Annotated in this window: 52 protein-coding genes (1 of these 52 running past the window's edge); 14 read left to right on the forward strand and 38 right to left on the reverse strand. The window is 46.6% G+C overall.

Annotated features, from left to right (window positions below; translation table 11 throughout):
* Window positions 1-95: 95 nt before the first annotated feature.
* From QUA50_RS13025 to QUA50_RS13035, 3 genes are all read right to left on the reverse strand, one after another.
* Window positions 96-443: an NINE protein gene (locus QUA50_RS13025; protein ID WP_333264682.1), complete on the reverse strand. Its 348-nt coding sequence runs from the start codon at window positions 441-443 to the stop codon at window positions 96-98.
* 81 nt (window positions 444-524) lie between these two features.
* Window positions 525-737, reverse strand: coding sequence for a hypothetical protein (locus QUA50_RS13030; protein WP_333264681.1), 213 nt, complete (start codon window positions 735-737; stop codon window positions 525-527).
* Window positions 738-922: 185 nt separating this feature from the next.
* Window positions 923-2,515: a CPBP family glutamic-type intramembrane protease gene (locus tag QUA50_RS13035; protein WP_333264680.1), complete on the reverse strand. Its 1,593-nt coding sequence runs from the start codon at window positions 2,513-2,515 to the stop codon at window positions 923-925.
* Between the two features lie 193 nt (window positions 2,516-2,708).
* On the opposite strand from QUA50_RS13035, the gene QUA50_RS13040 reads away from it, so the two are divergent.
* The 5 genes from QUA50_RS13040 (at window position 2,709) to QUA50_RS13060 (ending at window position 6,821) form a co-directional block, all read left to right on the forward strand.
* Entirely contained in the window at window positions 2,709-4,070 is a 1,362-nt protein-coding gene (locus tag QUA50_RS13040) for a histidine phosphatase family protein (protein ID WP_333051587.1), read from the forward strand.
* Window positions 4,071-4,305: 235 nt separating this feature from the next.
* Entirely contained in the window at window positions 4,306-5,619 is a 1,314-nt protein-coding gene (locus QUA50_RS13045) for a dihydroorotase (RefSeq protein WP_333264679.1), read from the forward strand.
* Between the two features lie 39 nt (window positions 5,620-5,658).
* Window positions 5,659-5,808, forward strand: a complete 150-nt coding sequence (locus QUA50_RS13050; protein WP_333231284.1) for a hypothetical protein — start codon at window positions 5,659-5,661, stop codon at window positions 5,806-5,808.
* Between the two features lie 4 nt (window positions 5,809-5,812).
* Entirely contained in the window at window positions 5,813-6,568 is a 756-nt protein-coding gene (locus QUA50_RS13055) for a 4'-phosphopantetheinyl transferase superfamily protein (protein ID WP_333231286.1), read from the forward strand.
* A gap of 52 nt (window positions 6,569-6,620) precedes the next feature.
* On the forward strand, window positions 6,621-6,821 hold the full coding sequence (locus QUA50_RS13060; RefSeq protein ID WP_333261177.1) for a hypothetical protein: 201 nt from the start codon (window positions 6,621-6,623) through the stop codon (window positions 6,819-6,821).
* 126 nt (window positions 6,822-6,947) lie between these two features.
* On the opposite strand, the gene QUA50_RS13065 is transcribed toward QUA50_RS13060, so the two are convergent.
* Entirely contained in the window at window positions 6,948-7,688 is a 741-nt protein-coding gene (locus QUA50_RS13065; RefSeq protein ID WP_333051578.1) for a response regulator transcription factor, read from the reverse strand.
* Window positions 7,689-8,223: 535 nt separating this feature from the next.
* On the opposite strand from QUA50_RS13065, the gene QUA50_RS13070 reads away from it, so the two are divergent.
* The gene (locus QUA50_RS13070; protein ID WP_333051575.1) at window positions 8,224-8,970 is read left to right on the forward strand and encodes a creatininase family protein; all 747 of its coding nucleotides are present in this window, start codon (window positions 8,224-8,226) and stop codon (window positions 8,968-8,970) included.
* Between the two features lie 153 nt (window positions 8,971-9,123).
* On the opposite strand, the gene ndk is transcribed toward QUA50_RS13070, so the two are convergent.
* The gene (gene ndk / locus QUA50_RS13075; RefSeq protein ID WP_333051572.1) at window positions 9,124-9,573 is read right to left on the reverse strand and encodes a nucleoside-diphosphate kinase; all 450 of its coding nucleotides are present in this window, start codon (window positions 9,571-9,573) and stop codon (window positions 9,124-9,126) included.
* Between the two features lie 866 nt (window positions 9,574-10,439).
* Here ndk and QUA50_RS13080 point away from each other — a divergent pair.
* Entirely contained in the window at window positions 10,440-11,198 is a 759-nt protein-coding gene (locus QUA50_RS13080; protein ID WP_333051569.1) for a hypothetical protein, read from the forward strand.
* Between the two features lies 1 nt (window position 11,199).
* Here QUA50_RS13080 and proB read toward each other — a convergent pair whose 3' ends face one another.
* The 7 genes from proB to QUA50_RS13115 form a co-directional block, all read right to left on the reverse strand.
* Window positions 11,200-12,309, reverse strand: coding sequence for a glutamate 5-kinase (gene proB / locus QUA50_RS13085; RefSeq protein ID WP_333051567.1), 1,110 nt, complete (start codon window positions 12,307-12,309; stop codon window positions 11,200-11,202).
* Window positions 12,310-12,550: 241 nt separating this feature from the next.
* Window positions 12,551-13,072, reverse strand: coding sequence for a YqeG family HAD IIIA-type phosphatase (locus QUA50_RS13090; RefSeq protein WP_333051566.1), 522 nt, complete (start codon window positions 13,070-13,072; stop codon window positions 12,551-12,553).
* 149 nt (window positions 13,073-13,221) lie between these two features.
* Window positions 13,222-14,346 carry an endolytic transglycosylase MltG gene (gene mltG, locus QUA50_RS13095; protein ID WP_333051563.1) on the reverse strand — a complete coding sequence of 375 codons (1,125 nt, stop codon included), beginning with the start codon at window positions 14,344-14,346 and terminating at the stop codon, window positions 13,222-13,224.
* A 247-nt stretch (window positions 14,347-14,593) separates the two neighbouring features.
* Entirely contained in the window at window positions 14,594-15,172 is a 579-nt protein-coding gene (locus tag QUA50_RS13100; RefSeq protein ID WP_333264678.1) for a DUF3727 domain-containing protein, read from the reverse strand.
* Between the two features lie 315 nt (window positions 15,173-15,487).
* Window positions 15,488-15,946, reverse strand: coding sequence for a Holliday junction resolvase RuvX (gene ruvX, locus QUA50_RS13105; protein ID WP_333264677.1), 459 nt, complete (start codon window positions 15,944-15,946; stop codon window positions 15,488-15,490).
* A 278-nt stretch (window positions 15,947-16,224) separates the two neighbouring features.
* Entirely contained in the window at window positions 16,225-17,550 is a 1,326-nt protein-coding gene (locus tag QUA50_RS13110; protein ID WP_333051554.1) for a GNAT family N-acetyltransferase, read from the reverse strand.
* 335 nt (window positions 17,551-17,885) lie between these two features.
* On the reverse strand, window positions 17,886-19,067 hold the full coding sequence (locus QUA50_RS13115; protein ID WP_333264676.1) for a F420-0:Gamma-glutamyl ligase: 1,182 nt from the start codon (window positions 19,065-19,067) through the stop codon (window positions 17,886-17,888).
* Window positions 19,068-19,332: 265 nt separating this feature from the next.
* Here QUA50_RS13115 and QUA50_RS13120 point away from each other — a divergent pair, with 265 nt between their 5' ends.
* On the forward strand, window positions 19,333-19,791 hold the full coding sequence (locus QUA50_RS13120; RefSeq protein WP_333264675.1) for a hypothetical protein: 459 nt from the start codon (window positions 19,333-19,335) through the stop codon (window positions 19,789-19,791).
* A gap of 2 nt (window positions 19,792-19,793) precedes the next feature.
* Here the strand turns inward: QUA50_RS13120 and QUA50_RS13125 are convergent, their stop codons facing one another.
* The 3 genes from QUA50_RS13125 to QUA50_RS13135 all read right to left on the reverse strand — a co-directional run bounded on the left by QUA50_RS13125 (window position 19,794) and on the right by QUA50_RS13135 (window position 22,217).
* Window positions 19,794-19,916 carry a type II toxin -antitoxin system TacA 1-like antitoxin gene (locus QUA50_RS13125; protein WP_333264699.1) on the reverse strand — a complete coding sequence of 41 codons (123 nt, stop codon included), beginning with the start codon at window positions 19,914-19,916 and terminating at the stop codon, window positions 19,794-19,796.
* A gap of 279 nt (window positions 19,917-20,195) precedes the next feature.
* Window positions 20,196-21,296 carry a flagellar assembly protein H gene (locus QUA50_RS13130; protein WP_333264674.1) on the reverse strand — a complete coding sequence of 367 codons (1,101 nt, stop codon included), beginning with the start codon at window positions 21,294-21,296 and terminating at the stop codon, window positions 20,196-20,198.
* A gap of 183 nt (window positions 21,297-21,479) precedes the next feature.
* On the reverse strand, window positions 21,480-22,217 hold the full coding sequence (locus QUA50_RS13135) for an SIMPL domain-containing protein (RefSeq protein ID WP_333264673.1): 738 nt from the start codon (window positions 22,215-22,217) through the stop codon (window positions 21,480-21,482).
* Window positions 22,218-22,665: 448 nt separating this feature from the next.
* Between QUA50_RS13135 and QUA50_RS13140 the strand changes: the two genes are divergently transcribed.
* Complete coding sequence (locus tag QUA50_RS13140) at window positions 22,666-22,875, forward strand: hypothetical protein (protein ID WP_333264672.1); 210 nt, start codon at window positions 22,666-22,668, stop codon at window positions 22,873-22,875.
* Between the two features lie 208 nt (window positions 22,876-23,083).
* Entirely contained in the window at window positions 23,084-25,432 is a 2,349-nt protein-coding gene (gene pcrA / locus QUA50_RS13145) for a DNA helicase PcrA (RefSeq protein ID WP_333264671.1), read from the forward strand.
* Between the two features lie 348 nt (window positions 25,433-25,780).
* Here pcrA and QUA50_RS13150 read toward each other — a convergent pair whose 3' ends face one another.
* From QUA50_RS13150 to QUA50_RS13185, 8 genes are all read right to left on the reverse strand, one after another.
* Entirely contained in the window at window positions 25,781-25,981 is a 201-nt protein-coding gene (locus QUA50_RS13150; protein WP_333264670.1) for a hypothetical protein, read from the reverse strand.
* The gene (locus QUA50_RS13155; RefSeq protein WP_333264669.1) at window positions 25,978-26,322 is read right to left on the reverse strand and encodes a hypothetical protein; all 345 of its coding nucleotides are present in this window, start codon (window positions 26,320-26,322) and stop codon (window positions 25,978-25,980) included. Before QUA50_RS13155 ends, QUA50_RS13150 begins: the two co-directional genes overlap by 4 nt.
* A gap of 105 nt (window positions 26,323-26,427) precedes the next feature.
* Window positions 26,428-27,783: an FGGY-family carbohydrate kinase gene (locus QUA50_RS13160; RefSeq protein ID WP_333264668.1), complete on the reverse strand. Its 1,356-nt coding sequence runs from the start codon at window positions 27,781-27,783 to the stop codon at window positions 26,428-26,430.
* A gap of 206 nt (window positions 27,784-27,989) precedes the next feature.
* Window positions 27,990-28,202, reverse strand: a complete 213-nt coding sequence (locus tag QUA50_RS13165) for a type II toxin-antitoxin system HicB family antitoxin (protein WP_333264667.1) — start codon at window positions 28,200-28,202, stop codon at window positions 27,990-27,992.
* 284 nt (window positions 28,203-28,486) lie between these two features.
* Window positions 28,487-29,908, reverse strand: coding sequence for a serine/threonine-protein kinase (locus QUA50_RS13170; RefSeq protein WP_333264666.1), 1,422 nt, complete (start codon window positions 29,906-29,908; stop codon window positions 28,487-28,489).
* 316 nt (window positions 29,909-30,224) lie between these two features.
* Window positions 30,225-32,060 (reverse strand): biosynthetic-type acetolactate synthase large subunit, encoded by a 1,836-nt coding sequence (gene ilvB, locus QUA50_RS13175; RefSeq protein WP_333264665.1) that lies wholly within the window; start codon window positions 32,058-32,060, stop codon window positions 30,225-30,227.
* 758 nt (window positions 32,061-32,818) lie between these two features.
* Window positions 32,819-34,117: an MFS transporter gene (locus tag QUA50_RS13180; protein ID WP_333264664.1), complete on the reverse strand. Its 1,299-nt coding sequence runs from the start codon at window positions 34,115-34,117 to the stop codon at window positions 32,819-32,821.
* On the reverse strand, window positions 34,092-34,355 hold the full coding sequence (locus QUA50_RS13185) for a hypothetical protein (protein ID WP_333264663.1): 264 nt from the start codon (window positions 34,353-34,355) through the stop codon (window positions 34,092-34,094). The genes QUA50_RS13180 and QUA50_RS13185 overlap by 26 nt, the downstream gene beginning before the upstream one ends.
* A gap of 118 nt (window positions 34,356-34,473) precedes the next feature.
* On the opposite strand from QUA50_RS13185, the gene QUA50_RS13190 reads away from it, so the two are divergent.
* Window positions 34,474-34,812, forward strand: coding sequence for a P-II family nitrogen regulator (locus QUA50_RS13190; RefSeq protein WP_006633346.1), 339 nt, complete (start codon window positions 34,474-34,476; stop codon window positions 34,810-34,812).
* Window positions 34,813-34,958: 146 nt separating this feature from the next.
* On the opposite strand, the gene rdgB is transcribed toward QUA50_RS13190, so the two are convergent.
* The 8 genes from rdgB to QUA50_RS13230 all read right to left on the reverse strand — a co-directional run bounded on the left by rdgB (window position 34,959) and on the right by QUA50_RS13230 (window position 42,994).
* A complete protein-coding gene (gene rdgB / locus QUA50_RS13195) occupies window positions 34,959-35,549 on the reverse strand; it encodes an RdgB/HAM1 family non-canonical purine NTP pyrophosphatase (protein WP_333264662.1) in 591 nt (196 codons plus the stop codon).
* Between the two features lie 28 nt (window positions 35,550-35,577).
* Window positions 35,578-36,003, reverse strand: coding sequence for a hypothetical protein (locus QUA50_RS13200; RefSeq protein WP_333264661.1), 426 nt, complete (start codon window positions 36,001-36,003; stop codon window positions 35,578-35,580).
* Window positions 36,004-36,340: 337 nt separating this feature from the next.
* Window positions 36,341-37,765, reverse strand: a complete 1,425-nt coding sequence (locus QUA50_RS13205; protein WP_333264660.1) for a phosphoglucomutase/phosphomannomutase family protein — start codon at window positions 37,763-37,765, stop codon at window positions 36,341-36,343.
* A gap of 205 nt (window positions 37,766-37,970) precedes the next feature.
* Window positions 37,971-38,705 carry a GTP cyclohydrolase I FolE gene (gene folE / locus QUA50_RS13210; protein WP_333264659.1) on the reverse strand — a complete coding sequence of 245 codons (735 nt, stop codon included), beginning with the start codon at window positions 38,703-38,705 and terminating at the stop codon, window positions 37,971-37,973.
* A 218-nt stretch (window positions 38,706-38,923) separates the two neighbouring features.
* Window positions 38,924-39,649, reverse strand: a complete 726-nt coding sequence (locus QUA50_RS13215) for an SDR family oxidoreductase (protein WP_333264658.1) — start codon at window positions 39,647-39,649, stop codon at window positions 38,924-38,926.
* A 241-nt stretch (window positions 39,650-39,890) separates the two neighbouring features.
* On the reverse strand, window positions 39,891-40,871 hold the full coding sequence (gene accA, locus QUA50_RS13220) for an acetyl-CoA carboxylase carboxyl transferase subunit alpha (RefSeq protein ID WP_333264657.1): 981 nt from the start codon (window positions 40,869-40,871) through the stop codon (window positions 39,891-39,893).
* 255 nt (window positions 40,872-41,126) lie between these two features.
* Entirely contained in the window at window positions 41,127-42,152 is a 1,026-nt protein-coding gene (locus QUA50_RS13225) for a long-chain acyl-[acyl-carrier-protein] reductase (RefSeq protein WP_333264656.1), read from the reverse strand.
* Between the two features lie 149 nt (window positions 42,153-42,301).
* The gene (locus tag QUA50_RS13230; protein ID WP_333264655.1) at window positions 42,302-42,994 is read right to left on the reverse strand and encodes an aldehyde oxygenase (deformylating); all 693 of its coding nucleotides are present in this window, start codon (window positions 42,992-42,994) and stop codon (window positions 42,302-42,304) included.
* A 495-nt stretch (window positions 42,995-43,489) separates the two neighbouring features.
* Between QUA50_RS13230 and QUA50_RS13235 the strand changes: the two genes are divergently transcribed.
* Window positions 43,490-44,308: a carbohydrate ABC transporter permease gene (locus QUA50_RS13235; protein WP_333264654.1), complete on the forward strand. Its 819-nt coding sequence runs from the start codon at window positions 43,490-43,492 to the stop codon at window positions 44,306-44,308.
* Window positions 44,309-44,679: 371 nt separating this feature from the next.
* On the forward strand, window positions 44,680-44,937 hold the full coding sequence (locus QUA50_RS13240) for a transporter suffix domain-containing protein (RefSeq protein ID WP_333264653.1): 258 nt from the start codon (window positions 44,680-44,682) through the stop codon (window positions 44,935-44,937).
* A 60-nt stretch (window positions 44,938-44,997) separates the two neighbouring features.
* On the opposite strand, the gene QUA50_RS13245 is transcribed toward QUA50_RS13240, so the two are convergent.
* The gene (locus QUA50_RS13245; protein WP_333264652.1) at window positions 44,998-46,026 is read right to left on the reverse strand and encodes a hypothetical protein; all 1,029 of its coding nucleotides are present in this window, start codon (window positions 46,024-46,026) and stop codon (window positions 44,998-45,000) included.
* A 116-nt stretch (window positions 46,027-46,142) separates the two neighbouring features.
* Between QUA50_RS13245 and QUA50_RS13250 the strand changes: the two genes are divergently transcribed.
* Window positions 46,143-46,292 carry a hypothetical protein gene (locus QUA50_RS13250; protein ID WP_333264651.1) on the forward strand — a complete coding sequence of 50 codons (150 nt, stop codon included), beginning with the start codon at window positions 46,143-46,145 and terminating at the stop codon, window positions 46,290-46,292.
* A 28-nt stretch (window positions 46,293-46,320) separates the two neighbouring features.
* On the opposite strand, the gene QUA50_RS13255 is transcribed toward QUA50_RS13250, so the two are convergent.
* The 6 genes from QUA50_RS13255 to treY all read right to left on the reverse strand — a co-directional run.
* The gene (locus QUA50_RS13255) at window positions 46,321-49,524 is read right to left on the reverse strand and encodes an efflux RND transporter permease subunit (RefSeq protein WP_333264650.1); all 3,204 of its coding nucleotides are present in this window, start codon (window positions 49,522-49,524) and stop codon (window positions 46,321-46,323) included.
* 347 nt (window positions 49,525-49,871) lie between these two features.
* Window positions 49,872-51,653 carry an efflux RND transporter periplasmic adaptor subunit gene (locus tag QUA50_RS13260; RefSeq protein ID WP_333264649.1) on the reverse strand — a complete coding sequence of 594 codons (1,782 nt, stop codon included), beginning with the start codon at window positions 51,651-51,653 and terminating at the stop codon, window positions 49,872-49,874.
* A gap of 265 nt (window positions 51,654-51,918) precedes the next feature.
* The gene (locus QUA50_RS13265) at window positions 51,919-52,527 is read right to left on the reverse strand and encodes a PadR family transcriptional regulator (protein WP_333264648.1); all 609 of its coding nucleotides are present in this window, start codon (window positions 52,525-52,527) and stop codon (window positions 51,919-51,921) included.
* Window positions 52,528-53,284: 757 nt separating this feature from the next.
* Window positions 53,285-53,797 (reverse strand): DUF4112 domain-containing protein, encoded by a 513-nt coding sequence (locus QUA50_RS13270; protein ID WP_333264647.1) that lies wholly within the window; start codon window positions 53,795-53,797, stop codon window positions 53,285-53,287.
* 221 nt (window positions 53,798-54,018) lie between these two features.
* Window positions 54,019-55,926, reverse strand: a complete 1,908-nt coding sequence (dnaK, locus tag QUA50_RS13275) for a molecular chaperone DnaK (protein WP_333264646.1) — start codon at window positions 55,924-55,926, stop codon at window positions 54,019-54,021.
* A gap of 544 nt (window positions 55,927-56,470) precedes the next feature.
* Window positions 56,471-57,671, reverse strand: partial view of a malto-oligosyltrehalose synthase gene (gene treY / locus QUA50_RS13280; protein WP_333264645.1) — the end only. Its footprint extends 1,595 nt past the window's final position; 1,201 of the gene's 2,796 nt are visible here — the last part of the coding sequence; the start codon falls outside the window, past its right edge; the stop codon is at window positions 56,471-56,473.

Here is a 57,671-nt window from a genome sequence, read left to right on the forward strand (position 1 = left end):
ACATCCGTTACATAATCCGTTGCCGAACTTCCTTCTTCCTTCTATCCTTTACATCCGTTACATCCGTTACATCCGTTGCCGAACTTCCTTCCTTATTACAATTCTCGCAGAAGTTTTTGGCGTTTTTCTTCATATTCTTCTGCCGTAATTGCGCCCATATCGTAAAGTTTTTTCAATTCGCCGATCGCCCCAGTTACATCTTTTGCCGCTCTGAGGGCATACCCAGACGGCAACGTGCCGCCATTGTACTGTACCTGAAAAGCTTGTTCCGACATCAGCAGCAGGCCGAGAAAATCGAAAAATGCGATCACTGACGGAATTAATGTCCAAGAAAATAGCAAGTATAATACCCCTGCTAAGCTATTGCCCAAATAAAATTTGTGAACTCCGAAACCTCCTACAAAGAAAGCTAACACAACGGCTACGGTTTTATCTTTTACCATTTTTCCATTTCCCCAGTTGTTTATTTTAACTTCCGCGATCGACCTTGAACGATCGAGCTAAGTAATCTTACTAATTTTTACTCATTTATTTGGGTTTTTGCGAAACTTAGACATCGCAAAATACAGCAAAACTATACCGGCTTGAGCCTGTAGAATGACCGAGTAGCCTCTCAAGAAATAATTGAGTTCGCTGCCTGAATTGAAAGAAAATATTAAAATGCCCAAGGCTGCGTAGGGTGCCAAACGCATCCAACTCGGAGTTCGCTCTAACTTGTGGCTGTTAAAATTGCTCATTGGTGCGACCATCCACAAAAACCGGACAAGATATTACTTCTATGTTAAAACAAGTTTTTCCGTTTAACTTCAAAACTTGCCACTAAATTTAATATAAGGTGCGCTGGGCGCACCTGCCGAACGCGCCATTTCTCAAACTTGTGAAAAAAGCAAGGTTAATTCACAATTATTAACAAGCGCCCGCATTAACTCGCGCCGCCGCCCAAAAGAAACAGACTCAGGAGAGTACCGCTATTCCAAAGACTGTGGAGAAGCATGGGAGCAAGTAGATTGCGCGATCGCGTGTACACAAACCCCAAAACCGCACCCAAAGTCGCCAAAGGTAGAATCTCCGAGACACTCAAGTGAGCCACAGCAAACAAGAAAGCAGAAGCTGCGATCGCCCCCCAAACAGGCAAATAGCGAGTCAGAGAAGGCAGCAGAAAGCCCCGAAACACAATTTCCTCAAAAACCGGAGCCGCGATCGCAGCAGTGCCGAAAAACACCGCCAAAGCCACGTTGTCCCTACCTTCAAGGACGATCGGCAAAATCGGATTACTGCCACCTTGTCCCTGCCATAACTGCTGATTGATCAGCGACACCAAAACTACCAAAGGCAAAGCCGCAAAATAGCCGCCAAAACCCCACAAAAACCAATTTTCCCGCCAATTAATCCGAAACCAACCATCAGGCAAAGGCAAAAAAGACTTCACCGAAAAATACAGTACCGAAAGCCCGCCAGCCGACAGCAACAAATAAGTAGCAAAGATATAAAAAGCCTTTTCGCGCGGGTCAAAACTAGCAGGATTGAGTTTTAAAACAGCCAGAGAAACCGGCAGCAACAAATAGGGAATCAAGATTTGCCCGACAAAGAAAAAGCCGACCACCAGCACCTGCCAAACAATCTCGCCATCCCAAGGCACATCCCAAGTCAAGCTTGCATTTCGCGCCAACACCGGGCCAGAACCTGCTGTATCTAACTGCTGCCGCTGCAACAGCCACTGCAGGCTCAAACCAACCAGCAAAACCGTGCCAAGACAAAGTGCGATCGCCGGAACCCCAACTATAATTGCCAACTTTTCAACAGCTTGCTCGGCCGTTGCTTGCTCTGCTGCTTGCAGCGCCACCAGCTCTTTAGAACGTTCTTGCAACTTGTAAAGTTGAGCGAGAGCGCGATAGCGAAACCAGCCATCCAAAGACTTTTGAATGCTCGGCTCAGCATCCGGAAGCAGTTGAGCCGGATTGCTCCAAATTCCAGTTAAAACTTTAGCAGTTACCGCCGCAGTATCGTAATCAATTTGAGTTTTGTACCGCTCAACTAAATTTTTCCAAGTTTGGATCGCCGCCTCAGTTTTACCACTGCTTGCCTCCAAGATTCCTAAGCGCAAGTCAAGTTCGTTTAGCAGCACAGACTGTTGCTTTATCGACTCGGACGCCGCCTTATTTTGAGCAAAATTCAGAGTATTATCCTCAGACTTAGAGGCAATAGCCGACTGAATTTCTTTAACTTGTGCTTGAGTTGTTTCGAGAGTTTTGCGAGTCGAGTCTCGCGCTTCTTGATATTGCGTCAAAGCCGTATTTAAAGGATCTGCACCGACAATATTGTTGCGCGCCGAACTTAAATTAGCACTCTGATTATTTTCTCCTTGCCACTCCGAGGCGTGCAGCAGCAAATTTGTCTGGTAGAGTTCCAACCGACTTTGAATTTGCGGCTGATTCCAACTAGCAAGTAAAGATAAACCGACCATGGCGATCGCGATCGCCGTTAAAATACCTAAAATAACCCGCTTCAGTGTCATTCCTCGTTTTCCGTCCCGCGCGAATCCGTGGCTAAATCTTTTCCGTCTCTAATGATAGGCGGTTGCAGCCGATCGTGTCCCCGGAACTGGTAAAATTTCTAGTGGCTTATTTTTTTCATTCCCTCAAGCCCCGAAATTCAACCGCGGGCTCCCCTCTAAAATCTAAAATCTAAAATCTAAAATCTAAAATCGAATGACTCGCATTATCTTAGTCCGTCACGGCAAAAGCACCTACAATCAAGAACGCCGCATCCAAGGCCGCCTCGATAAATCGATTTTGACAGAAGCAGGCCGCAGCGCCGCCCTGCAAGTAGGCGACACACTCAGCAGTATCGCCTTTGATGCCGCCTATACCAGTCCCCTGCAACGAGCCAAAGAAACAGCGGAAATCATCCTGTCGCGCTTGACAAATCCGCCACAACTCCAGCCAACTGATAATTTGATGGAAATCGATTTGCCTCTGTGGGAAGGAATGCTGCGGCAAGATGCTATAGACAAATTCCCCGAAGCATATCAGCAGTGGCAAAGACAGCCCGACAAATTTTCCATGAAACTGCCATCTGCTGACGGAGAAATCGAACACTTTCCCGTATTAGCCGTTTTTGCTAACGCCCGTCATTTTTGGCAAGAACTTTTATCGCGTCACCAAGACGGCACAATTCTAGTAGTAGGTCACAACGGAATCAACCGCGCTCTCATCGCCACAGCCTCAGAAATTACCCCAGATTACTATCAATCAATCCAACAGTCAAATTGCGGAATTAGCGTAATTAATTTTGGAACTTCCCCTGTTACCAACGACGAGCCAGGAGAGCCAAAAAAGAAAGTTCCAGTTCAATTAGAGTCAGTGAATTTAACTTCCCATACCGGGGAAAATTTTCCCAAACCGAGGGACGGACACCAAGGCCCCCGCTTGTTGCTGGTGCGTCACGGCGAAACCGACTGGAATAAAGCAGGTAAATTTCAGGGGCAAATAGACGTACCTCTCAACGATAACGGCCGCGAACAATCCCGGCGGGCAGCAGAATTTCTCAAGAATGTAAAATTAGATTTTGCGATTAGCAGTTCGATGCTGCGCCCGAAAGAAACAGCGGAAATTATTCTCCAACATCACGGCGGTTTGCAACTAGAACTCCGCGACGAATTGAGAGAAATTAGCCACGGACTTTGGGAAGGAAAGTTTGAATCAGAAATCGAACAATCCTATCCCGGTTTGCTAGAAGAATGGAAAACATCTCCTGAAACAGTGCAAATGCCCGAAGGAGAGAATTTGCAGCAAGTTTGGGATCGGGCGATCGCAGCTTGGCGAGAAATCGTACAATCTGTTTCAGGTACTGGCATTGTCGTTGCTCACGACGCCATTAACAAAGCAATTCTCTGCCACCTATTCGGTTTAGAACCCGAACATTTCTGGAAATTCAAACAAGGAAACGGAGCCGTTAGCGTGATTGATTATCCCCACGGCCCCGATGGTTTGCCAGTATTACAAGCGATGAATGTCACAACTCATTTGAGCGGCGGCGTTTTTGACAAAACAGCAGCCGGAGCACTCTAATTAGTAAAGTGCCGATCGCGAACCCGTAGCGGAAGGAACGCCCACCGCTACGCTTCGCCCGCCTGAAAAATGTTTGAATTTTGATAACAACCGCGCCCGACGCTTTGGAAGTTCTTAATTCCTGAAACTAATGCGCTGGATTGCTTCTTCCTTCTTCCTTCTTCTTTCTATCCTTTACATCCGTTACATCCGTTACATCCGTTACATAATCCGTTGCCGAACTTCCTTCTGCTATATGAGCCGCGAACTGCTACAAAATGTACGAGTGCTAGATCCAGTTTCAGGGAGCGATCGCATCGCTGATATTCTGATTGCTGAAGGTAATATCAAAGCAGTTGAGGAAAAAATTGCTGAGTTTCCCGCTGACACAGAAGTGCGGGATTGCCAGGGACTGATTTTGGGGCCGGGGCTAACTGATATCTACAGCCACAGCGGAGAACCGGGTTTCGAGGATCGGGAAACGCTGGAATCTTTGATGCAGGCTGCGGCGGCTGGGGGTTTTACGCGAGTGGCGATTTTGCCGGATACTTCGCCACCTGTTGACAATTTGGCCGGTTTAGCTTTGTTGCAGCAACATATCCGCAATTTGCGGCCGGGGCTGCCCCGCTTGTATTTTTGGGGCGCGCTGACAGCGGGCGTTAAAGGGCAGCAGATGGCCGAGTTGGGCGAGCTGGCCTCCTGTGCAGTGGTGGGTTTTGCGGACGGTTCGCCGCTGTCTAATCCGGCTCTGGTGAGGCGTTTGCTGGAGTATATCAAGCCTTTGGGCAAGTCGGTGGCTTTGTGGCCGTGCGATCGAACTTTGGCAGGAAACGGGGCGGCGCGGGAGGGTGCGGTGTCGGTGCGCTTGGGTTTGCCTGGAATTCCGGCGAGTGCAGAAACTTCGGCTTTGGCGGCAATCCTGGAGTTGGTGGCATCTGCGGGAACTCCGGTTCACATTATGCGCGTTTCTACGGCGCGCAGCGTGGAATTGATTCGAGATGCGAAGGCGCGGGGTTTGCCGGTGACTGCGAGTGTGACTTGGATGCACTTACTGTTGAATGTCGGGGCAATTTCAGGAAACTCTCAAGATTCCGGCGGGAAAAATGCTCTGACTGCTTCGTTGCCCTACGATCCGAATTTACGCCTAGAACCGCCGTTGGGCAATCTCAGCGATCAATTAGCGTTGATTCAAGCTGTGAAAGATGGCGTAATTGATGCGATCGCGATCGACCACAACCCGCATACTTATGAGGAGAAAACTGTGGCTTTTGCTGATAGTCCGCCCGGGGCGATCGGCTTGGAATTAGCTTTGCCTTTGCTATGGCACGGACTCGTAGAAACGGGCGAGTTTTCGGCTTTGCAACTGTGGCGAGTGTTGAGCGCAGGCCCTGCCGTTTGTCTCGGACAAACCCCCCTCACGGTTGCACCGGGAGTCTCTGCTGAGTTGATTTTGTTCGACCCGGAAATGAGTTGGACTGTTGACGGGCAAAGTCTGAAGTCGCGATCGGCAAATACGCCTTGGTTGGGACAGCAATTAGCAGGAAAAGTTGTACAAACCTGGATTAATTGATTCTTGGGATTGAAATTTATCTATTGTAGAACAGGCATCTTGCCTGTTTCTCAAAGTAGAACAGGCATCTTGCCTGTTTCTCAAAGTAGAACAGGCATCTTGCCTGTTTCTCAAAGTAGAACAAAAGTAGAACAGGCATCTTGCCTGTTTCTGGGAATGCTGAATGAGGTGACTCAGAAAAAAAGATAAATACATGATTGCTGCTTTTGATTCGTGGAAGTCCCCACCGCAAAACCTGATATTGGATCTGGGCGAAATTCATGTTTGGCGCGTGTCTCTGACTCAAACAGAATCTTGCTTGCAGAGTTTACAACAGACTCTCTCTACCGACGAGCGGACAAAAGCCGAGGGTTTTCACTTTCCCAAAGGTCGATCGCAATTTATTGTGAGTCGTGGCGCACTCAGAGCGATTCTGAGTCGCTATCTTAACATAAATCCTCACATTTTGCGCTTTGACTACAATCCCTACGGCAAACCCTCTCTCATCGCCGCCCAAGGTGGAAATACCCTGCGTTTCAATTTGTCTCACTCAGGAAACATGGCTCTAATTGCGATTACCAAAAATCGAGATATTGGTGTCGATATTGAAGGAATAAATCCCAACTTTCCTTGTCAGGAGATTGCTGAAAAGTTTTTTTCACCCTTAGAATATTCTGTGTTGCGTTCGCTCCCAGAACATCTCCAACCCCGCGCTTTTTTCACCTGCTGGACTCGCAAAGAAGCCTATATCAAAGCAGTTGGTAAAGGACTTTCTATTCCCCTGAATCAGTTTGATGTCAGCTTCGCACCAGGAGAACCTGCAGCGCTGTTAAATGTTGAAGAAAACCCCGAAGAAGCATCGAGATGGTCTTTAATTGAATTAATTCCCAGTTCAGATATGGTGGCGGCTGTTGCGGTTCCAGGAGATTGCTCTAAACTTGATTGTTGGGAGTGGACAGGGGAGTTTTGATTTATGCTGAGATGTTGCAGCATTCTCAATAAGCTTTTTATGAACAGGCAAGATGCCTGTTCCACAAGAAAGAAAATTCACTATTTGTGGAACAGGCATTTTGCATCAGCAACAGGCAAGATGCCTGTTCCACAAGAAAGAAAATTCACTATTTGTGGAACAGGCATCTTGCCTGTTCTTGAAAATGCTGCAATATGTGAGTTTATACCGATCGCGAGCGAGTAAAAGAAAACGGCAACAGTCGCTACAATAGCTCTACTGGTTGCACCTCCAAGCTATTGTATAGCCCACCCTCCATAGACAAAGAAGGACACAACATTTTTGTGTCCTTATTTGTCTATTCGACTGCAATTTACCACCCTACAACTGATTTAATAATTTAACCAAATCGATAGCCAAACCCGCGTACTGTAATGATATATTCCGGTTGGCCCGGATCTATTTCCAACTTTTCGCGCAGCCAGCGGATGTGAACGTCAACTGTTTTGCTGTCTCCGATAAAATCTTGACCCCAAATTTTTTCCAGCAACTGATCGCGAGACCAAACTCGCCGGGGATAACTCATAAATAGTTCTAGTAAGCGAAACTGTTTAGGAGAAAATTTCACTTCCAGACCACGAACCAACACGCGGCACTCTTCAGGATACAGAGTTATGCTCTTATATTGCAGCATCATCGGTTGTCGCAACTGACCGAGGCGCTGGCGTCGCATCAGCGCCCGACAGCGAGCGATAAACTCCCGCATTCCAAAAGGCTTAGTCAGATAATCATCCGATCCGGCTTCTAGGTAAAAAGCGCAATTGTTGGCACTTCCTCTAGCACCGATAATCAAAATAGGGACGGGATTTCCTTGATGCCGTAACATTCGACACAGATCCAAACCGTTAATTGAATCCATAATTAACAGGTTGAAGGCAAATTCACCGTGGTATGACGAAGCAGCCTGTACAGAAGGCAGCGCGTTGCGCCCGTCGCTAGTAACCACCACCTCATAGCCCTGTTCTTTAAGGGCTAAAGCTAGCATTTCCCGCAACAGATCTTCACCTTCCAATAACAAGATACGGCCGGCTTGTCCAACAGCCAACCTTGAAGGACTTTCGCTTAATTCAGCAGAAGACATAAATATAAGTGGGAGTGATGTTTGTATGTGGCTAGCGCGAGGTACCTTCTTCAGTAGCTGAGGCACTCTCGCGCTGCGATCGCTTGTACGATCGCCAAAAAGTTCGATCGCTTAGAATCCTTCGCCAGTCCATCCCACAGACACGCGCTCGACCTTTGCTACTTGCTCGTGTAAGGAATACAGCCGTAGAGCAGTTGCCGGAACCGCGCTGTCTGCCTGCGTCCAGGCCACAGAAGTCTGGTCATTTTTCGGGGTCGGTGTTAATTTCATAAAACATTGCCCGCTGTTAATTGACCACGTAACACCCAATCTAGAGGGATATGCTTGTTATACTACTGTTAAAAGGTTATTAAAAGGTAAAATTTTGGTAATCAATTGGTTAAATTATTAACGTTAAGTAATATAACAGTAAAGTAGCGATCGCACTTTAAGAGCTTTTTTTAAGAATACAATAATAAGTTGCTCCAAATTCCTTATTCTTCCCGTGCCGGCTACGATCGACGATAGCAAGTAAAAATTCTGTAGACTGCCTATCATGTTGCTGCATTTGAGTACCTGGCCCGAAGTAGAAGCTTATCTCGAAAGCTCGCGAGGCATAATTATCCCGATCGGCTCCACCGAACAGCACGGGCCCACCGGCTTGATCGGCACTGACGCCATTGCTGCCAAGGCGATCGCCCACGGTGTCGGCGAAGCTGCCAATGCCTTAATCGGCCCGACAATTAATGTCGGGATGGCCTTGCACCACACCAGCTTTCCCGGCACAATCAGTTTCCGACCGCAGACGCTGATACTGGTAATCCGGGATTACATCACATCTTTGGCAAAAGCGGGATTTGAGAAATATTTCTTCATCAACGGTCACGGCGGCAACATTGCCACGATGAAAGCAGCATTTTCCGAGACATACGCCCATTTGTCTGACTTGAATTTACCGAATGCCGATCGAATCCAGTGTCAAATCGGCAACTGGTTTATGTGCGGATCAGTCTACAAACTAGCAAAAGAATTGTACGGAAACCAAGAAGGCTCCCACGCCACCCCCAGCGAAATCGCCTTAACCCAGTACCTTTATCCAGAAGCAATCAAGCAAGCTCCGCTTTCGGAAGAAGTCGCTTCCGGGCACAAAATTTACGGTGCCGCTGACTTCCGTCGCCGATTTCCCGACGGGAGAATGGGTTCAAATCCGGGCTTAGCAACCGCCGAACACGGTCAACAGTTTTACGAATTAGCAGTCAAAGAATTGACTAATAATTATTTGGAGTTTTTAAGTTCCGATTAACGTTTTTTATTCTCGTTACTAGAAATAGCTTGGTAACGAGTAAAACTGTCAAACTCTTCTATATTTTACAGTTATGAGTGAGTCCGCAACAGGATATTTCATCTGTCTGAGAAAGGTTATATCTCCCGATTAACCATCGGGAGAATATCAAAACTATTCCACAATCCAAGGAGTTAAACAAGGTGTCCAAGCACTCAATTCTTCTTCCTTGAACCAAAGGCTAATTTCCGAGCGGGCAGTCTCGACAGCATCAGAACCGTGAATGAGATTACGGCCGACATTCACGGCAAAATCTCCCCGAATTGTCGCAGGTTCTGCATTCAGAGGATTTGTAGCACCAATGATTTTTCTCGCCGATGCCACAACGCCGTCGCCTTCCCACACCATCGCCACAACAGGGCCTGAAGTGATAAAGTTTACCAATCCAGCAAAGAAGGGTTTTTCTTTGTGAACATCATAATGTTGTTCCGCTAGTTCGCGACTCGCCGTCATTAGCTTCATACCAACTAGCTTAAAGCCCTTGGCTTCAAAACGACCGATAATTTCGCCGACGAGTCCGCGTTGTACGCCGTCGGGCTTAATCGCTAAAAAAGTCCGTTCCAAGATTAACTCCTATAATTGTGTTAACTGATCCAAAAGATAGAGTAACTCACAACGCACCTAAAGGCAATTCTGAGAATTGGAAATTGTCATTTGGAGGCTTATTGCCGCAGGAAGAAGGAAGAAGGAATAAGAAGAGGGAAGAGAAAAGAGGGAAGAAGCAATAGACTTTTTGCAAAAGTCCTTTTAAGCAAATTTTCGGACGGGATCTCCGGCCCAGCTATTTTTGCAAGAGGTCTAATAAAAGCAAGGGTTAAAGAAACCGGGTTTCTACGATAAATTTTTGTTGAGCAGGGATGAATCTGCAAAGAAACCTGGTTTCGAGACTCCTATGCGTCTAGGACTGATTTGCAGGGAGCATCCCGATTTTGTAAACAGCATTTTTTAGGACTTTGAGCAGAATGCTCATTTGCCTATATTAAGTTAATCAGTCTTTAAATTATCGGTCAATAAATAATCAAACTCTTGTGGGGTGGCTTTGAGCAACGCCAGAAATACCCAATTTAAATCTAGAACATTTTATGTCTAGGGAACAATATGCTCGAACTTCTGGCACAACATGATACAAGTCAATCGATTGCGCGATTTTAGATTTTAGATTTTAGATTTTAGAATTGAAGCCATCGACCCCACGGATAAATTCGGGGCTCCTTTATCGGATACAGGTTTTTTATTTTTCCACGGATGAATCCGGGGGCTTGTATCATGTATGCTTTCGGTCACAATTTGCTGTGACTGCAAACACTCTTACCTACGATCTTAAATACAAATATGTATGATAAGAAACACAATTATTTATGCTCAAAAATATAGATAATTAACAGAGGTATGAAAATTATCTTGACAGCAACTATTCAGGCGAAAAAAGTATGAAAGCCATTGTAGCATTCATTGAACCCAAAAAGCAAGAGTTTGCCAAATTGCCCTTGTTTGACTTTCTAGCCAATAAACACATTCACGCGAATCAACGACTAATTTTTGCACCTGTACTCGCTCCTTTGGCTGTAGGATTGAGCGATTTAAATAAATATGTATTGCGAGAATCTTCTAGTAATAGCCAAGTTCAGGAACTAATTAATAAATATACGTATAAAAAAAACTATTACTGGCACGACTATCTAGAATACTTAGATGAGCTGGGCTTAAACCAATTAATGAGTTGCGGCGATTTCAGAATGCTTTGGGGTGAAGAAACTAAAAAAACTCGATCGCTATGTTCAGTGATCGAACGCTACGCTTGGAAAGCCTCTCCTATTCAGAAACTGGTGTTAGTGGAAGCCCTCGAAGGAACGGCCCAAGTTTTTTTTGAAGCGGCGCTAGCAGTGGTAATGGAATTACAGCAAATTAACAAAAAAGAATCTGTTGATTTTGGAGGATCTTATGGGGGTTTAGAAAATTATCACCTTTTAAACACGCCAGAGATGTTGGAAGTTTTAGCAGAGATTAAACTTACTAATGCGGAATGCCAAGCAGCTTTAGAATTAGCACAAAATGTATTTGAACTGTTTACAGAAGCGATGAACGAGCTGTTCAGACACAGCCAAACAAATTCTTGCAAGACTGTGCTGCAAATATCCTCAATTTCTGCCTTTGCTCATTGCCCGATCGACTTTCTCGATATTTGTTAGTTTAAACAATCACTAAATTATCTCGGTGTACCGCCGTTTCGACGCCTGCATAGCCTAAAATCTCAGCAATTTTCTCTGACTTGCAGCCTTGGATTTGTCTCAGTTCTAAACTGCTATAATTCACAAGTCCTCTAGCAATTTGCTTGCCGGCTGCATCGCACAACTGCACGGAATCATCAGCTTGAAATTCTCCTTCTACTTGAGCAATACCCGCAGCTAAAAGCGATTTTCCGCCGTGGGAAATTGCCTTGACAGCACCCGCATCTAAATATAGTTTTCCGGCGGGAATTAGCACGTTAGCTATCCAGTGTTTGCGAGCGTTTACAGGGCGCGGTTGAGGCTCGAATTGAGTACCGATCGACTCTCCGTTAAGTATTTTCTCGATATTACCAGGAAAGCAGCCGTCAGTGATGACAGTCCGTACTCCCGATGCAGTTGCTATTCTGGCTGCTTCAATTTTTGTCACCATACCGCCGGTTCCCCAACCGCTGCGGGAATCTCCTGTTTGCACCTGAAATTCTGTGAGCTGTGCCATACTTTGGACTAGGGCGATCGGCTGCGCGTCGGGATTGCTGCGCGGATCGGCGGAATACAGCCGATCGACATCTGTGAGTACAAACAACCAATCTGCTTCTACCAAACTCGCTACTAGCGCCGAAAGCGTGTCGTTATCGCCAAATTTAAGCTCGTCTACCGCTACTGTATCGTTTTCATTGACGATCGGAATCACGCCCAATCTGAGCAGTTGTTGAAAAGTATTGCAAGCGTTAACATAACCATTACGCTGCACTAAATCACCCCTGGTGAGCAATACTTGAGCGATCGGCTGTTGTAGAGTAGTAAACAAGTCATCGTACACCCGCATCAGCCGCCCTTGGCCCACAGCCGCCACAGCCTGTTTCATAGCAATATTTCGCGGGCGTTCCGTCAAACCCAAGCGGGCGCAGCCAACCCCAACCGCACCCGAAGAAACCAAAACTACTCGATGGCCTTGCTGCCGCAAATCAGCTAAAATTTCGACCAATGCAGCAATAGTTGAAAGAGCTAAGTTTCCTGTAGTCGATCGAGTCAGAGTCGAAGTTCCAATTTTAACAACAATAGTTTTAGTCATTAGTCAGTAGTCAATAGTCAGTAGTCAGCAGTCAGTAGTTATTAGTTATTAGTGATAATATCATTTCCAGTAGACATCTCCAATAATTATTATTGTGGAACAGGCATCCTGCCTGTTCAAAGCTGGCTTTTCGGGAAATGTCTAGTTGATTATAACAAATACTGTAGGGGCGGGTTCACCAACTTCTATGATTCACGTCCTGGATATTTATAAACCCCCCCTCCGCATTAATGACTAATGACTAATCTTTAATTTTCAGAGAAGCCCCCAAAGCTTGAGAAACCCAAACTTCAAAAGAGCGCACCGGATACTTGCGAAGCGCATACCCAGCATCAACCATTGGTTCCACTAAAATAGTGAACATACCCAAACGATTGCCTGCTAAAACATCAGTAAAAAGTCGATCGCCCACCATCGCCACCTGTTCCACCGGCAAATTCATCGCCGTCACTGCTGTTCGCAACTTGCGGCGGGACGGTTTAGCCGCACCAGTGATGTATGGTAAATTCAAAGACTCAGCAATTCGACCGATCCGATTTTGACTTAAATTATTGCTCGCCAACCATAGGGATACCACCGGTTTAATTTCTTGTACCCACAAGCTGAGTTCAGGAGAAGCATTCATTGCCGTAATGGGAACCAGAGTTTCGTCCACATCCAATACTAATCCTTTTATCTGATATTTCTGCAGAATATCAGCCGTTAACTTCATGACTGAATCGCCTAGAACTAAGTCAGGCTGTAGTAATTTACCCCAAGTCATAATGATTTTAGATTTTAGATTTTAGATTTTAGATTGAGAAATAAGAAATTGGGAGTTAAAGATTGAAAAAGTAAAAAATCAAAAGTGAATAATTATTGCTTTTCCTGGGTTACTTTTGACTTTTTACTTTTTTATTAGTCATTGCCCATCTATTGACCCGATCGCACTTTTTGGTCAACTTGAGCCACAGCAGCATTGTGTTCGGCCAGAGTGCGACTGAAAATGTGAGTGCCGTCATACCGCGCCATAAAATACAGGTATTCTGTATTTTCTGGAGTCAGAGTCGCCTCCAAACTTGCTATTCCCGGAGATGCGATCGGAGTTGGGGGTAGTCCTGGATTTATATAAGTATTGTAAGGAGAAGGCGTTTCTACTTGCTTAAAAGTCAGAGGCTTTTCCTTAGTTTGCCTGATACCGAGAGCGTATTCAACTGTCGGGTCAGATCCCAACGCCATACCCTTTTTCAGACGGTTGTTGAACACTCCAGAAATGCGGTTCCGCTCGGAAGCAACCACAGCTTCTTTTTCTACAATACTGGCCAAAGTCACCCATTCTTTGAGAGATAGCGTTGTATTATTCTGATTTTTTTGATATACCGGCAAAGCTGTCTGCTCGAAACGGGTGAGCATTTGTGCGATCGCAGCTTGAGGAGTAATTCTATCGCCGTCTAGCTGATAAGTATCCGGGTACAAAAAACCTTCCAAATGAGGCAATCCGCTCGGCAGCCAAGGGTATTGAGCGTAAGGAATTTGACTCGCGACCGCCATAAACTCTTTAGCCGGAAAAAAGCCTTGCGCTTCAAAATAAGTGCTCATTTGTTGCAGCGACCACCCTTCGGGAATCGTGAAACTCTGCTGTGCGACTTCGCCCTTCCAAATTTTGTCAGCAACTGCACTCAGAGGCTGAGTCGGCGACAGTTGGTAAGTTCCTGCTTGAAAACCTCCCTCGCGGTTTTGCAGAGTCATCCAGCGGGCCCACATATTCCATGCCGAGCTCGATCGAATCAACCCCGCAGCCTCTAAATCCCGGCCGATTTTTTGACTGGGAGTACCCTCCGGGATTTGGATAGAAACAGCATCCTCCTCTGCCGTGGAAGTTGACGTTTCAGCTATTTTAGGAGGCGCCGAAGCCCAGCTCCACCAAGCCCAGCCTTGCCAAGCGCAAACTCCCCAGATTACCGGCAGCAAAGCCAGATAAAACAACCATTTAGAGACTTGCGGAGTACCTTTTCGGCTCTCGCGCGCGCTGCCTTTTGTCATTTGTTCTTTATTCATAGTCCGTTGTCCTGGATAAGCGGCGGTTAACTAGCGACTAATGACTGATGACCTGCGATTGATGACCGAAAAGTTACGAATACAAGCCCTTTAAAAGACCCAATCCACGCGGCCCAATTCAAAAGCCCGATCGCGAAGGCAGAAGCTGCCACCTCGAAAAAGTTCGATCGGGCTAGCAGTTTACTGTTTTATAAAATAGTAAAAAATTCTGCTTTTTGCCATCAGGTTTTTTGCCTGCAATTAATATCTAATCAAGCTCGTCAAAAAACTGGTCTTCCAGCATAGGTAACATCGGTTCCAGCCTTTGGAACTCCTCTTCCGAGAGCAATTCTGGCTTGCCGTCATCATCAATTCTAGCCAAGATAAAGAACGGGTCTAGAGGCGTATAAATCGCATATTCCTGTTCTTCGTGGTAGAAGCTGGTCAGCCACATCAGCTCCTCGAACTCCGACTCCTCATCTGGATCGACATCGGATGCCATATCCTCTTCGGGAAATTCCGGCAATTCGCCAACCACAGTCAGCGTCACCGCTGTGCGTCGGAGCGTCAAGTTCTGCTCTTGCAGGACAACTTTAGCAGTCTCAAAAATTTTGTCAATTTCGGTCTCGTCTTCTACAGGAATTGCTGCTTCGTCCGTCTCGTCTCCCTGCCAGGTAAAAATTTCTACGGGTGAGTCAATCGGAAGCAGCAAAGCGTATTCTTGACCTTCGAGATTCATAGAATATTCTATGTTGCAAGTCAGCGATCGCCCAACTTCATCCGTCAGGGTGACGGACTCTTCGTTGGAATTGCCATTCTCTTTTTTGCGGTATGGGGATGAGGACATCGCGTGTATCTTAGTTTTCCGTCAATAATTCAGTAACGTTGGCTTGACAATGGGGAATTTTCGTGGCGATATTCTGGCTAAGTGGGCAATCGCCAGTCCACAAGCTTAAACCGCGAGACTCGCGGCCTTTTCCACAGGCTCCGAGTGCAGCGGTTAAATCTCAGTCGAGTCAGCAAGCGACACGCTCGGACAAATCACGATTTTGTGCTTCTTCAGTACCGAGGGTACAGCAGAATTTTCTCCAGTTTGTCAAGGGTTACAGGTGTGCTTCGCTTTCCTTGCACAACCAGGATATCACGCCTTTGTTACCAGCTATCAAGGATTGGGAAGGGCACAGATATTTTGCCTCCGCTCGTCTAGCCACTGCTGCAAAATCAGGGCTGCGGCTTTGCGATCGATCGCACCCTTATTTTGCGACAGCGAAATCCCTGAAGCTTTCATCAATTCCTCTGCCTCAACTGAAGTCAGGCGCTCGTCTACATACTCTAGGGGGAGCTCTAAGGCTCTGGCGATGCGATTGGCATATTTCTGCACCTGTCGGGCTTGGGCGCCCAATTCTCCGTTCAGGGAGTAAGGCAAGCCGGCAACCAAAATTTGCACTCTCCGCTCTCGCACGAGCTCTCCCAGATAAGCTACGTCTCGATCGAAGGACGATCGTACCAGTGTTGTAATTCCCGTAGCTATTAAACCCGTGCCGTCACACCCGGCGATGCCGACTCGTTTGAGGCCGATATCTAATCCCAGTGCTGAAATCCATAATTTATCGTTGGACATTCAATTTTAGATTTTAGATTTTAGATTTTAGATTTTAGATTTACTATTTTTTTGCGGAAATAATCTTATTTAACGAACCGCGAAGACGCGAAGGACGCGAAGGAAGAAGTGAAGAAAGTAAGAATAAGATAGGTAATCTTAGGTTGATATTAATAATTAAAAGATTAAAAGCAGAAGGGAGGTTTTGGAATTATGACAGAAAAAAGGAATTTCTTTGATGATTAATTCTCTTTTTTTCTGCCTTCTACCTTTTACCTTCTGCTTTTAACTATTAAGTATTAACTTTTGTCTTGGGAGCCTTCGTCTAGAGGCAATTCGGGCAATTTTAGAGGCAAAATGCTGCTGCTATCTGTTGCCGAGGATTCGGAATTTTGGAAGTTCAAGGGGTTAACTTGATTCGTTTGGCTGTTTCCTGAGTCAGTCAAGAGGGGTTTTATCTCGGAGGATGCGGGCCCTGCTGCTGCTTCCCCAGCCATCGGGCCGAGCCAGGACATCCGGCCCGGTACGGGTTTGCGAGTTGGCTGGAAGCTTTGCAGCATTTCTGATAGCTGGAGTCCTTCGAGAGAGACCAACTTGGACTCGCGCAATTTGTGCCACACCGATCGAGACATCAGCAAACTGTGTTCCACGCGCACAGCTCCAAATTGCTCTAAATAAGCTTCCCGTTCCGGCTGATAGTCAGCGGAAGCCAGTTGCAGGCTTTGAATCGGGAAATCTTGAACAAGGCGCGCCATCTGAGACAGCAGTTCCGGGTAAAGCCAAGTGTAGGCCGGGTGTACAGTCAACTGGGCGACGTGCGGTTGCTGGCCGTTGCGGGATAGCTGCACCTGAAAATAGCCGATCGCGGCTTTGCGCTGCGGTTCAAACACGTAACCGCTGACTACCTCGGTTTTGGCCAGCCACTGTCTGACACCTTCGACTAAAGCGCCGAAAAAACTGGTTTTGAAATCTTGAATGTGCCGATCGAATACTTGGCGCACCAGGGGCGGCATAGACGCGGTATCCAGTTGGTATAGCAACTGAGCGTCGGCGTTGCTCACCGGCAGCAGGTTGGGCAAATCTGGCGTCGAGGAAGCCATTTCTTGCAGGCGTTCTGGGGCGATCGTCCAGTAAGTCATCTGGGCCAAAGGCTGAAACCCGTTTTGCCGATACAAAGCCAAGGAAGTTTTGTCGCCGACATTCACTTCCAACAGCCACGTCCGCGCCTCCCAGACTGCCTCAAAGCAGTACCGCAGCAGCATGGAACCAATTCCTTTGCTGCGGGCTTCCGGGTCTACTCCTATGCGATCGATCCGCCAAGTGCTGCGGGTGCGGTTGAAAGGAGAAATCTGAATTATGCCCTTAACTTTCCCCTCTTCTTCGGCAACGTGGGCCCGGAACAGGGACTGACAGGGGTTGGGAAACAAGCTAAAAATCTTTAGTAGTCCGTACCAGCGACGTATCTGCTGCAACTTTCTACCTAGTACCACGTCGCAGCTTGCGCCCTTGCGGTTTTCTGGCTCTTCGGCTGTTTCCGCGCACAGTTGTTCCATCACCTCGATGTCGCGATACTGAAACGGGCGAATCACAACCTGGTTTTGGTTTTGGGAGGGAAATGAAGTCATTCGATTTTAGATTTTAGATTTTAGATTTTGGATTGACTTGCGCTCTTATAAATTCGGGGGATGCAAGGATTTTCGATTTTTGATTTTGGATTGATTCCACGGATCGATCGCGTGGCGGGTACCACCTTTGAAATTCTTGGTCATAGGACGAAAGCGGGGAAGGGAAATTTAAAAATAAAAATTCAGAAAGGGGAAGAGTTAGAGAAGTTTTGAGTTTTGAATGGGTAAATTTTGAGTTCAAAACTTATAACTTTTGATTCTTCTCCCTTTCTTGCTCGATCGAAAATTAAAAATTTCAAATCATCTTTTTGAATTTTTAATTTTCAGTTTTCAACTCAAGATTTTTGTGGCAGAGGTCGAATTAAAACGACCGGTGTGCGCTCGTCAGCATTCCCGGCGGGGTTGCTTCGCAAGGCTTGCTCTAAAAATGTTACCGATAAATCGGAGGTCGCTGCTAATATCTTAACTGCTTTCAAGTCATTAGCGTCTACGATCGCTGCCGCAAGTCCGGTTTCTCGTTGAATTTCTTCTACAACTTTCTGGGGATTGTCCGGGCCGAGGACAATAAATTGGTCGAAGGGAGGCAAAGTCCCGGTAACGTCGTCAATCAGTCTGGCTTGTTCCCCTGCAAGTTGGTAAAAGACTCCGGGTTTACCGAATATTTTAGCCGCAGCGCCGATCGCAAATGCTGCGACTACGCGCCAAGGGCCGACTACATCAACTAACGTCTGCATTCCGCAAGCCGTAGCCAAACTCGACATCGGCAAGAAAAACAAGCACACTCGCTTTGCCGCCCATCCGGGCTTGACTTCGCTGGGATGGCGGTAGCGTCCCTGCATCAAAGCTAGGGGAGTTTCTGCGAGGGCGACAATATCGCCTTTCTGGGCGCGCGGCAGCACGTACCGCTTGACAATTTCGACGGGATTGTCCAATTCCGCCAGTATGTGAGTGCGAATCGGCAAGACTTCTGCAACTCCGACATTTCTGGCGGCGGGTACGGTGTCCGAGTTGGGAAATTGCAGGGGAACTACTACGTTACGGACTTTGGGGATGCGGCCGCCCGGGCCGTAGGTGACGAAATGTACTTGCACCCAAGCTGACTGCAATTTGGTTAAATCTTGCCCTTGAATGTCTACAGAAACTTTAATTTTTGTGTTTTTTTGGGCTTTAACAATATAGCCGAACCAGTAATCGTCTGCTCTGGCTGCAGCGTCTTTGTGGCAAGGAATCACCTTTGTCTGGGAAGTAACGCCATCTAAACTTCCGTCTGACAGCAGTTTCACACTCGCCCGCACTTCCGGCAACATAATCTCAAATCGCTGTGTCAGGTTGCGGAACTCCATTTCCCCGACTAAAAGATAGCGGTTTGGTTCGTTTACGGCTAAGTGCCATTCTCCTGCTGTCAGTTCTAGTTTATTTGGACTCCCAGTCCGGCGATAGTTCAACTCTAGGCCCAATCCGCCCAATGCTAGCAGCGAACCGGCTGCTGCGATTCCTGTTGCTAAAGTCTCAATCACTCAAATCACCGCCAATAATATTTTGTGTTTACTGTAGTCGATATCGGGTACTTCGATCGCCGATCCGGTAGTAATTGGATTTGTGGGGGTTGTTGGGGGCGATTCCTGCGTCTGTGGCTGCGGGGTTGGAGAGTGGGATTGGCGATCGGGCTTTAACAACACCGAGAATTCATCTGGCAGTCGCTTCGGCAGTATATAAATAGGTTTTCTTAATTACAATTGATATATTCAGTTTCAAAAACACCAAACCCACGAAATCGAATCAATGCGTGCAATCAAGCCTGAAGCTACTGATATAGTTTGCCCTTTAATCAGTGGCAATCATCTATTTAATCCAATTAAGGTAACTGCCAAGTCTCCCAAAACCTATCGCAAAGCCGTTTATCGCATAGCACAGTTTTTCCGTCGTGAGTTAAAGTATGATTTTGTTCAGTACGGTTATGAAGGCGAAGAAACAGACCCCAATCATGTTGCATTTCTCTGGATTGATCCTGAAGCTCAACACTTTTCCAAAGAATTTAAAGTACCTTGTATTGGAGCGTGCTGCTTTAGACTTCGACCGTCAGGTTACGCGCTCCAATGGATTTGGCTGCATCCATATTTGCGAAGACAAGGCTTGCTATCAGATACATGGGCTAAGTTTATTAATGAATTTGGAAATTTTCATGTAGAGCCTCCTTTGTCGGATGCAATGAAAGCGTTCCTGAAAAAGCATAATTTTTAGCTTCAATGAGTTGCTACCCTTAATTTTTTGTAGCGCAAGGCTGCTGCTTTGAGAGCTTGATTCGGCTGGGTTGGATTCAGGAGGGCATTTACGAAAGCCTCGCTGTCATCAAGGTCAAGTTTCAGTCTTTGGTGCTGTTAAATAATTTTTTTAGTATTTTTAGTCATACAAAATACAGTTTATCTAATCCCTCTATTATATACGGCAAAATGCCCTATGTCACGCTAAAAGTTAGGGATCGATCGAACTTATGCCCAATTACACGTAAGTGCGATCGCGCGTCTGCGGTGGCGGGGTTGGAGAGTGGGATGGGCGATCGAAATAGATTTTTCGGATGACTTGCACGGGATGGCGGAAAATTCGGGTAGAGTTTATGACTACCCGAACAGGTGCGATCGCGGTTTTTATTCCAATCTTGTTCTCAATTCATCAGCCGATAACTGAGGCAATTGTTCTACAAACAATGTCAATTCATCGACAGGCAATGCTAGTAAATTGGTAAGGGCGGTAGGCAGAATCTCCCCCAATTCATTTTGGCGAGCGCTCAAAACATTTTCTGCTAATAACCTGACCGCTTGTTGTTTTCCTGCTTCATCGACTGTTAGCATGGATATTGCCAGCAACAGCATCGTAAATTCCGCAGCGGGTAACATTGATATTGGAGATAAGAAAGCAGTCATTTTTGAGTTAATTTCTCCAAAGCGTACTTGCAGAAAATTTTCTAAAATTAATCGCTGCTGTGCTTGTCTTCCTTGTTCAATTCCTTGTTCAATTCCTCGTTCAATTCCTTGTTGTTGTGCGGCTTCTAACTGTTCTCGAAAAAGTGAGGGGATCGCCATAATTAACTCCCGTTCTTCTTGCTGTAACTCTTCTTGGGTATCGGTTGCTAAGTTAGACTGTAACTGATACAATAATTCTAGCGCGATAATCCGTAACGGATCGTCCGTTGCTAAAGAACTCAACTCGCCGATCGCCCTTTGCTGCACTTTCCCTTTCCCTAAAATCCTCAACCACAGGGTTTCGGGAGTTTCGGGCAATTGGTGAATCACCACAATTGCCGATTTCAGATGCCTGGGCAAAAAATAAATGCCCTCCATCCAATGCTCAGGCTTGGGTATCGCGCCAAAACCCTCCAGCAGTGCTTTCGATGCTGTAGGTGTCAAAATCCACAGTGTCGGCAACTTAGCATCATCATAGCGAGTATTTTCTCTTCTGGCTTGCCGCTCCAATTCACCTCGCAAATCCCATAACTTACTCATACAGCTAATGACTTCGCCGACAGTTACAAGATTGCGAAACGGTTCAAAAATTGCCGCCGTCTCAGCCATTTTTCCCAACAACCCTAAAGTTGCTGAGTATTCAGGAATTACAGTCATTGGAATGAAATAAACATCGATTTCTCGGACTTCGGCAGTAACATCATGCCCGATATTCACCGTCCCGATGGGAGACAGCAGTTCTGTTAACAAGTCTTTGGCAAAGCGATCGTGAATAAATCGCGTCATAAAAATTGCTGGTCATATTTTGCGATTAAATTTTATCATCTTATCGTCGGATATTTAAGATATTTTATCTAACAACCAGCAGACAAACATAAAAAAATAAAACACTCAGATACCCGGCTTCTTAAAGCAGTCGGGTATCTAACAGATATCGCATTTTACGTTCAATTAGAATGCAGCCCGCCATCAATACGCAATTTGCAAAGTCACAGAAGCTTCAATCTCCTGTTCCCCTCCCACCACAGGCGTTGCAGCGTCAGCAGCAGCGCGAGCACCAGCCAATTGCCGGTACATTGGAGGCGGCGCGATCGCACCGTTGACTTGAATGCCCAGAATGTCTCCCCGCTTGAGGTTGAGGGCGCTCAAGACGGCATCCGCTTGCGATTGAGCATCTTGAGTTGCTTTGCGGAGTGCTTGTTTTCTAGCTTGTTCGATCGCACTGTCGGCAGCCACAAAGCTCACACCTTGAATTCGCGTTGCTCCCGCTTGCACTGCATCGTCGAGCAAAGTGCCAGCAGATTCAGTATTAAGGCGAAAACTGACGGTATTCGTAGCAATATACCCTGTTAGGCGCTGCTGGTTGTTTTCGTAGCTGTAAGTCGGGCTGAGGGTGATGCCTGCTGTTTCGAGTTTTTCGACTTGGCGCGATCGCAGCAATGCTACCACAGCGGACGATCGCCTCGCCGCTTCCTGCTGCACCTCGGCCGCCGTTTTCCCCTGCACCTCAACCCCCAAAGCAACTTGAGTTTGGGTTGTCGGAATTGCTTCCACACCCCGCCCAGTGACACTCAGCGTTCTCATCCGCTGTTCTTGAGCTACAGCCGGATCTAATCTCACAAAACTCACGAGAGTTAAGGTTAAACACAACGCTGTTACCAGGCTGCGGAAATTAATGCGATCGCCACGTTGCAAATTTGAATTCATAAACTTGATTCTCCTCACATACAACAGATGCTATACTTTACCTTCCCACTCAAATTGCTAAATATCCGGGTTGTTACATTTTTAGCAACTAAAAAAAGTATTAGTCGTCAGTCATTAGTCCATGATATGCAATCGTTAAAACAAACTGCCCGCCGACTAAAAAAAGAGACTTACGCGGTTTATTTAGCCACTACAGACGCGAGAGTACCTTGGTACGCCAGAAGTTTAGCAGGTCTTACGGTTGCCTAGGCTTTTAGCCCGATCGACTTAATTCCTGACAATCAAGCATCCAGGATACAACCCCCCGGATTCATCCGTGGAGAAATCAATAAAAAACCTGTATCCGATGAGACTTGCCCCCCGAATTTATCACTGGGGTCAATTCTAAAATCTAAAATCTAAAATCTAAAATCTAAAATCGATTGACTTTATACCGATTCTCGGTTATTTGGACGATTTGATAATTGTACCTTTGGGAATTTGGCTGGCATTGAAGATGATTCCGCCACAGGTTTTAGCCGAATGTCGGGAAAAAGCAGCCGCAGAAATAGAGCGAGGAAAACCGATAAATCGGGCTGCTGCTGTTGTGATTACTGCCATTTGGATTGGCTTGGGAATATTAGCTGCAATTTGGCTGACACGGATATTTAAACGTTAAAAAAATTACCTATCTAGTTATCGTGTAGGGTGCGCGCCGAACACATTACCTTAAACAACTCGCTTGACCAAAAAATATTTAAAGTTTTAAAAATCACCGTTCTAGTTATAATATATAGTGCGCTAAGTCAACCTTACGTTAAAAAAACTCGCGGTATCGCATACCAAGTATTATTTACCCCTTAAAAAATTAAACTAACTTTCTAGCTATGACTCAAACCACTGATTTCCTCAGCCACCTCAACCCATCTCAGCGCCAAGCAGTTGCCCATTATAACGGGCCGCTGTTAGTAGTAGCGGGCGCTGGTTCGGGCAAAACCAGAGCTCTAACTTACCGAGTTGCTAATTTAGTTCGCACGCATCGAGTCGATCCTGAAAATATTCTGGCGGTGACATTTACAAATAAAGCCGCCAGGGAGATGAAAGAAAGAATTGAGAAATTGCTGGCAACTCAGCAAGCTGAAGCCGAATATGGCAAACCTTTGGTAGACTTAGCCCCGGAGGTGCAGACGAAATTGCGATCGCAAATTTACCAAAGAATTACCAAACACATTTGGATGGGGACTTTTCACTCTTTGTGCGGCCGCATTCTCCGCTACGATATTGAAAAATACCAAGACGAAAAAGGCCGCCAGTGGAAGAAAAACTTTTCGATTTTTGACGAGTCAGATGCTCAAAGTCTCGTCAAACAAATCGTCACCAAAACCCTGAACCTCGACGACAAGAAATTTGACCCGCGAAAAGTCCGCTATGTCATCAGCAACGCTAAAAATAAAGGCTTGTCGCCTCAAGAATACCAAGCAGCAGAACCGGATTATCGAGGTCGCGTGATTGCCGATGTTTACAGTCGCTACCAAGACGCTTTAGCAGCCAACAATGCCCTAGATTTTGACGATTTAATCCTCGTTCCCGTTAAACTTTTGAGCCAAAACGAGCAAGTATTAAGTTACTGGCATAAAAAGTTTTGCCATATTTTAGTTGACGAATACCAAGATACCAACCGCACTCAATACGATTTGATTCGGATGTTGGTGACAAATAAAGCCGACCCGAAAAAGTTCGATAAATGGCAAAATCGCTCGATTTTTGTCGTGGGCGATGTCGATCAATCAATTTACAGCTTTCGGATGGCAGATTATACCATATTGCTGGAATTTCAAGAGGATTTTGGAGATGGTTTGTCTGACGAAAAAACTCGGACAATGGTAAAATTAGAAGAAAATTACCGATCGCGCGAAAACATCCTGCAAGTCGCGAACCACTTGATCGAAAACAATACCGAACGGATCGAGAAAATTCTGCGCCCTACTCGCGAACCGGGAGCTCCGATTGTTGTCTGGCGCGCCGACAACGAATTAGATGAAGCGGAATTTGTAGCGGGTCAAATTCATTCCTTAAAGCGCCAAAACTCCGAATACGAAAACGGCAGTAACTTTGCGATTCTCTACCGCACAAACGCTCAATCTCGATCCTTTGAAGAAGCGTTAATGCGTTTAGACATTGCCTACAATATTGTCGGCGGCCTCAAGTTTTACGATCGCAAAGAAATCAAAGATATCCTAGCATACCTGCGGGCGGTTGCCAATCCCGACGATAGCGTCAGCCTCAAACGCATCATCAATACACCCCGTCGTGGCATTGGGGATACCACATTTTCCAAAATCGAAGACGCTGCAACTCAGTTAGGCATTCCGTTGTGGGAAATCCTCAGCGATGAATCTTCTGTCAATACTCTCGCAGGGCGATCGGCAAAAGCTATTATTAAGTTTGCCGCAATGATTGGTCGTTGGCAATCGCAAGTTGAAACTCTGCCCGCTTCGCAAATTGTCCAAGGAATTATCCAAGATTCAGGCTACATTGAAGATTTGAAAAATCAAGGAACCGACGAAGCCACAAACCGCATAGAAAACGTCATAGAATTGTACAATGCGGTGCTGCAATTTGAAGAACAAAACGAAGAACCGACGCTGACATCATTTTTAGCAAAAGCATCTTTAGCATCCGATTTAGATGACTTGCAGGAAGAAGATTCCCGCGTATCGCTGATGACGCTGCACTCCGCCAAAGGATTAGAATTTCCCGTAGTATTTTTAGTCGGAATGGAACAGGGTTTATTTCCCAATTTCCGCAGTTTGGACGACCCGAAAGCAATTGAAGAAGAACGCCGTTTGTGCTACGTCGGCATCACTCGCGCCCAGGAATTGCTATTTCTCACCCACACTCGCGAACGCCGCCTCTGGGGAGGTTTCCGGGAACACTGCACCCCTTCGCTATTCTTAGGGGAATTGCCGCCACATTTGCTGGCTGGAAGTGCGAAGAAAACTAAAGCGGGGAAAACGGCTGTTTCCAAGGGAAAAACTAATAATTCAGCAGCTAATTCTGGGAATTCTCAATCAGCGGATTGGAAAACGGGCGATCGGGTTTTTCATCATGCTTTTGGAGTTGGAGAAATTACCCACGTTTTGGGAGAAGGTGACAAAACTAATCTGGCAATTAAGTTTTCGGGTTTGGGCAGAAAAATCATCGATCCGAGAACAGCTAAGTTGCAGCGAGTGTAATAGAAAAGTGTTGAAAACTCCCGATCGGAGTCGGCGGTTAAAACCGTTACTACACAACCTTGCGTCCGAACAGAGGGGACTCAAAAGCAATGATTCAAGGCTATCCCGCAGGGAATCGCCCCTCGATATTATCTCACATTTTGCACCCTTCTCAAGAACAGGCAAGATGCCTGTTCCACAATAAAATTCACTCTTTGTGGAACAGGCATCTCGCCTGTTCATAAAAGACTTATTAACAATAATGCAACATCGCAAAATGCCTGTTCCACAAGAAAATTCACTCTTTGTAAAACAGGCATCTCGCCTGTTCATAAAAGACTTATTAAGAATGATGCAACATCTCATATCTTATTCGACTACTTGAGATTCCACACGCCTGTATTTACCCGCCAAACGTTCTCGACGCTGGCGGCGGTTGTCAGCTTCAAATATGGCGATTAATTCATCCATGTTTAGAGTCAAAGCGTCAAGCTGTTGGCAGACTTCACGCATCTTTTCAACGTGTCGTTTTCTGGTTTCAGCGTCGGGGATTCTAGGTTGTTGATTCATGGCAAATTCCAATCTATTTTGATTTCTCGGATAGTTGCTTCTGAGGCATCGACAGCCGCCTCTGTTTGTTCTATCGTTCTATAGAGAAAGTTTAACGTATCCGCAGTCGCAGCGGGTTGAGATTCTGCCACCTGCTGCAAAAGCCTGTACAAACGATTGTAAGGGTTTCTCAACCTTTCCTTAACATTATCCAGGGATTCTAGTTCGGGGAGTGTCGCTTCTGTCTCGCCAAACTGCTGCATTAAAATGTATTCTGTGGCGGTTGTTTCGTTGAGGATTTCCACTAGCCGCCGCTGCAATGTGAAAATTGTGTTTAGGATGTCATCAGCTAGCTTTGCCATTGTCCTTAATTTTTAGGGATAACAACTTAACACCATATATCAGAATGTTTGCTTCGTCTCATTTTCGTTTTAATCTACTGCGATATCAGTCCAAATTTACCACTTTTAAATTTGCGTTCCATGCTTCGCCAATAACGCACTTCCATAAGCAGCCGCAGTATGAATTGGCGTTACTACAGGGACTTTTAAATAACGCTTTCTAATCGCACTCCAAACCTGATTTTTTGCCCCCCCGCCAGCAGTATAAACTTTTGTCAAAGCAGTTGCACCCAATTCTTGCAATAATTGATATCCCCGCGCTTCAATCCGCGCTATGCTTTCTAGCAAACCGTGTAGAAATTCCACTGAATCCGTTGGACGCGGTTCGAGTCTCGGCGGCAAATTCGGGTCGTTAATCGGAAAGCGATCGCCCTTTTTCAACAATGGATAATAATCCAGCAAACTCTCTTGTTCTGGATCGATCTGTGTGCTATAATTATCCAACTCAACATCAGTAAAAAAGTGTCGCAGCACTGCACCTCCGGTATTAGAAGCACCTCCAACTAACCACAAATCGCCTAATTTATGGCTGTAAATCCCGTATCTAGAATCATCTACGCGGGTATGACTTAACAGTTTGACTGCTAGTGTAGAACCGAGAGAAGTTACTGCTTCCCCTGGTAAATTGACACCGCTTGCTAAAAATGCGGCGATGCTATCGGTTGTGCCAGCACAAACCATACAATCGCGGGGAAAACCGAAGCGATCGCCCACTTGAGCTCTCACTTCCCCCACAGGCGTGCCCGGTGCGACAACTTGCGGCAATTCAGGAGTTGCAGCGCCTGCAATGCCCTCTATCAGCCAATTCGGATAGCACAAAGTATCAACATCGAAACCGAGTTTCAAAGCATTGTGATAGTCGCTAATTCCTAATTTTCCGTGCAGCAGAAAGGCCAGCCAGTCAGCTTGATGCAGGAAATAAAGCTTCTCAACCACAGGCAAGATGCCTGTTCCACAAAGACTGACAGGCAAGATGCCTGTTCCACAAAGACTCAATTGTGTTGTGGGGAGTAGGGGTTGGGCTTCTAGCCCGCCCTCCTGCCACCACAGGAGTTTAGCCAGACTGGATGTAGCGCTTAATACTGTGTGGTTGTCGGGCGCGATCGCCCGCAACCTCTCTGTCACCGCTGCACCGCGCGCATCATTGTATAAAATCGGCTCACATACAGGTATACCGTCGGTATTGCACAGCATGACAGTGGAAGATGTGCCGTCAAGGGCGATCGCCCTTACCTGATTGCGGATTGTTGGGGGAATTTGCTCAATTACAGCCCACAGCGCATTTTGCCACACCGAGGGCAATTCCGGCTTTTGTGCGTTGGCAAAAGTATATTCTGTCTCACAATGTATTGTACCCTGGGAGTCTATGACAGTCGATCGAGCGCCAGTCGTGCCGAAATCTATTCCCAAATAAAGATTCATTTGTTACTCCCGCGAATTTTCCCATATCTCAGAAACCGGGTTTTTTTACGAAAATCTTTCGTTGTCACCCACAGATTAGGTAAAAAACCCGGTTTCTTTGGCATTAGTGCGTAAGTTCATGGCTTAAGCATGGGGGCTAGAAACCCGGTTTCTACGAGTTTTGCGTTGAGTGACGAGAAATCTAGAAAGAAACCGGGTTTCTGAGATTATCGTGCTTCTACATAGTCACAAAGCGTAGTTGGTTGGGGAATCGGTAAACCTTCCTCTCGCAATCCTTCTAAGTGAAATTCGATCGCTTCTTTAATTTGCTGCTGTATTTCTGCAAGGGTTGCGCCTGTGGCTGCACATCCGGGTAAATCTGGTGGATATGCTGAATAATTATTGGGTGTTTTTTCAATCACAATGGCATAACGCATCATTTTATCTCGAATTTAGAGTAGATTAGGATTTATCCAGTGACCAAAGAAACCGGGTTTTTACCGAATCTGCTGACTACAACCAAATATTTGGTAAAAAACCCGGTTTCTGAACCCTAAACAGTTTGTGTTAGCCAATTGCTATGACCCGAATTTCGCAAGTCTGTTGTTTGAAGAGTGATATCAAAGCGTAACAGGTAATGAGATGACCAAAAGCCGATAACTTCGTAGAAAAAGGTTCTCAAAAAAAGACTTGACAAAGGACCCAAATCGCTATAGATTACAGCTTACAGCTCTCGATGCGAGAGAAGAGAGAACCACACAACCAACCCCAACCACCCCAACACCCCAACAACCCAACCCAATCCTTCTCCCCCCCACGCAAACACACGCGCACACGACGGGAGGTGCCCCCGTGGTGCTTCTAGATTAAAGGTTAAATCATCGTACTCTAACCAACCTTTCCTCCCCTTTCTCCTCTTTCTCCAACCCACACGATCGCCTAGCTTGCATTCAGTGTCATAATCAACTTTACCGCCTATTTCTAACCAAATTTTTTTCTGGACGCTAAAGCCAAAGTGACCCTGACTGTATTTTACCCACAATTTGTCGATCGTCCGCAAATCATCGCCAGGAAAATTCTCGATCGAGTTCGTATCGAACCAACCTTCCTTCTCCCGTCTAGCAGCTTTTAACATCACCTTGAATGTTTCCCGATCCGCCTCTTTCCACTTTCCTGCTGCCAATAAATCCCGGAGACGAGTATAGTCAACTCCGCGCGCTGATTTAAGCGAGTCTGGTGGCGGAGGAGGTACTTTAGCTGATGATTGAGGCGATCGAGTACCAAGATCCTGCAAAATTTCAGTAGCAGATTGATAACGTTTTTTAATAGCAGGTTGTATCATTTTATCTAAAATCTGACCCAGTTCCGAACTGACAGATGTTTTTAAGTGTTCTCGCCACACCCACTCAAACTCGCTATCATCGAATAAATCAATCGGTTCAACCTGAGTTAACAGGCACAGACAAGTCACACCCAGACTATAAATATCACTCGCATGAATAGCTTTGCCGTTGGCTTGTTCTGGTGCCGTATATCCAGCCGTCCCGATTCTCGTTCCCGTTACCGCTAGAGCTGTTTGTGTCGCATATTTCGCGGCTCCAAAGTCCACTAAAACCAGTTGCCCATCTTGCCGAAGAATAATATTTTCTGGCTTGATATCTCGGTGAATTACTTGGCGGGAATGAATGAACTCGAATACTGGCAATAAATTATTAAGCAAGTCGCGAATCTGCGTTTCGCTAAAATATCCTTTAGATTCTAGTGCTTGGGCTAAATTTTCACCGTCGATGAATTCTTGGACTAAATACTGCCGTCCATCTTGACTAAAATATGCTAATAATTCGGGAATTTGAGAATGTTTACCCAACTGTTCTAGGCGTACTGCTTCCAGCTCAAATAACTCAGCAGCTTTCTGGATACTAGAAGTGCCTTGAACTTGGGGGTAGAATTGTTTAATAACACAGGGAGGTTTAGATGGTTTATACTCGTCAACAGCTAGAAAAGTGCGCCCAAATCCCCCTTGTCCAATAATTTTTTGGGCTCCGTAGCGATCGCCCAATAGCAGTTTATTCCCACATTTTTGACAAAATTTTGTATAGCCAGACGGGTTTTGGAATAGGCAATCAGGGTTTAGACACTGGCTCATAAAATATGCTTAGAGATTATAGATTAAAGCTCTCGATGCGATGCCAGCGGAGATGGTGTTTAATGTGAAACAGCAGAGTCAGGTAAGGACATCGCATTGCCTTTCATCGTATGAACTTAAGTCTGAAACCTTTGTATCTCTCGCTTTTATCCGAGGCCAGATCCCCCCTAGCCCCCCTTAAGAAGGGGGGAACCGGAGCGATCTCAAAGTCCCCCTTCTTAAGGGGGATTTAGGGGGATCTGGCCTCGGCAGTAAACAGCAATCTATGACTAAGTTGAGACTAATAAGCAATGCCTAAGTCCCCACTCAAAACTGCTTAAACTTTTGTCCCGCACTCAGGACAAAAGTTATTGGTCGAAACATTCTTCGCGCCGCAACTCGGACAATAAATCAACTCCGCAGATTGCAACTTGCTACGATCGGGCAAACCAACCATTTGAGCGTTGCTCTTACCTGGAACTACCATCGGATAGCAGTTTTCGTCCCTCGTCACCTTCACGTTCATCAGCACCGGGCCCTCGTGAGCGAGCATTTGGGCGATCGCATCTTTGAGTTCCTCCGGCCCTGAAACCAGCATCCCCTTCACGCCGTAAGCCTCAGCCAGCATCACAAAATCCGGCATCCCCACAGTCATGTTCGACGACGAATAACGCTCTCCGTAGAATGCCTGCTGCCACTGCCGCACCATGCCTTGCCAGCCATTATTTACAATCACAATCTTGACATTAATGCCGTATTGTGCTAGTGTTCCCAATTCTTGAATATTCATTTGCACGCTAGCATCGCCAGCAATACAAATCACTTGCTCATGGGGTAGCGCCATTTTCGCGCCCATCGCCGCTGGCACTCCGTAACCCATCGTGCCCAAACCAGCGCTCGAAATCCAGCGGCGCGGCCCGTTGTTCAAGAATTGAGCCGACCACATTTGATGTTGACCGACATCCGTCGTGTAGTAAGCATCCGGCGCTTGAGTACCCAACTCCGAAATCACCTCTTGCGGAGACAAAATGTCTGGGTAATGAGGCACAACTAACGGATAGTCCTGTTTCCACCGATCGATCCTGTGCAGCCATTCCCCTGTCTGTCCGGCTTTCCCCGAAACTCCAGTCTCCCGACAGCGGCGCAGCAAATCGAGCAAAACTTGGCGGACATCTCCGACAATCGGCACGTCAGGGCCGCGAGTTTTGCCCACTTCCGCCGGGTCGATATCGATGTGAATCACCTTTGCGCGCGCGGCAAACTCGTCTAATTTGCCAGTCACGCGATCGTCAAACCTCGCCCCCACAGCAATCAGCAAATCGCACTCGGTAACGGCAAAATTAGCGTAAGCAGTGCCGTGCATCCCCAGCATTTTCACCGACAAAGGATGGTTTTCGTCAAAGGAACCTTTGCCCATCAGCGTTGTCGTGACCGGCAATTGGAAAAGTTCGGCGAGTTCCTTAATTTCTTCGTGGGCCCCTGCCGCGATCGCCCCGCCGCCCACATAAAGCAAAGGACGTTTCGCTTCCTTCAGCAAGTGAATAGCTTGATTGATCTGCCGCGGATTTCCCTTCACCGTCGGCCGGTAGCCCGGAATTCTCACAGATCCGGGTTCTACGGGGAGATAGTCAAATTCCTCCAAACCTACATCCTTGGGCACGTCAACCAACACAGGCCCCGGCCGCCCTGTACTCGCGATGTGGAAAGCTTCAGCGACAATTCGCGCCATATCTCTGGGGTCGCGCACTACATAGGAATGCTTGACAATTGGCAGGGTAATCCCGTAAATATCAGTTTCCTGAAACGCATCAGTGCCGATCGCCGCACGGGGCACCTGACCGGTAATAATTACCATCGGGATCGAATCCATGTGGGCCGTCGCAATCCCCGTCACCAAATTAGTTGCGCCGGGCCCGGAAGTTGCGAAACAAACCCCAACTTGTCCGGTAGCGCGGGCGTACCCGTCGGCCGCGTGAGCCGCGCCTTGCTCGTGGCGCACCAGAATATGTTTGATAGCGCCAGTTTCTTCGGCGCGGTAGAGTTCGTCGTAAAGCGGCAGAATTGCACCGCCGGGATAACCAAAAATATGCTTGACGCCGTGGCGGATCAAGCTGTCAATCAGAGCAAATCCACCAGTTGCACGTCTGATGGTCACTTTAGTTTTTAGTTGCACAGAATTTCCTTCCTTAAACTAATTATGATTTTTAATGAAAGCTTTTATACTACTTTAATCTCAATTAATGAAACTATGGGATGAGAATTAAATAAAATCCACTTTCCATGACTGTTCTGGGATGGGCGTCCCGCCCGTCCTTTCTGGGCCCGACGCCCACCCCACAAGAAAAAAGGGAAATTATTTAATTGACGATCCTATGAAAATTTAACTTGTGAGATTTTACAAAAGATTTCGCGATCGGATAGGGTTCGCCCGATCGAGAAATTGTCGAACAGCAGAGGCAGAAAAAAACAGACGAAATCGCGGCTTCTATGCCGGTTTACCGCTATATGACGCTTGTATAGCATTCGCGATTCGGCATTGGACAAGAAAAACAATCGTTTCAGCAATTAAGAACGTCCCAATCATCAGGGCGGTTGCTATGTTATAGATCGATCGCGAAAAGAAAGCCCTCGATCCTATTCCCATTGGTGTCAACAATCACCTAAAACCCTTGATAAATCTTGTTTAGACGCGAGTATCTATGCCGCTGCCATTCCCGTTCTTAAGGGAAACTAAAGAGAATTCTCCTGTTCCCCCCCACTATCAGGGGATCTGGACAGTTATCGTCTAACAGTAGAGCGGTACTACATTTGACCTTAAGTTGACACCCATCCCCTCTTCTATCTTCCTTCTTCCTTCTTCCCTCTTCCCTCTTCCTTGCATCCGTTACATCCCGTACATTGCTCGTTGCCGAACTTCCTTCTTGGCAAAGTTCAGAGAACATCCTGAAAGACTTTGCGAGTATGTTTCCAAGCTGCCATACCCATCACCGAGACCAAAAAGCCCAAACTCAGCAACACGATCCGCAAGCCGAGGTCATCCGAGCCGACTGCTTTGCTGACAGCATCAGTCACCGGGCCAGTAATGGCTAAAGGCAGGCTCAGAGCAATATTAATCGCATTGTTTTCAAATCCAAAGACTTTACCCCGCATAGATTCTGGAGTTTTTTCTTGAATCAGAGCCTGCATCGGGCCGTTAATTAAGGAAGCACCAAAACCGAACAGAGCGCTCAATCCGAATCCCACCCATAACTGTCGAGTAAAGGCAAACATTGCTAATACAAAACCCATCATCAAGAAACCGATTAAAGGTAGAGGTTTGTGGTGCATTCGATGACCCCAGTGTCCCAAAAAGGCTGCGCCGAAGACCATTCCAATTCCCGCAGCAGCGAGTAAAAAGCCAAATTGAGTTTCTTTGAGACCTATTTTGCCTGAAAGCGCGATCGCCAGCACCTGAAGCGCCGCAAACACGGAATACAAAATCGTCAACTGCACCATCGCATTGCTGACAAGGTGATTGTGTTTCACATACCGCAAACCTTCCTTGAGGTCTTGCCAAGGATGGACGTTTTTGCCACTGCTGCCGACATGACCTTCTTTGATCTGCATGGCATAGATCAAACCTGCTGATATCAGGTACAACCCGCCCAGCAAAAACTCTTGAGAAGCCGATCCGAAGCTGTGTTTGACCCAACTAAACAGCGGTTCGCCGATCGTCATCCCGATAATAATCCCGCCCATTGTGGACGAGGCGAACAGAGCATTTGCTGACATCAGTCCCTCTCGCCCCACGGTCAGGGGGACGGCTGCCGCTTCTGCAGGAGCAAAAAATTGCGTTACAGTAGAGACCAAAAACGTCATTGTCAACAAAATGACAAAAGCTTTGGGCAAAAACGGTAAAGCTACAATCAACCCGGCTCGAATCACGTTGCAGGCGATCAGCATTTGCTTTTTGGAAAAGCGGTCTACCACGATACCGGCTGCGGAACCAAAGACGATCGCTGGCACGGTGTAGGCGATCATCACCGCTGACAGCATAGAATTTTCCGAATGCTGCCAAGAAACCGGCCAGGGTCGGTAGTCGCCGGTTTTCAGCAGAATAATCAGCAATACGTAAAAGATTTTATCCGCCACTTGGGCCAATAACTGACCCGTCCACAAGGCGAGGAAGGGGCGATTTCTCAGTAGGGCATCTAGCCCGCTGCGGTCAGGGGGAGGGCTGGCTGGGTGCATAGGAATAGTTTAACTGACCGCCTCTGGCAATTATAGTTTTCAGCAATACGTGCAAATCTGACGACATAGCAAAGCGGAAACTCGGAAAAATCCTGTCTCCTGGGTTCTTTTTCTGTTTTAGCAGATCGGCGGGCGACGACTGCTGCCGTCTTCTTAACTCTACCGCGATCGGCCCGACCCCAGAACCCGCGCCCCTGGAAAATCCGAGAATATTGTTAAAGGTTGGCGTGCATTTCATCGCGAGTACAAGATAGGGTAATATACTTGACAAAATACTTGCTGTTGGCCGTGATATTAAAAGATGTCACGCCGATTAAGTAATATAACGAAGGTACTAACTGTTAGGAGTGAAAAATTTGAAAAAGGTTGAAGCTATTATTCGCCCCTTTAAACTAGACGAAGTGAAAATCGCACTCGTCAATGCTGGTATTGTGGGGATGACTGTTTCTGAAGTTAGAGGTTTTGGCCGTCAGAAGGGCATGACAGAACGCTATCGCGGTTCTGAGTACACTGTTGAGTTCTTGCAAAAGCTCAAGGTCGAGATTGTTGTGGAAAACGATCAGGTTGACATGGTGGTTGATAAAATTATCGCGGCTTCCCGCACGGGCGAGATTGGCGACGGCAAGATTTTCATCTCTCCTGTAGAACAAATTATTCGGATTCGGACTGGGGAAAAGAACTTGGAGGCAATCTAAGATACTGGGGCATTGGGCATTGGGCAAACAGGGCATCGGGCATTGGTAATTGGTAATTGCCAACAAAAAACCTATTTCCTGTTTAGTTTTGATACCTAAGTGTCAATATCCAATGCCACAGTGACCCACTGTTTTGGCTTTCTTCTTCATGAGGGGTTGACAAGGTTCGCCATTTGTGGTATGAGAGCGTGGAAGGCTCGGCCGCGGTGAGAGTGCGATCGCTTGATATCCGGTGTCATTTCGGCAAAAGTCTGTTGCTGTGCGGGTACGCAGAAAATGGGATCGTATCCGAAACCTCCCGTACCGCGAGGAGTGTGCAGGATTTCGCCTCGGCAAATTCCTTCTACTTGCAAGGCAATTGTACCGTCGGGACGGGCGATCGCGATCGCGCAAACAAATTGTGCTTCCCGGTTTTGTTCGCTACCCAATTCTGCGAGAAGCCGAGAGATCCTGTCAGCATCGGTTTTCCCGTAGCGCGCGGAATAAATGCCGGGTTGGCCGTTGAGTGCATCTACCATTAAACCAGAATCATCGGCGATCGACCATTTGCCCGTTGCTTTTGCGACTTCAGACGCCTTCAAGCAAGCATTAGCAATAAAAGTTTCGCCTGTTTCCTCGATGTCCAACTCTTCCGGTTTGAGCTCCAATTTCCATCCCAAATCCTGAAGATAAACTTGCATTTCCTTGAGTTTACCCGGATTGCCCGTAGCGACAACTAGCAATTTGCGATCGGTCATTATTTCTATTAAAACTTACGGCTCCATATTAACAAACATATTGGGAAAATGGTTGCAACAAAATTCCTAAAATCTTATCAACATCTTGAATATAGTATTCAATCGGATCGATATAAACAGTAGTTTCCTCCAAAATCAAGAATTTCCAGTTAGTACCCGTCGTCACCGCGCCGTAAATGCGATCGACCTCAGTGTCTTGGTTTTGATTGAAACATTGGGCCGCTACCATTGCGGCTACGCATTGACCCAAACCGCCAATGATATCTTCCTTTTTGGCCTCAAAAATTGTTATAACCGGAGCACTGACGAACAATTGTTCTGGAGATCCGCTAATAATATAATCGCAAAATCCTTGCAAACCTCTTTCTGGATCGACAGTAAAATCCTTACCGGAAAAAAGAGAAACTCGTTTATTTAACAATCTCCGAACTTCGGCTAATATCGGGGCAATCAAAAATTCTGAGCGAGCTTTTTATGTGGAAATAAAAGTTGCTAGCGGTACATAATCAATCAGGATTGTTGTTAAAATTTATGATGGTGAAACTGGTTTTGTTTCGGCAAATAAATTGCGAGTTTCATCTAAGGTTAATCCAAAATCTTTTTTGACTCTCGCAAGGCTGAAATCGCTGTATGCCATCTTGTTTTATCCTAAAATTTATCTGAGATAGCAATAGTCTTTCATTGTGAGTAATATTTTTTTACCGCAGAGGGCGCAGAGGACGCAGAGAAAGAGAGATTTGAGATCGAGTCATCCGCGTTCATCTGCGTTTATCTGCGGTGGAAAAGTCCGATTAATTATGCGCCCAATTTTTCGCCCAGTTTAAGTTTTGCATGACTTCTTTCAATGTCGCTGCTTCTGAATACAGCCGCAACACTGGTTCGGTTCCGCTAAACCGAATTAACAGCCAGCTTCCGTCTGCTAAGCGGAATTTATATCCGTCAACTTTGTTGCAATCTACAACTGCTTTGCCGGCGATTTCTGTTAATGGTTGATTTTGCAGCAGCGACAGCAAACGCGACCTTTCTTCCATGTTTGCTAGGTGCAAGTCGATTCTGTCATACGCTGAAGTAAAGCTGGTTTCTTGTTGCAGTCTGCTGTAAATTTCGCTTAAGTCTTCCCCGGATTTGACCACTGCTTCTAATAAGTACAGGGCTGCCAGTAAAGCATCTCGTTCGGGGATGTGCGTACCGTAGCCAATTCCTCCCGATTCTTCGCCGCCGACTAAGACTTGGGTGGTTAACATTCGATCGGCTATATACTTGTAACCGATCGGCGTTTCAAATAATGGCAAGTCGTACAGTTTGGCAATTTTGGGAATTATGTCTGAACCGCTGACTGTTTTGATGACTTCCCCGGTCAAGCCGCGCCGTGAAGCTAAATGTTCGATTAATATGGGAATTAGGATTTGTGAGCTCAGAAAGTTGCCGCTAGAGTCAACTGCTGCAATTCGATCGCTATCTCCGTCAAATACAAATCCAATGGACAAACCAGAACTTTTTCGCTGGTGAGTTCGCATCAGCCGAAATAACTGCGACAGGTAGCGCGGCAAAGGTTCGGGTGCACCGCCGCCGAACAGCGGATCTCGATCGCTGTTGACTTCGTGTACTGTTTCTTCTAAAATTTGAGCTAGTCCTCCGGCTGCGGCCCCGTGCATTACATCTACAAATACTGTAATTTGGCCGCTGGCGATCGCTTCTTTAATCGCTTCAATATCTACCATTTCCCGCAAGGTTTTGCAGTAAGCCGGCCAAGGATTGAAATTATCCAATTTGCCGGGGTTTGCTGAAAGTGTCCCCGGATTTTCGAGTTTTTCTTCTATTTGTTGAGTAACTTCCGGCGAAACTGAACCGCCAAATCCGCCCTTGACTTTTAACCCTAAATATGCACCGGGATTGTGGCTGGCTGTCAGGACGATCGCACCCAAAGCATTTAGTTGTTTGGCAGCTAAACTGAAAGCTGGAGTGGGGGCGTAGGATTCGCTCAGCAGCACGTCAAATCCTGCGTTTTGGACGGCAACAGCCGCTGTGAAGGCAAATTCTTCAGCCAGAAATCGGCGGTCGTAACCGACAATTACGGTACCGCTGCTGCTATCGCTGCCGCCGGTTTGTGCGAGAACTTGTGCCGCTAAGGGAGCGACTAACGCTACGCGATCGAATGTAAAATCGTCAGCAATGATGCCGCGCCAGCCATCTGTACCGAATTTGATAGGATTCATTTAGTCACAAGTCATGAGTCACCCGTCTATTTTATGGGTTTATCAGTCGATCGTCATCTGATTTTAGATTTTAGATTTTAGATTTTAGATTGCGACTGCGGATGAATCTGGGGGCTAGTGACCAAATTGCTCGATCGCTAGCCACCAAGAAAAAAGTGAATGACTAATGACTAATGACTAATGACTAATGACTAATAACTAATGACTAAAAGAATGCCGGTTGGTGGCGGATCAAATTCAGGAATTCTTCGCGAGTTTTCTGTTCATCTTGAAACACGCCCAACATGGCACTCGTAACTGTCCAAGCACCGGGTTTTTGCACACCCCGCATCGTCATGCACATATGGCTGGCTTCCATTACTACAGCTACTCCCTGCGGTTCCAATATTGTCTGAACTGCTTCGGCAATCTGGCGTGTCAAACGTTCTTGCACCTGCAATCGGCGGCTGTACATTTCAGCAATTCGGGCTAATTTGCTCAATCCCACTACTTTTTGGTTGGGAATGTAAGCGACGTGAACTCTACCCATAAACGGCAGCATATGGTGTTCGCACATACTGAATACGCTGATGTCTCGTACCAGTACCATTTCGTTGTGGCCTTCGTCAAAGATAGCGCCGTTGAGGAGTTCTTCTAGGGATTGACTGTAACCGCTGGTGAGAAACCGCATTGCTTCTGCTACCCGTTTTGGGGTTTTGAGCAATCCTTCGCGTTCGGGGTCTTCTCCTACTCCCAGCAGCATTGTGCGAACGGCCTCCATCATTTCTTCCATGCCTACTTCTGATGGTTTGGGCACGCTGGATTCTTGACCGTGCGAGGAATTGCGATCGGGTCGAGTTGGGATGCGCGGGGTGTTGTTGTCTGCGGTTTGTAACAGTTTCATGCTGTCAGTCGAGAGTGAGTTCGAGCCATTGGAATCGGCGGAAGATGCAATTGTCATAACAAGTTGGTGTGAGGGTGAATCGATTTTAGATTTTAGATTTTAGATTTTCGATTGGGGGATATATAGCCTTTCTCAAAAAGGCGAGGTACGAATTTTGACCTGAAAAGGTTGACATTACAGGGTTTCTGTATACCTCATTTATCTGAGAACCGCTATAGCTAGAGATTCAAAGATTGTTGAATTCGAGAAAAATCGAGCAGTCTAAAATCTCAAGTTCACAAAACTCCTGCGTTGGACATGAGCGTGATTTCTTCAATTACTGCACTCGCTGGCAACTGAACTGCGTGCAGAATTGATTGGGCGACGATTTCTGGGGTTAACATGGCGGTGCGATCGAAGTCGGCGTCCACGGTGTCTGTGTCCCACATGGGAGTGTTGACAGAACCCGGACAGATTGCTGTGACGCGAATTCCGCGAGCCCGTTCTTCGGCGGCTAAGGTTTTAGACAAAGCCATGAGACCAAATTTACTGACGCAGTAGGCTCCCCAATTGGGGAAGGTTTGGCTGCCGGCGATCGAGGAAACGTTGATGATGATTCCCGATCCGCGATCGCGCATTGACGGCAAAACTCCTAGAATGCACTGCCAAACGCTAGTAAGATTGAGGTCTAGAACGCTCTGCCAGTCGGCTAGGGGCGTTTCCGTCAAGGAGCCGGTGTAGCCCATGCCAGCGCTGTTGACCAGGATATCTACGGCACCTAATTGAGCTGCGATCGCGCTGATGCTGCTTTGCACTTGCTCGAGTTTTGCCAAGTCTAAGGGATAAGCTTCTGCTTTCACTCCGACTTCTCTGGCTGCTGCGGCAACGGCTTCTAAGTTTTCCGACTCTCGGCTAACTAAGGCCAGATTTATGCCCTCGGCGGCGAACGCTAGAGCCGTCGCTTTGCCAATACCGCTGCTGGCTCCGGTAATCAGAGCCTGCTTTGTTGTTGGATGGTTCATTCAATGTCCTAATACTTTCCCTCGGCAACTCCCTACAGCGTTGCAGCCTTCTTCGGCAAATTAGACAACTGTCTGCTGCGGGCGATAACAGTTAATTATGAGATAAACATTAAGAACTGTTAAGCCGTGTCACCTGAGAAATTATAACACTGCTGACAGATCCGCAGAATAATGACCTGTGAGTTATGAGTTTAAAGTTAAGAATTTTTAACTCACAACTGATAACTCTGAATCGATCGGCTCAAGCCGCAATTTCAGTGAATACACCGATGTGGCGAAATTTTTGATACCGGAGATCGCGTCGCTGCTGACCCGTAAGCTGGGTTAGTTCTGCTAAGTTTTCTAACAAAGCTTGTTTGAGTATGGACGCAGCTTTGAGGGGATTCGAGTGAGCGCCGCCGATCGGCTCTGGTACTATTTGATCGAGAATGCCGAGGTTTTTCAAATCCCAGGAAGTGATTTTGAGAGCTTCTGCGGCCAAGTTAGCTTTACCAGAGTCTTTCCAGAGAATCGCCGCGCAAGCTTCGGGGGTGGCGACGGTGTAGACGGAATGTTCCAGCATCAACAGCCGCTCGCCGACACCGATACCCAATGCGCCGCCGGAACCGCCTTCGCCGATGACGGTGCAAATAATGGGAACGTCGAGGCGAAACATTTCTCGGAGGTTGCAGGCGATCGCCTCTCCCTGTCCGAGCTGTTCTGCTTCTAAGCCCGCCCAAGCCCCCGGAGTATCGATAAAGGTGAAAATTGGCATGGAGAAGCGATCGGCGTGTTCCATCAACCGCAGGGCTTTGCGGTAGCCGCCGGGAGCAGCCATGCCGAAGTTGCGGGCGATATTGTCTTTTGTGTCGCGCCCTTTTTGATGGCCGATGATGACTGTGGGACGCCCGTCTATGCGGGCAATTCCGCCGACGAGGGCCGGGTCGTCTCCGCCGCGCCGATCGCCGTGAAGCTCGATCCACTCGTCGCTAATTGCCTGAATGTAATCGAGGGTGCTGGGGCGGCGCGGGTGGCGGGCGAGTTGCAGCCGCTGCATGGGGGACAAGCTGCTGAAAATTTCTTGTCGCAGTTGGGCTGAACGCGCTTCGAGTTTGCGAATTTCGTCGGTGACATCGACGCTGTTTTCTTGAGCGAGTTCGCGAATCTGGTGAATTCGGGTTTCGAGTTCGGCCAGGGGCTTTTCAAAATCTAAGAGTAAGGGTTTACGGTCTGGGTTTGGCACGCTGATAATTTCTATAAGGTTTTAAGGTGAAAGTCGATCGACTATTTTCCGATCCTACCCTGTCAGGGGATGCTGAAAAAGAGAGGAAATTTGGAAATTTTGAGTTTTAAATTTTGTATGATATCCAAGTCAGTCACATCATCATTATCATATAGCGCGAGCTTCCCGATCGCGCTGCACTCCCCCAAATATTGTTCCGATGCCAAATAAAAAGTCAACTATTAAATTTTCAAATTTAACAGTTGACTTTTAACATCAAACTGACATTAATAAAGGTCTGAAACCGTGCTTGACAGAAATCTGACCGATTTGCTCCATCTTTTCCACAGTAATTTGATTCCGTCCCCAAGAAAAATTGGTATACATTTTTTCAAATTCCAGCAGCATTGATTCAGCAAAACAGGCAAACAACTGTCGGCCCGGCACATCCATATTGACAATCTTCATGATTTTCCACTCAATATCGAGGGAATGCTCCACAATGCCACCATTGAGTACGTAAATTCCCGGATGCTGAACCTGAGTTGCCAAATTTTTCGGATAGCCACCGTCAATCAATAAACATGGTTGCTTCAATGTCTTAGGGTCAATTTCTACTCCCTTGGGCATACTGGCTACCCAGACTACAATATCCGCTTGGGGCAGGGCTTCTTCCAAGTCCATAATTTTCCCTCGCCCCAATTCCGATTGCAAATCTTGCAATCGTTCTTTGTCGCGGGCGATGAGCAACAATTCTGCTACATTTGTTTTAACATTGAGCCAGCGACACACCGCACTGCCAATATCCCCAGTAGCACCGCAAACCGCTACAGTGGCTTTTGAAAGTTCAATTCCCAATTTTGGGGCTGCTTCTTCTACTTGGCGGCAGAGGATGTAAGCCGTGTGAGTGTTACCAGTGGTGAAGCGTTCAAACTCCAACTTGAGATTGCGAATTTGCTTAATTTGCTGCAAGTTGAAAGTCTCAAAAATGATCGAAGAAAAGCCGCCCAAAGCAGTGATGTTAATCCCGTTTTTTTGAGCGTGTGCCATCGCATTAAGGATTTTGCGAGTAGCTGCTTTAATCCGGCGAGTTGCTAGCATTTCTGGCAGAAAACAGGACTCGACATAGCGCCCTTCTATTTTTTGTCCAGTGATGCTTGTTACCGTGATCTGATCGACTATTTGGGGCGGTGCGCTGCACCAAAAATCTAGACCTTGATCGCCATATTCTGGATAGCCCAGCTCGTTAGCTACTGATTGGGCGTGTTCTAAGCTGGTTAAGTGACCGATTAGACCAAACATTAAGTTGTCAAATGAAGGAAGATTGAAAAGGGAAGATGGAAAAGGGAAGAGGGAAAATGGGAAGATTAAAAATTTATATTTTAAAATGAGGTATCCCATTTTTATTTTTTAATTTTTAATTTTTTTCCCATTCCTTATGTCCGAATTAACTAGGCTGCTAAGCCTTGTGCTGACATCCGCATGATATCGCGGTTGTTAAAGCCTATGTTGCCTAGGGCTTCGCCGTAGGCAATCATAAAGTCTTCGATTAAAGCGTCTTTTTCCATTCCCAAGACGCGGGCATCGTCTGCGACAGAGTTTAGCAGTCTCCAGATGATAGGCAGGTTTTGGCGGTTGGCCGCTTCGAGTTCGGCTTTGGATTCCTCAAAGTGAGCTTGCAGCCAGACTTCCCCAAAGTTGAGGTGGGTGTATTCTTCTTTGACGACGCCTTCGGTGATTTTGCGAGCAAAGTCATCGGCGACGGGGATGTAGATGTTGTAGGCTGCGATCGCAAAACACTCGATAATTAGCGATTGAATCAGCAAGCAAGTTACAATCTGACCTTGGGCCGCGGCCGTCTGGAAGTTTCTGTGCAATTCCGAAAAGAACTCTTTGGCAAATGCCATGTCGGGCGTGACTTTTAGATTCCGGCCACAAGCTTGGAAGCCTTTCATGTGGCGGTTCTCCATCTTGGACAACCCAACTAACTCTGCTTTTTTGTCCGCCAACAGTTCGGCCAGTGTCAGGTAATTATCGTGAGCTTCTTGTTCGCCTTCAATCACAATGGCGTTGATGCGGCTGTAAGCATCTTTGTAAGTTTCGGTTTGAAAGTCAATTGTTGGGCTGGCCTCAAGCTGGGGCATAGATATGTAGTCTCCTTATATAAGCTTGCGGGATGTTGGGAAACCCCTTTAAAATGGGGGGTCAGTGACAGTACACTTTACCTATTTTGAACGCACCCCATCTAAATCACAGATTATAGCTGAGGATGCTTTCGACAAAGAACTTTTCTTTGACGTTCCGGGAAAAACTGGCGTCAAGCGTGCGTGTTTGCCGGACTTTTGCCCTCGAACACTCCAGAAAGACTATCGCTAGAATGCTATCTATTTACTAATTACTTGAATTAGTCGTTAGTCGATCTTTTGCCCGGAAATAGATGATAGAAATACGGTCTATGTCTCCACCTTTGAGGGTTTTACAGTACCAACTCTATCTATAACATTATATCCTAATCACAACTTCCTCCCTAGGTACTCCTTCTTTCCCTCTACTACTATTATGTTCTTGTATGGGAATCTGGGAGGCGATCGGGTTGGAGAACGTCACAGGCTTATTATTTTAGGTTAATTCACAAATTTATGGGTAAATCCTTTGACAGGTCTCATGCGCTGGAACTGCTGAGTTTTATTGTGTTGCTGGCGGGTGCTGCGCTGGTGCTGCTGCCACTGGCTGCTGTATTTTGGGTTTCACTATCACCATCTGGTGTCGGTGTCAAGGCTGCAGGCCTGACTTTTGCAAACTATCAGGAGGCTTGGCGACGGGGCAATTTTTTGTTGGCATTCCTTAATTCTACTCTAGTGGCGATCGCAGTGACGGGTTTTCAGGTTGTAACTTCTGCTTTGGCCGGTTACGCCTTGGCCAGGCTGAAGTTTCGCGGGCGACAGGCAATTGTGTTGGGGGTTTTGGCAACCCTGGTAATTCCGTTTCAGCTTTTGGTGATTCCGATTTTCTTGGTTTTGAAGTGGGGCCATCTGCTGAATACCTACGGGGCGCTGATTTTGCCGACGGCGGCTAACGGTTTTGGGATTTTTCTGCTGCGCCAGTATTTTATGACTGTTCCCGTGGAGTTGGAGGAGGCGGCAATGCTGGATGGGGCTAACCGCTGGCAGGTTTTGTGGCAGGTGATGTTACCTTTGGCCCGCCCTGCTTTGGTGACGCTGTTTTTGTTTACCTTTATCGGCGAGTGGAACGATTTGTTTAAGCCGCTGGTGTTTACGACGCGGCCCCAGTTGCGGACTGTGCAGTTGGTTTTGGCTGAGTTTCAGGAACAGTTTACTAGCAGTTGGCAGTTGTTGATGGCGGCGGTGGTAATTGGAACTGTGCCGGTGGTGTTGCTGTTTTTGGCCGGTCAGCGCCAGTTTATTCGGGGGATTGCGGCGACGGGGATTAAGAATTGAGTTTGAGATGCTTCCCAATAAAGTTTGTAGTCATTTGTGCCACCATTCTCAAGAACAGGCATCTTGCCTGTTCCACAAATACTAAATATTCTTGTGCAACAGGCATCTTGCCTGTTGCTAACGGGGATTAAGAATTGAGGTGGAAATGCTTGGCAATTAAGTTTGTAGTCATTTGTGCCACCATTCTCAAGAACAGGCAAGATGCCTGTTCCACAAATACTAAATGTTCTTGTGGAACAGGCATCTTGCCTGTTGCTAACATTGGTTCCAGATGTGAGTTTGTAGTCACTCGGCGATTGAAATAGCTACTATACAAACGAAGTTCACTTTAACTAGACTAAGATATAAAGGGGATATTAAAGCTGTATTATGTGAATCTATGCAGAAGCTCGGTTTTTTTTTTATTTATCGTATCTTTTGTACCGTGGTTAGTAGTCTTATTTATTGTACCCTTCCTGCCGCTGGACATTACGCAAAAAACTACTTTATCTGTCGTTTTGGCTGTTGGGGCAGAAGTTTGTTTTTGGCTGAGTGTGGTTATATTGGGAAAAGAAGTAGTTACAAAATATCGGCGTTATTTGAATCCTCGCTATCTTTGGAAAAAAATCAGAAATTTTCACCGCCGATGAACAGGAATACACGCCGATAATAAGCCGGGAGGTTGGCATTTATCTGCGGTCAAGGTTGAGCTATTCGCTGAAAATTTGCAAGCGAATAGAGCGTTCTCCGTCTCCGAAATCCACTTCAATCTTTTCTCCCGAAAGACTGTCCAAGCATCCCAAAAGCAAGCGCAAATTGGGTGTGCTTGCTCCTGTATCCACGTACAATCTATCTGCCAAACTGCCTAAACGCTTCCAAATCGTGTAGAGTTTGACTACTGTTTGTTCTAGCTGTGCGGCTTGTTTTACAACGTCGGCGGTGGTTCCCAAACAGCCTACTCGCAAAGATTCTTCTAAGGCCATTTCCATGTCTAAATGAGACTGATTGAGAGCTTGCACTTGGGCGGCGGCGTCGAGATATTTTGATAAGTTCTTGGCGTCGGATGTTAGCTGTTTGACAGTATCTAAGTCGGGATTTTCTGCTACTTCTTTTTGAATTTCGCTTTGGTGAGATGGGGAGAGTTTCTCCATTTCTTTGACTAAAGGAGCGAGGTAGCGGGAAGGTAGAGAACCTGTAGATGCTTTTTCTTTGACTTCTTCTGGCAATAAATCTGAGTTCATTGCCATCCATTCGTCGGAGAGTTGTTTGACTTCGCGGCGGGTGATGCGATCGCCACTTGCTGCGGCATCTGTTACCATTTGCTGCACTTCGGGTGATGCTTTGGCCGTTTCTACAAAGGCTCTTTTGCTGAAGTTTCTAATGGAATCTGGGTCTAAATCTCCTTGCTGGATCAGAGTGTCGGCACTATTAGCTAATTCTATCAAAGAATACGCTTGACTTTTGCCAATTTCTCTTTCTTTGAGCCAGTTCAAAAACCCTGTGCCGCGTCCTTCGCCGCCTTTTTTTTCTCTGTCTCGGACTGTTCGGAGAATGCGTCCCCGCCAAATGTCGGTTTGCAAGTCGAAGCGATCGCACACTTTCCAGGCATTGTCAACCTGATTTTCAAAATCAAACTCTGGTATTTGTTCGTCTTCGGGGTCTGGCAATTGGAAATTGATATCGGTAAAGCCGTTGAGGGCTTCTGCAAGTTCTGCGGGATTTAGGGGGACTTCAGCCATTAGGAAAAATTTGTGTAGTGCAACAGCCGGTTTAATTGGGAACTTGCACGGGTTGACAGTTGAGACGCTATATGTAGCGGTAAGGTAGGCAAAATTTACCTACTAATAGAGCTTTTGTGCAAGTCATATCATTATTGCACGATGGGGGGCGATCGGGCGATCGCTACCTGTACAAAAAATCTTCTCCGAGAGTGGGCGCACAGCGTCGCAACAATCAAAAAGTCTGTGGCACAGATAGTCGGATATTTTGCAGCAAGAACCACTAACCGGATAGTTAAAGGAACTAATTACCAACTACAGCGGCGATACTTTATCGCGTTCAACCTCCTCGCCTGGAGTCGTTTTGCCGTTCAAAGTTGTGCCATCATGGGGCAGATTTTCTAATCGATCGCGCTTTTTAAAGCGATCGCGAGCCGAGACAACCACCACATACAGAACCGGCACTATAAACAAACTCAAGACAGTAGAAACAACCATCCCCCCCGCGATCGCATTCCCCAGCGATCTACGACTTGCCGCCCCCGCACCTTCCGGGTTAATTAGGGGAGCAATCCCCAAAATAAATGATAAAGAAGTCATCAAAATCGGTCGTAAACGCTCTTGAGAAGCCTCAACTGCTGCCTTAGCAATTGAATATCCCTGCTCCCGCAACTGGTTAGCAAACTCCACAATTAAAATCGCATTTTTACTCGCCAATCCAATCAACATCACCAAACCAATCTGGCAATAAACATCATTCGCCAAACCCCGCAGCGACTGAGCTAAAAGAGCACCTAAAATCGCCAGAGGTACCGATAGCAAAATAATGAAAGGATCGACATAATTTTCGTACTGAGCAGCCAAAACCAAGAACACAAAAATCAGCCCCAAACCAAAAATAATTGGTGCTTGACCCCCCGACTCAATTTCTTCTAAAGAACTCCCCGACCATTCATAGCCAAAACCCGACGGCAAAACTTCAGCCGACACCTTTTCCATCGATTTTATCGCCTGTCCCGAACTCGCTCCCGGAGCCGGAGAGCCACTAATTTCAATTGACCTATATAAATTGTAGTGGTTAACAGTTTGCGCTCCCACCACCGGAGTTATCTTCACCAAATTGCTCAAAGAAATCATTTCATTTTTTCCAGAGCGGACATACAATTTCCCAATATCTTCAGGATTATCACGAAACTGTTTATCTGCCTGAACATACACCCGATAATTGCGCTGCTGCAGATTAAAATCATTCACATACTGAGAACCAAGAGCCGTTTGTAACGTACTGAAAACATCATTAATGGGAATATCTAGAGCCTTAGCTCGATTGCGGTCAACCTCCACAAGTAACTGAGGCGTATTCGCAGCAAACGTACTAAATACCGCCTGCAATCCTGGCGTCTGATTCGCCTGCTTTAAAATCCCGCCCATCGCCTGAACTAGAGAATCTAAACCGCTGTTCCCTTTGCGGTCTTGCAATTGAAATTGGAAGCCACCAAATTGACCTAAACCTTGAATAGCCGGCGGATTCACAGGGAAAATTCTCGCTTCTGGAATCGCGAAAAACTTACCCCGCAATTTACCAATAATCGCTTGTACGGTTTGAGCTTCACCTTTCCTTTCTTTCCAGGGTTTAAGGGTAGTAAATATAATCCCCTGGTTGGAACTATTACCACTAAAACCAAAGCCACCTACAGAAAAAGTTCCCACAACTTCAGGAACTTTGAGGATTTCTTGTTCAACTCCGTCCATCACCTGCTGGGTGTATTGCAGCGAAACGCCTTGAGGCCCTTGAATAATTGTCAGAAAATAGCCCTGGTCTTCCTCTGGGATAAATGCGGTGGGTACTGCTAAATAAAGCCAAGCCGTAAATCCCAGAGAAGCAATAAACAACAGGGTAACAAGGGTTTTAAATCGTGTTAAGAATATTAAGGAATCTCTATATTTCTTTTGCGTCCAATCCAGAAAAATATTAATGCGGTTAAACACCCAGCCCAACGGGCCGCCAAACTTCTTACCTGGGCGCAGTAATATAGCGGCAAGTGAGGGAGTAAGAGTAACCGCCATAAAGGTAGAAAGCAGCACGGAAAAAGCAATTGTTAAGGCAAATTGTTTATAGAGTGCTCCCGTTGTCCCTGGGAAAAATGCCACGGGTACGAACACGGCCATCAATACTAAGGAAGTGGCTATTACAGCACTAAAAAGTTCCCGCATTGACTCGGAAGCTGCTTGGCGGGAATTCATACCTTGGCGGACTAGACGGTCAATATTTTCGACTACGATGATCGCGTCATCAACCACTAAACCTGTTGCTAAGGTAAGACCAAATAGAGACAAACTGTTAATTGTAAATCCGAAAGCTTTGATAAAGGCAAATGTCCCAATCAAGGAAATGGGAATTGTGATGGTGGGAATAATCGTAGTGCGCCAATCTTGCAGGAAAACAAAAATAACTATCACCACTAGCAAGACTGCTTCAAACAGAGTTTTGACTACTTCTGCCATTGACTCTTGGACAAATTGAGTCGTATCTAGTGCGGTTCTATGTATCACCCCTGGAGGGAAGTTTTTCGCTAATTTCTCCATTTCTGCTTTGACGGCTTGGGCAACATTTAGAGCATTACTTCCGGGTAATTGGTATATCCCTAAACCCACAGCGTCATTAGCTCGGAATCGCAGGAAAGAGTTATAATTTTCGGCTCCTAATTCTGCTCTACCGACATCTTTTAACTTAACTAAAGTTCCATTTGCTTCGCTTTTAATAACTATGTCTTCAAATTCTGTGGGGCTTTTGAGACGACTTTCGGCACTCAAATCTATCTGATACATTTGCCCTTCTGGGGCGGGTTCTTGACCAATTCTTCCTACTCCAACTTGCAAGTTTTGTTCGTTAATTGCTCTTGTTACATCTTGCATTGTTAGATTACGGGCCGCTAATTTATTGGGGTCGATCCACAGGCGCATAGCATAGCGTCTTTCCCCAAAAATTCGCACGTCCCCAACGCCTTTTACTCTTTTTAAAGTATCTGCTAAATAGAGGTCGGCGTAGTTGCTTAAAAATATGGTATCGTATTCTTTATTTTCGGTAAATAATCCTATAGCCAGCAGCAAGCTGTTAGATTGTTTTGTAACTGTAACTCCTGTGCGTTGTACGGCATCTGGGAGTTGTGGTTGAGCGACTGCAACTCGATTTTGCACATCGACGGCGGCGATATCTTTGTCGCGGGAAGTATCAAAGGTGGCTGTAATGGTGCTAGTTCCACTGTTAGTGCTACTGGAAGTTAGATATTTCAGTCCTTCAATGCCGTTGATTTGCCTTTCTAGGATGTTTGTTACCGCATTTTCGACAACTTCAGCATTCGCACCGCTATAGTTGGCTGTGACGTTGATTTGGGTGGGGCTGATGTCGGGGAAGCGTTCGATCGGCAATGTGGGAATGCTGATTGCGCCTACCAAGATAATAATTAAGGCGCAGACGCTAGCAAAGACTGGTCGTTTAATAAAGAAATCTGCAAACATTATTTGGGTAATGGGTAGTTGCGGATGGCTAATGAGTAATTGCTAATACCAATTCTCGCCTTGTCTTGCAACAATGATGAGTGTGGGTTTTTTTACGCTCACTATTCTGCACCGGTGCGTCGCTCAAAGATTGTGGATATTATTTAAGATTTAAGGGTGGCGGCGCACCCTACAGATACAGTTGCATGAGTTTTGAGAATTAGTATGATTTACCGGATATTGTAGGGTCGTGCCCCCGTGCCGACCCCCATCCAGAAGGGATCGGGGCAGGGCAGCCACGGGGGGCTGCCCCTACAAGAATGAAATAGCCTTACTTAAAAAGGGGGAAAATAACTGGAGGTTGCATATTAATTTTTGCCACTCACTGGTAGTTTTTTCCCTTCGCCTTCTCCTGCCTCTTGAGCCATAATGGGAGCGCCGTCTGTCAAGTTAAGGATGCCTGCGGTAACAATTTTTTCGCCGGATTGCAAACCTTCGATAACTTGATAATTATTCCCCTGAATGGCTCCCAATTTCACGGACTTTTGCCGCGCTACTAAAGGTGGCATTCCAGGTTTTGGCTGTTCCGGCTTTTGAGCTGTGAAGACAAAAGTTTCCCCACCTAAACGAGTGACTGCTGTGACTGGAACTAAAATTCCGGGGTTCTGTTTCCAGATGACTTTTGCTTTTACAAACTGGAGATTAAGCAGTTCGCCGGTGGGGTTGGGAAAGGTGGCTTTAGCTAAAATTGTTTGGGAATTGGCGCTGACGTTGGGGGAGATAAAGCTGATTTGACCGATCGCGATCGCCTTACCTTGAGCGTCGAGCATTTGTACTGGCAGCCCTAAGCGTAATTGAGGCTGCCGTTCCAAAGGAATTGATAACCGCAAGTCTAGCAATTGGTTCTCTGTCAGGGTGGCAATGGCGTTGCCTTTTTGCAAGTAATCACCTACTTTCACTGGTATGTCGCCGATGACTCCTGCGAAGGGGGCGATGACAGCAGTTTCTTGCAGTTGTACTTCAAAGCCGCGCACTTGAGCGGCGGCCTGGGCAACTTGCGCTTCTGCTTGATCGAGCTGTTCTTGGCGGGTGCCGTTGGCTAACTCGGCTAATCTGCTCTTGGCTTGTGCGACTTCTGCTTCAGATGCAGCTATTTCCTCTGGGCGCGAACCGTTTTGCAGTTGCCGCAAAGCTTGCCGCTGCTGTTGCAAGGCTGCTGTGCGCCGATCGATCTCGGCTTGTCTGTTCTTTTGCCGCTGCTCGAACCGCCTTTGAGCTTCTCGGAGGTTGGCTTTGGCGGTGCTTTCTTTTTGGATGTATTCCTGGAGGGTGTTTGCAGATGTTGCACCTTCTTTTGCCAATTCCTGGTATCTGGCCAACTGCTGGCTGGCTAATTTTGCTTCGGCTGTGCTTGCCTCTATTTGCGCTCTTGCTTGGGCGATTTCTTCTAAGAGGCTACCTGTTTGGGCATCGGCGAGGTCGGCTTCAGCTTGGCTAACGCGGGCTTGGGCTTGACCAATTTCTTCTGGCCGAGAGCCCGATCGCAGTTGGGCGAGGTTGGCTTGGGCTTGGGCGACTTGGGCTTGAGCTTGGGCGATTTCTTCGGGCCTGGCTCCTGCTTGCAATTCGGCTAAGTGGGATTGAGCGCGGATCAGGTTGGCTTGAGATTGCCTCAAGTCAGCTTGGGCGCTCTCGCTTTTCATGCGGGCGATGGCTTGTCCTTGATTTATGAAGTCGCCGGATTGGACAAAAATCTCCGTGACTAGCCCTTCTGCTTCGGGTTTGATTTGTACCGAACGCTTGGCTTCTAAGCTGCTAACAAATTCGGAAGCATCTTCGACTGAGCTGGTTTGTACGGCTGCGATCTTGACTGGTATGCCTGGGGGTTGGGCTGCTGCTGCCTGTTGCGGTGCGCGATTCTGGCCTGATTGCCAGGAGTACCAGCCGAAACCTGCTGCGCCTGTGGCGATCGCGATCGCGGCAATTAGGGGCCAGCGCGCTCGCGGTTTAGCAACAGGTTCCGGGCGATCGACAACGGCGGGAAAATCCTCTGGTAGATCGCTGTCTGCATCGGTTGGGTGCAGTTCGGGTGTGGCAGGTTTTTGCTCTTGTGTTTCAACGACGGATTCTGGGGATTTAGAATAACTCATGGGCAGCACCACTTAGATTTTTTTTAACTTCTGACTGAGACTTGGGCGAAATCTTTGATTCTCCGGCGTTCCCCTCCAACAAGGGGGAATAATGACAAGGGATTTTAAACAGGATGGAATCGGGAAAGTCTCTTTTTAATGGGGCTGGGGTATGTGCAGGCTTTTAGTCTCATCACAGTTAGCCAAGCCTGGGAGTGATTATTTTTAGGAAAGCTTCTTGTTATTTCTCAAAAGTTACGATGGCAGGAATGATTGCACATCCTTCTTATGAGTCACCTGAGTGGGTGAGTTGGAAGGATTTTCCCTTGGATTCAGCGGATTCAGCGGAGGTTGGGGAGTCACGCACTCGGGCGATCGCGCTTTTTTCCTTGGCTAGTTGCTCGGTTAACCACTCTATCTCTGACGCCAGCACTGACTTGCAGCGATCGCGAGAGGCAAATTGATAGTCGTCGGTTAGTGGATATTCGCTCTTGAGGCTTTCGATGTAGTCTTGCCTGGTGTAACAGGCTCGCAAGCGGTGTTCCAACAATTTCAGCCGTTCTGCGGGTTCTAAGTCGCCAAAAAAGAAAAACTTGATTTGGAACCGGGAACCACTGTTAACCCAGCTTTCTTGAGGGTGTTCGAGCATTTTTTGCCGCCACAGTTCGCGCCCTTTGGCGGTAATTCCGTAGATTTTGCGCGGACAGCCCGCATCTCCGGCTTCTTCGGCTATTACCGAAATCTCCCCTCGCTCTTCCAAGCGTTTCAGCAGCGGGTAAATCGCTCCATAGTTGACGCTGATGCAACTGCTCATAAACAGCTCCAGTTTTTGCTTTAGCCGATAGCCGTGCAGGGGTTGCAACTGTAGCAGTCCAAGGGCTGATAATTCAAGCATTTATATCAATTTGATATTATAGTCTGGATTATATCACTATATCGGACTCAAGGGCGATCGGGTCAATCGATTTTAGATTTTAGATTTTAGATTTTAGATTTTAGAGGCGACCCGACGGATAAATGCGGGGGACGCAAGGATTTTAGATTTGGGATTGATTTGCGCGAGATAAATCACGTGGCGGGTACCACCTTTGAAATTCCTGGTCAATTCCTAGTTTCAAAGAAAATTGATTATTAAATGTGTATTTAATAAATTTTGTCAATCCCCTTAAGATATATTTTTTAATATCCAGAGTGAATTCTCTTGTGGAACAGGCATCTTGCCTGTTGTTGAGAATGCTGCAATATCTCAGATTTCTGCCACATATCTCTTCTTGGTAAGAGGATCAGAACTTTTATTAGTAGGGGTTGGTTGAATTTTTAAACCCAGACACACTTTAGTATTTATTTATTGAACATTGATTGCAGTCACTGTTTTTTTGTATCTAATACTCCTCTTATTATTAAGTATTGCTGCGAAAAAACAGTTTGTTTTTTTTCCAATCGCCCTGTTTGTAATCTACGGATATGTGAAATATTTGCTCTTTAGTAAGGCATAAAAAAAAGCAACGCACCCTATGGATACTTAAAGCCAGATGTTGTGTTTCGGTTCGCAATCATCCTCAAAAAGGAGTTTTAAGGAGAAGTTTCCCGATTGTATGCTATCACTATGAATGACATAAAGAGAGGAATTTATCTGGATCGTGAAACCCAATTTAACGCCCTGTAATTAATTGAAATAGCAACCCAAAAAGCATCACACTCAAGAAAATAACACCTCCGACAATTAAAATTAAACCCAATAACAGCGCCGCCACAAATAGCCAATCGGCTTTTTTGCCTTGTTCAGGGGAACCTAAATGAGCATCCAGCAATTCTATATTTTTGACATTAGCTTTCCAAGCAACATCCAACAAATCTCCTGCTACCGGTACAGTACCAGCAACTGTATCAAATACGATATTAGTTGCCATTTTTACTAAAGTCTCTTGAGGCACTCCCATCTGAGCGGATTTGAAGACAACATAGCCTGCAAAAATTGAACTGATTAAATCGCCGCCGCCCGGTATAAGTCCCAGTATCGGATCGAGTCCGATGCGGTATTTTGTGCCGGGAATGGGAATGGCGTTGTCTAATAAATGGCTGATCCGGCGGAGTCGGCGCAAGGATGCAATATGAGATGGGCTGGGAGTATTTGGGGAGGAATTTTGTAGGGGAGAACGAGACATTTAGATTACTCCTGATTGCAATACAATATTCATTCCGGCTTAAATACCGCTTTTATATCGCGGGCGGGGGCGGGTTGATGAGATTGTCGATTATTGGCAATTATTTTTGGTGAACCCGCCCCTACAAAATTTAACATCATACAAGTCCGAATACAGAGAAACCCGGTTTCTGTTCAAAACCGGGTTTCTTGCTTCTAGCTGGGGGCTTTTAATTTAGCCTGTTATTTGTTGCCTTCTGTGAAGTCGGCGTCAATCACGTCGTCGCCGCCGCCATTTGGGCCGCCGTCTCCATAGCCGCCGGGGCCGCCGGGGCCGTCAGTTGGGCCGCCTGCTTGCTGGTACAGGTTGCTGCTGACAGCGTAGAATGCTTGCTGCAACTCTGTTGTTAGGGTTTTGATGCGATCGTCATCTTCACTCTCGATCGCGGATCGCAAGTCTTTAAGCAGCCCTTCAATCTTAGTTTTGTCATCAGCGGGAACTTTATCGCCCAATTCTGCCAACTGCTTCTCGATTTGATAGGCTTGAGAATCAGCTTGGTTTTTGCGATCGATTCTTTCGCGACGTTCCTTGTCAGCAGAAGCATTCGATTCGGCTTCCTTCACCATGCGCTCGACTTCATTGCTGGGCAAAGTAGAAGCACCAGTAATGCTAATCGATTGCTCCTTGCCAGTACCTTTATCCTTAGCAGCTACATTCAAAATACCGTTAGCATCGATATCGAAAGTAACTTCAATTTGAGGTACGCCACGGGGGGCAGGTGGAACTCCATCTAAGCGGAAGGTTCCCAAATCCTTGTTATCATTCGCCATTTCCCGTTCGCCTTGCAAAACGTGAATTTCCACGTTTGTTTGACCGTCTACAGCAGTCGAGAAAGTTTCCGACTTCTTGGTAGGAATAGTGGTGTTGCGGGGAATGATTTTGGTCATCACGCCGCCCAAGGTTTCGACGCCTAGAGACAGCGGAGTAACGTCGAGCAACAAGATGTCTTTGACTTCGCCGGAGAGTACGCCGGCTTGAATTGCTGCACCGACTGCGACCACTTCGTCCGGGTTTACAGTTTGGTTGGGGTCTTTGCCGAGGAGTTTTTTGACCAGTTCTTGCACCGCAGGAATGCGGGTAGAACCACCAACTAAGACGACTTCATTAATTGCAGATTTGTCTAATTTGGCGTCGCGGATCGCATTTTCTACGGGGATGCGGGAGCGATCGATCAAATCGGAACAGAGTTCTTCAAACTTGCCCCGCGTCAAAGTCGTGTCCAAGTGTTTTGGCCCGTCTTGAGTTGCGGTAATAAACGGCAGGTTGATTTCTGCTTGGGTAACGCTCGAAAGCTCAATCTTGGCTTTTTCAGCAGCTTCCGTCAGGCGTTGCAGTGCTTGTTTGTCTTTGCGGAGGTCAATTCCTTCGGCTCTTTGGAATTCGTTAGCGATGTAATCGACGATTTTTTTGTCGAAGTCGTCACCGCCGAGGTGAGTGTCTCCAGAAGTTGCTAGCACTTCAAACACGCCGTCGCCTACTTCTAGAATAGATACGTCGAAAGTACCGCCACCTAAGTCAAATACGAGGATGGTTTCGTTGCTCTTTTTATCTAATCCGTAAGCTAAAGCTGCTGCTGTAGGTTCGTTAATAATCCGCAGCACTTCTATACCGGCAATTTTTCCCGCGTCTTTCGTAGCTTGGCGCTGGGAGTCGTTGAAGTAAGCGGGAACAGTAATTACCGCTTGGGTGACAGTTTCGCCGAGGTATTTGCTGGCGTCTTCTACGAGTTTGCGGAGAACTTGTGCAGAAATTTCTTCTGGGGCAAATTGCTTGCCGCGGGCGGGACAGTCTAGTTTGAGGCTGTTGCCCACTTTGAGGACTTTGTAGGAAACTTCAGTGGTTTCATGGGCTACTTCATCAACCCGACGCCCGATAAACCGTTTTACTGAGTAAAAGGTGTTTTCGGCGTTCATCACGGCTTGACGCTTGGCGATTTGTCCGACAAGTTGATCGCCATTTTTAGCATATGCTACTACAGAAGGTGTGGTGCGACCCCCTTCGGCGTTGGCTATGACGGTGGGTTTGCCGCCTTCCATAACTGCGACGCAGGAGTTTGTCGTACCTAAGTCAATTCCAACTACTTTTCCCATAGGGGTGTTCCGGCTCCAATCTCTACAAAATTTTGGTGTTTTATCTGTGCGATAGTCTGGTTATTCAGGACTGCGATTTTACCTCGCGGTTTACGGGTAGTGAGTCCTGCTTTAATACAGTCTTCGATAGGGTGCTGATCTCTATACTGCGGGCGGTAGACCTTGCGATGAAGGGGTATTTACCGAACCTCTTGGGGGACGGTTGCATCCGTGAGGCTTGCACCGCTACAGTTGTTGACTGCTTTGCTTTTCTTTACTCTTCCCAATGTACGGTGTGCGATGGATTCGGGTATTGTGGCAAACCGTATATGTTGTGTTGTATTTGCCGTCTTTGTTGTATAAATTTTGTTTGGTTGGTAGGGGCGATCGGTTTTTTGGCTTCAAATGAGGTTTAATATCAATTGTGAAAAGGGACAGGGCATTGCCCTGTCCCTACCCGTTTACTTCCTGGCTGTGCCTGAGAAAGAATATTGTATTGAGGGATATCCTCCAGTTCGCCTCCTGGGAATCTCGGAAAATTCAAGAATTTTCCAGCTTTTAATTGCTATTTTTTACCGATCAGCAGAGCAGCAGGAAAGTAACTCAGAGCTTCACCAATTGCCAACGTACCGTTACTTTCTACCGCCTGATTTGTAATTGCATCTTTCCAAACCGACGGCATTTGCTCGGATAATTTCAAATTAGTATCTTTCCAGACTTGTTTGCCGATCGGCATTTCTTCAGGTTTGACAATTCCCGTCAAAAACCGGGGAGCAATGATAAGAACGGTAGTCTCTCCAAAGCTTCTGGCAAAGGCAACAACATTATCTTTAAACGTGCCAACTGCTTCCAGGGGCAGATAATCGCCAGATTGAAAAACTTGCAAGTATTTTTTTCTCGCTTCTAGCGCTCTTGCCGTCAAAAACAACTTAATTCTCGCGTCTTCTCGCGTCGCAATCAAATCTTCAACCAGTTGCAAAATATCCGTCTGAGCTTGCTCTTTAATTTCCCGCAAAACCTCGATTCGGCGCTCAAAATCAACGGGACGGCGGTTATCGGGATCGACGTGACTTAAATCCCAGAATTCCGTCCCTTGATAAATGTCTGGAACGCCAGGAGCCGTGATTTTCAGCAGCGTTTGAGATAAAGAATTGAAAATTCCGTAATTAGCTACTTTTTTCCAGAAAGGTGTAAATTTGTTGAGAAACGGATTTTGTTCCGAAGGTTCGAGAACGCTATCGACAAAGGTCATAAAACCAGCTTCGTAGTCGTTATCCGGTCTCAGCCAAGCCGTATAAACTTTGGCTTCACGGACAGCTTTAATGACATAATCTTTAAGGCGATCGACATAATCAGTGTTTTCAATTCCCTCAAAGGGAAAACTGCCGAGCAGAGTTTGGTACAGGAAGTATTCGTCATTAGTATCGGGAACCATTCGATTCACAAAGTTGACTTTCTTAGAAGAGTTTACCTCTCTCCAAGACCTGACTTGCTGTTCCCATTCATCGGGAATTTCTGACAAAACGTTGATTCTGGCTCGCACATCTTCGCCGCGTTTGGTATCGTGGGTAGCTGTAGCATTCATTTTGTGAGGCCAAGCGGCTTGCTGCTTTTGGTTGAACTCGTGAAAATCTCCCAGCGACACGCCGAACTGACTGGGATTTCCTCCCACTTCGTTGAGGGATAACAGCCGATAGTAGACGTATAAAAGTGTGTCTTCCACGCCTTTTGCCATTAATGGGCCTGTCAACTGCTGGAGTTTCATT

It is taken from the genome of Microcoleus sp. M2_D5, from assembly GCF_036701935.1.
In the GTDB taxonomy this organism is placed as follows: domain Bacteria; phylum Cyanobacteriota; class Cyanobacteriia; order Cyanobacteriales; family Microcoleaceae; genus Microcoleus.

Excerpts from the sequence above, each read along its gene's own strand:
- QUA50_RS13025 (WP_333264682.1), bottom strand. The coding sequence starts at position 443 with ATGGTAAAAGATAAAACCGTAGCCGTTGTGTTAGCTTTCTTTGTAGGA.
- QUA50_RS13030 (WP_333264681.1), bottom strand. The coding sequence starts at position 737 with ATGAGCAATTTTAACAGCCACAAGTTAGAGCGAACTCCGAGTTGGATG.
- QUA50_RS13035 (WP_333264680.1), bottom strand. The coding sequence starts at position 2,515 with ATGACACTGAAGCGGGTTATTTTAGGTATTTTAACGGCGATCGCGATC.
- QUA50_RS13040 (WP_333051587.1), top strand. The coding sequence starts at position 2,709 with ATGACTCGCATTATCTTAGTCCGTCACGGCAAAAGCACCTACAATCAA.
- QUA50_RS13045 (WP_333264679.1), top strand. The coding sequence starts at position 4,306 with ATGAGCCGCGAACTGCTACAAAATGTACGAGTGCTAGATCCAGTTTCA.
- QUA50_RS13055 (WP_333231286.1), top strand. The coding sequence starts at position 5,813 with ATGATTGCTGCTTTTGATTCGTGGAAGTCCCCACCGCAAAACCTGATA.
- QUA50_RS13060 (WP_333261177.1), top strand. The coding sequence starts at position 6,621 with ATGCCTGTTCCACAAGAAAGAAAATTCACTATTTGTGGAACAGGCATT.
- QUA50_RS13065 (WP_333051578.1), bottom strand. The coding sequence starts at position 7,688 with ATGTCTTCTGCTGAATTAAGCGAAAGTCCTTCAAGGTTGGCTGTTGGA.
- QUA50_RS13070 (WP_333051575.1), top strand. The coding sequence starts at position 8,224 with ATGTTGCTGCATTTGAGTACCTGGCCCGAAGTAGAAGCTTATCTCGAA.
- QUA50_RS13080 (WP_333051569.1), top strand. The coding sequence starts at position 10,440 with ATGAAAGCCATTGTAGCATTCATTGAACCCAAAAAGCAAGAGTTTGCC.
- proB (WP_333051567.1), bottom strand. The coding sequence starts at position 12,309 with ATGACTAAAACTATTGTTGTTAAAATTGGAACTTCGACTCTGACTCGA.
- QUA50_RS13090 (WP_333051566.1), bottom strand. The coding sequence starts at position 13,072 with ATGACTTGGGGTAAATTACTACAGCCTGACTTAGTTCTAGGCGATTCA.
- mltG (WP_333051563.1), bottom strand. The coding sequence starts at position 14,346 with ATGAATAAAGAACAAATGACAAAAGGCAGCGCGCGCGAGAGCCGAAAA.
- QUA50_RS13100 (WP_333264678.1), bottom strand. The coding sequence starts at position 15,172 with ATGTCCTCATCCCCATACCGCAAAAAAGAGAATGGCAATTCCAACGAA.
- ruvX (WP_333264677.1), bottom strand. The coding sequence starts at position 15,946 with ATGTCCAACGATAAATTATGGATTTCAGCACTGGGATTAGATATCGGC.
- QUA50_RS13110 (WP_333051554.1), bottom strand. The coding sequence starts at position 17,550 with ATGACTTCATTTCCCTCCCAAAACCAAAACCAGGTTGTGATTCGCCCG.
- QUA50_RS13120 (WP_333264675.1), top strand. The coding sequence starts at position 19,333 with ATGCGTGCAATCAAGCCTGAAGCTACTGATATAGTTTGCCCTTTAATC.
- QUA50_RS13130 (WP_333264674.1), bottom strand. The coding sequence starts at position 21,296 with ATGACGCGATTTATTCACGATCGCTTTGCCAAAGACTTGTTAACAGAA.
- QUA50_RS13135 (WP_333264673.1), bottom strand. The coding sequence starts at position 22,217 with ATGAATTCAAATTTGCAACGTGGCGATCGCATTAATTTCCGCAGCCTG.
- pcrA (WP_333264671.1), top strand. The coding sequence starts at position 23,084 with ATGACTCAAACCACTGATTTCCTCAGCCACCTCAACCCATCTCAGCGC.
- QUA50_RS13150 (WP_333264670.1), bottom strand. The coding sequence starts at position 25,981 with ATGAATCAACAACCTAGAATCCCCGACGCTGAAACCAGAAAACGACAC.
- QUA50_RS13155 (WP_333264669.1), bottom strand. The coding sequence starts at position 26,322 with ATGGCAAAGCTAGCTGATGACATCCTAAACACAATTTTCACATTGCAG.
- QUA50_RS13160 (WP_333264668.1), bottom strand. The coding sequence starts at position 27,783 with ATGAATCTTTATTTGGGAATAGATTTCGGCACGACTGGCGCTCGATCG.
- QUA50_RS13165 (WP_333264667.1), bottom strand. The coding sequence starts at position 28,202 with ATGATGCGTTATGCCATTGTGATTGAAAAAACACCCAATAATTATTCA.
- QUA50_RS13170 (WP_333264666.1), bottom strand. The coding sequence starts at position 29,908 with ATGAGCCAGTGTCTAAACCCTGATTGCCTATTCCAAAACCCGTCTGGC.
- QUA50_RS13180 (WP_333264664.1), bottom strand. The coding sequence starts at position 34,117 with ATGCACCCAGCCAGCCCTCCCCCTGACCGCAGCGGGCTAGATGCCCTA.
- QUA50_RS13185 (WP_333264663.1), bottom strand. The coding sequence starts at position 34,355 with ATGAAATGCACGCCAACCTTTAACAATATTCTCGGATTTTCCAGGGGC.
- rdgB (WP_333264662.1), bottom strand. The coding sequence starts at position 35,549 with ATGACCGATCGCAAATTGCTAGTTGTCGCTACGGGCAATCCGGGTAAA.
- QUA50_RS13205 (WP_333264660.1), bottom strand. The coding sequence starts at position 37,765 with ATGAATCCTATCAAATTCGGTACAGATGGCTGGCGCGGCATCATTGCT.
- folE (WP_333264659.1), bottom strand. The coding sequence starts at position 38,705 with ATGACAATTGCATCTTCCGCCGATTCCAATGGCTCGAACTCACTCTCG.
- QUA50_RS13215 (WP_333264658.1), bottom strand. The coding sequence starts at position 39,649 with ATGAACCATCCAACAACAAAGCAGGCTCTGATTACCGGAGCCAGCAGC.
- QUA50_RS13225 (WP_333264656.1), bottom strand. The coding sequence starts at position 42,152 with ATGTTTGGTCTAATCGGTCACTTAACCAGCTTAGAACACGCCCAATCA.
- QUA50_RS13230 (WP_333264655.1), bottom strand. The coding sequence starts at position 42,994 with ATGCCCCAGCTTGAGGCCAGCCCAACAATTGACTTTCAAACCGAAACT.
- QUA50_RS13235 (WP_333264654.1), top strand. The coding sequence starts at position 43,490 with ATGGGTAAATCCTTTGACAGGTCTCATGCGCTGGAACTGCTGAGTTTT.
- QUA50_RS13245 (WP_333264652.1), bottom strand. The coding sequence starts at position 46,026 with ATGGCTGAAGTCCCCCTAAATCCCGCAGAACTTGCAGAAGCCCTCAAC.
- QUA50_RS13255 (WP_333264650.1), bottom strand. The coding sequence starts at position 49,524 with ATGTTTGCAGATTTCTTTATTAAACGACCAGTCTTTGCTAGCGTCTGC.
- QUA50_RS13260 (WP_333264649.1), bottom strand. The coding sequence starts at position 51,653 with ATGAGTTATTCTAAATCCCCAGAATCCGTCGTTGAAACACAAGAGCAA.
- QUA50_RS13265 (WP_333264648.1), bottom strand. The coding sequence starts at position 52,527 with ATGCTTGAATTATCAGCCCTTGGACTGCTACAGTTGCAACCCCTGCAC.
- QUA50_RS13270 (WP_333264647.1), bottom strand. The coding sequence starts at position 53,797 with ATGTCTCGTTCTCCCCTACAAAATTCCTCCCCAAATACTCCCAGCCCA.
- dnaK (WP_333264646.1), bottom strand. The coding sequence starts at position 55,926 with ATGGGAAAAGTAGTTGGAATTGACTTAGGTACGACAAACTCCTGCGTC.